Source organism: Desulfosporosinus shakirovi, from assembly GCF_020595055.1.
Taxonomy (GTDB): Bacteria; Bacillota; Desulfitobacteriia; order Desulfitobacteriales; family Desulfitobacteriaceae; genus Desulfosporosinus; species Desulfosporosinus shakirovi.
Genome location: NZ_JAJDOO010000007.1, coordinates 1 through 57,671, shown reverse-complemented (window position 1 = coordinate 57,671; position 57,671 = coordinate 1). Strand labels below are relative to the sequence as shown.

Genomic DNA, 57,671 nt, shown 5'->3' with positions numbered 1-57,671 from the left:
CGTGAGCGTTTTTAATTGTAAACATACATCTTAGCGAAGGAGAAGCATACGGCTATTTGCAACCGAATTTTCTGATAAAGTAAACCTTATTATTATTGTTAAGTGATATAATGTTCTGGTAAATGAAAAGTAAGGAGTTGAGCGCAGTGCAAGAGGTTTTTATTTTATCTGGGGCTCGGACACCCATAGGAGATTTCGGCGGCTCATTAAAGACCCTGCTCCCTAACGAACTCGCCTTGTTTCCGGCACTAGAAGCTGTGAAAAGAGCAGGTATAGTCGATAAAAGCCAGTTTGATGAGGTGATCTTAGGAAACTGTATCCAAAGGACAGATGAGCCTAATGTAGCAAGGGTCGTCTCATTAAAGGCTGGTTTTCCCAAAGAGGTAACCGCATTTACTGTCCAAAGACAATGCAGTTCAGCGATGCAGGCCATCGTGTCCGGTACGCAGGAAATTCGCTTAGGAGATTCTGAACTAGTCTTAGCCGGAGGAGTAGAATGTATGAGTTCTGCTCCTTATTTGCTAAAAACTACACGCTGGGGACAACGGCTTCAACATGGAGAGATAAAAGACTCGGTCTGGGAACTATTAGAGGACCCGATCGATCATATCTTGATGGGTCAAACAGCAGAAAATCTGGCAATAAAGTACGGTATTACCCGAGAAGAGCAAGATTTAATAGCTCTCAGAAGTCATCAAAATGCCCTGGATGCTATCAAGAACGGTAGATTTAAAAAGGAAATCGTACCAGTCACCGTCGCCTTTAAGAAGAGCAAGTCAAAGGTTATAGATACAGATGAACATCCGAGAGATGGTTTAACCATGGAGGATCTTGCTAAATTAAAGCCAAGTTTTATCAAGGATGGTACCGTCACTGCTGGAAACAGTTCGGGACTCAATGATGGGGCAGCTGCGGTGGTACTGGCCTCAGAAAGAAAGGTTAAGGAACTTGGGGTTAAGCCATTAGCTAGAATAGTGTCTTATGCAGTTGCTGGAGTTGAACCTGAACTCATGGGGTATGGACCTGTGCCGGCCGTTAAGAAGGCATTGCAAAAGGCTAACCTGACCCTAGGGGATATTGATCTCTTTGAGGTGAACGAAGCCTTTGCGGCACAGTATATTGCTGTGGAGAAATTATTGGAGTTGAATCGTTCGATTGTTAATGTCAATGGAAGCGGCGTTGGGTTAGGACATCCTGTGGGATGTACCGGAGCTAGAATCGTTGTTACGCTTCTTTATGAGATGATGCGCAGAAACCTAAGATATGGTCTGGCTACTTTGTGCATCGGGGGCGGCATGGGTAAAGCGTTGATTATTGAGCGTGTTTGATAAAAAAGAGATGATGAAATTAGGTATTGTTATGATCTGAAGGCACTCAAGGATTGAGGGCCTTTTCCTGAGTATTGTGCAGCGAACGAGGATCTTTCAGATGTCGGATTATATACTATTATTAATGTCAGTGATAAAATACTAAAGTATAGTTGGATAACTGAATTATAAAAGCGGGAGAGTTAATTTGGTAAACGAAAAGGAATTCTTTGCAGATATTGAAAAAAGCGGACTTAATTTAACAATACAACAAAAAGGGGCAGTCATCCATGATCAGGGGCCGCTATTGCTCTTGGCTGTTCCGGGCGCGGGAAAGACGACGGTTTTAACAGTTCGCATAGCCTACTTGATACGAGTAAAAAGGGTGGATCCCCGAGCGATTCTTTGTCTGACCTTCGGACGGGCGGCCGCAAAAGAAATGTGTGAACGATATATGGAAAGATTTGGAGTTGAGGCTGACACGGAAAACCAAACTAACAAAGAAATTCAATTTTCCACAATCCATAGTTTCGCCTATGAAGTGGTTCGGTCAGCCTTTCGACAAACGGACACTCGGTTCGAGATTATTGAAGAACAAAAAGGTGCTGAAAGCAAGACAGGGGTCCTGCGTAGAATCTATGAAAAGCACAATGCTTTAGCAATTACGGACGAGCAGTTGGAAGGGTTACAGAATGCCATCTGTTATGTGAAAAATACTTTAAAGCAGCCCGAAGAGTATAAGAAGGCAGATGTCAAGAACTTCCCATTAATTTATAACGACTATGAGAAGTATAAGAGAAATAGTCAGCCAAGGTTGATCGACTATGATGACATGCTTTCCATGGCGTTCCAGGAGCTAAATGAAAATACTAAGCATCTTGAGGCTTATCGAAGGCGCTTTGACTATATTCTCACCGATGAAAGCCAAGATACTTCTCTTCTCCAACATAAGATCATAGAGATCGTCGCAAAACCTAAAGGCAATATTTTTGCGGTCGGGGATGATGACCAGAGCATCTTTGGATTTAGAGCTGCCGAGCCGGAGTATTTATTGAATTTCGAACAAACATATCCTAGTGCAAAGATTCTGCGAATAGAACAAAATTTTCGCTCAACCCCCCAAATTGTAGACGCAGCCCGTGGGCTCATTGGGGCTAATAAGTTGCGGTTTGATAAAGAAATGTTCACGAAGAATCCTGCGGGAGACATACTTCGAATAGAGCACTTTACAGGAATGAGGGAGCAGTATCAGTTTTTAGTCCAAGAACTTAGACGTCAAAAGAATTTATCGAAGGTAGGGGTTCTTTACCGCAATAATCTATCTGCAATTTGTTTGGCTGAAGAGTTAAGCAGGGCTAATATTCCCTTTTATATGAGAGAGGCAGGCAAGCAGAAGTTTTTTTCACACTGGGTTATAAATGATATTCTAAACTTTCTGCGCTTCTCTTTTAGTGATAAAAGCTTGCCAATCTTAGAGAAGATTTGGTCTAAGCTTAATTGTCATATTAGAAAGCAACAACTCGATTATCTTAAGCAAAGGGCAATTGACCGCTCAATCTTTGAGATCTTAGCAGAACAACCAGAGGTTACGTCAAAGCGTAAAAATGAGTATTTAGAACTCAAGAAACAATTTAAGGTGCTTAATAAACTTACTCCTGCAAAGGCCATCCTTTTTATCAGAAACCAGTTGGAATATGATAAAGCGATTGAACGAATATGTGACTCGTTAGGGTTTTCCGAAGAGTATATCGGGAGTCTCCTGGATATTCTAATCTCAATTGCTCAAAATGAATCTGCCATAGTAGAATTTGCCAAGCGCTTGACCTTATTAGAAGAGCAAATGAAGGTTTCTTATAAAAATAAGCACAGTAATGCTGTGACACTTTCAACGATGCATTCAGCTAAAGGACTAGAATGGGAACGGGTTTATTTGCTTGACCTCGTTGAAGGGGTTATACCTGAGAACGACCAACGTGGACAGAAAGAATTATTGGAAGAGGAAAGGCGCCTGTTCTATGTAGGGATGACCAGGGCTAAAGAGCACTTAACCTTATGCTCGATGGATTATTATCATAATAAACATGTTAAGCCTTCTCGTTTTGTTCGCGAGACTTCTCTGGTTATGAAAGGGGAAAATCCGGAAGAAGCTATCCTAAAAGAAACTGCAAATATGACCAGTGATTTGGTTGTTGGTTTAGTAATAGAACATAGAACCTTTGGAGAGGGTATCATTGCGAAAGAGGATGGAAATATGATTCTGGTTCACTTCAAGGATGGTTCCCAGCGTTCCTTCATGAAAGACATCTGTGAAAAACAAAATCTGATATGGGCAGTCTAAGAACAACCCGGAAATATGAATCCCAATAAGATGATGGGCGGAAGGGCTATTAACAGGTGTTCGTTGAAATTATCCGTTCTATAACTTACAATAAAGATTGTGGCTTTTGTTTCAGTAATCTTAACTTGGAGGAAATTAAGTGAAAAGATTCGAGGCTTACCAGATTATAGCTGAGGAAGTTCAGCAATTTTTTAATGTTGACGCTGCCGTTACACTTTTCGATACTGAGAAAATCGTTGCTTATTACCCGGGAAAAACAATTGATACTAGAGCCAAGCTTGGAAATGCACCTACGCCAGGCTCAAATGTTTTGGAGGCGCTTACGAGTGGACAACGCGTTGTACGACGGGTGTCGAAAGAAATTTTTGGAGTACCTTTTGTCGGTATCGCTCAACCGATCTTTGAAGGGTCAAAGGTCGCTGGCTGCCTTGCCATTGCTTGTTCCCTTGAGCATTATGACAATCTTCTAATAACCGGTCAGGAAATCCTTGAGTCTGCGGTCACAATTTCTTCATCAGCTCACAATTTGTCAGCTGCGACTGAAGAACTGGCGGCAACACTCAGAAGTATGGACGCAGAGACAGAACAGGTAAACAAGGAGATGCGCAGAACCAACGAATTAACACAGGAAATCAAGAAAATTTCCAAACAAAGTAAAATCCTAGGGATAAATGCGGCGATTGAATCTTCTCGGGCAGGGGAGCATGGACGAGGGTTTAGCATTGTTTCAGAAGAAGTTAGGAAGCTTGCCACAGATACAGACTCATCTACTCAAGCAATTGAAAGAAATGTCCAGGAGGTTCAATCATCCGTGGGGCTTTTAATTGAGGCTATTAAGCAACTGACGGAGGTAACCGAAAGTCATGCAAATGAAGTGACGGAAATTGCCAATAGTTTGGTAAGGATAGAAGATTTGGCCAAGCAACTCCTAAAAATGGGTCAGAATTAAACAGTCTCACACAGGCCTCGAATACACATACAGCGGGGGTATCCAGAATCTTGGATACCCCCGCTGTATGTGTATTCGAAACTAAATTGAGTAAATGTTAGCCTCATCACCGGCTGTTCTTCTAAAAGTTTTCCCATTTGATTGTAACTTGATCAGTATATAACCCTAATTTCTTGATTAGATAGGGAATTGCTTTTTCAAAGCAGACGCCATATCTTTTTTCCAGTTCTGCTTTTTGAGTCAAACTTATGCACATATGAGTATAATCTACGGCTATTTGTGTTGCTTCTTCAAGAGGAAAATTATTTAAAAGCGCAGATAATAAGGCGCTCCCAAATACATCTCCTGTGCCATGAAAGTAACCGTCAATCTTATCATTGAAGGCATAACTAATCTTACCTGTTTCGCTATTAAAGGCGGCTGCTCCTAATTTGTCTCTTTCAAACGAAACACCCGATAGTACAACCATTTTTGATCCCAATGAAGATAGTTTTTCTAAGGTCGTTTCAATATATTCTTGTGAATAATTTTCCCCAATATAATCCTCATCTAAAAGGAAAGCAGCTTCGGTCAAATTTGGGACGATAATATCTGCCTTTGAACACAGTTTGGTCATGCCCTTAGCCATTTCTGGGGAATAAATGGAGTACAAAACTCCGTTATCTGCCATCACAGGGTCGACCATTACTAAGGTATCGTTACTTCTAAAAGTGTCAAATAGGTCTGCTACTAAGTCAATCTGTTCAAAAGAACCTAAAAACCCGCTGTATAAAGCATCAAACTGTAAATTAAGTGATTGCCAATGATCTGAGATAGGTTTTATATCTTCCGTTAAATCTCTATATGTAAAACCTTCAAAACCGCCAGTATGAGTAGATAGAATCGCTGTAGGCAATACACTTGTGTCAAACCCTGCTGCTGAAAGAATGGGCAGGGCAACCGTAAGTGAACATCTGCCCACACAAGAGATATCATGAATTGCAGCTACCCTCTTTTGTTTGTTCATAAACTAATAATCCTCCTTGACAATTAATAGATTGATTATAGAATATATCTGTTACCTCTAAAAGTATCAGTTTTCAATATATGTATAGTAACAGTTTGGAGGGCACCTTTGATTACTTTGCCATTATGTACGAATAAAGCACCATTATATAGGCAAATTTATGAGTGGCTAAAAGCTGAAATTCAAAGTAAGAATTATAAGCCTCATGATAGAATTCCCTCAAAGAGAAAACTTTCCGAGCATCTTTGCGTCAGCATTAACACGATTGATACAGCATACAGCCAGCTAATAGACGAGGGCTATATTATAGCTGTCCCAAAGAAGGGATACTTTGTTTGCGATATTGACGTATATCACAGAATAAACGTTACTCATCAAGAAAACACTCTAAAAATTAGTATGTCCAATCTCAAAATTGATTTTTCTCCCAGTGATATTGACCACCATGCATTTCCCTATAAAACATGGAGGAATATTTTTAAAAGTTGTTTTAACGAATTTGACCATAGCATTTTAAAGAGAACTATGGCGCAGGGAGATGTGAATTTAAGGCGAGAATTAGTTGCTTTTTTACACAGCTCAAGAGGTGTAAACTGTGATGAAAGACAAATAATTATTGGAGCAGGAACCGAGAGTTCATTGCGTACATTGAGCCTTGTCTTAAACAATAATACTTCTATAGCCCTGGAAAACCCTGTTTATCGAAAGGCATATAAAACGTTTGAACATATGGGACATACAATCTTACCTATACCTATTGATGACAGGGGAATAGAGATTGAACCTCTTAAGAATCTTACTAATGTGGCGGTTTATGTGACTCCGTCCCATCAGTTTCCTCTTGGAATCAGCATGCCTATAGGCAGAAGGGTTGAGCTGCTTAATTTTGCAAATGAAGCGGATGGGCGATTTATAATTGAAGATGACTATGACAGTGAATTCAGATATATTAGAAAGCCCTTACCATCCCTACAGAGTATCGACCAGAATGGTAAAGTTATATATGTTGGCACATTTTCAACCTCAATTGCCCCATCCATTAGGATAAGCTATATGGTATTACCGTTGACATTGATCAAAAACTACACTGGGATATACAGTGAATTCGGCTCGGATGTATCGATTCTTGAACAAAGGATCGTTGCGAAGTTTATAGCTGAAGGCAATTACGAAAAGCATCTTAATAAGATGCGCAAGCTATATAAAGATAAGAGGGGACACTTAATTAGAGAATTATCAATTTTTGGTGATGATATTAAGATTATTGGTGAGAGTGCAGGGAGTCATTTGTTAATAAAATCAGCAATAAGAAAAAGTGAAAACAATATGCGTAAGGCTGCAGCCGAAAAGGGTGTCAAGGTCTATCCTATCTCTGACTATTTTATTGGCGAAATGTTAGAGAAATATGTGAATACATTCTTATTAGGTTATGGTGCATTAAGTAAAATAGAAATATCAGAAGGAGTAATGTTATTATACGATGCTTGGAATTGTAGTGATTGAGGGTTCTCACGACTTGCGTGAGAACCAATTTTAGGTTGAAGGCATATAAGAATTTGTTATCATAATATATTGTGATTATTATAATATATATAAATAATAGATGAAAGTCGTTAAATAAAAGTTAGATTACTGTAGTTTAAGGATATTGAGAGTCTTTTCAAGAAAATACCATATTAATAATTAATAATACTATATCCTTTATCTATAGACAAAAAGGAGGTAGTTGTGCTAATATTCACTTAAAATCAGTTTTCTATTGACAAACTATAAATCAAAAGGAGGACGAAGAACATGTGCAAACTAGTAGCATCACGTAAGATGGGAAGAAAACCTAGGTATTGCTCTCAGATTCAATATAGTTTGCTAGTCCTTCTTGTACCAATGATAATCTTCTTGCTAGGGGCTGGCGCCTTAACTACACAGGCACACACTAATTCGCCACAATTCCAGAAGCAACAAACCGCACCTATACCTCAGCAAGAGGCATATGAGTTAGGGGAGACTTTTAAGATAGGAAACCTTCAATATAGAATTAGCGGTATCAGGACTTCTGACGGAAGTGGTTATGATAAGTCTGCAAGAAAAGATAATACGTACCTTTTTATAAATCTTACGATTGAAAATCAGGGAAGCAATGATATCGAGGTTAGAAGTATGATCGGGTTTAAACTTACAGATCTGAATGGTGAAAAGCAAAAATCCAGCATAAAAGCTATTCCGGCCTTTAAGAATGCTATAGATGGGACAATTAAAGCCGGAGGAAGGATGACAGGTGAACTAGGGTATGAGGTATTAAACAGCGCTCAGTCTTTTGATTTAACAGTTATTCCTGATCCTTTAAGTTCTAAAACTGCAATTGCAAAGGTTCGTATCTTGATGCAGTGAACTAAGAAACTTTTCGCAACTCAGGTTCCCCTCTAATGCACTATGCAATAGAGGGGGATTTTGTTATTGTTGCAGGAGGATTTTTCTGCAAAACGTTAATGTTAAGGTTCAGCAGAAGAGTATCTTTCTATTTAATTGAACAGTCCGGAAAAATTAGCGGATATAAGTGAAAATTAAATAGAAAAAAATATTTAAAACGAATTAAAAACTAATTGACAGAAAAATGTCGACCAAGTATTATGATTATATATAATAGGCGAGTAAATGATTACTCTCGACGGAGGGGACGCTGTTGTCTAAACTGATACATACTAAAGAAAGCTTGATTTTATCGACGATTGAAGTTATTAGTGAAAAGGGTCTTCAGGGGCTTACGACTAGAGAGGTGGCGAAGAGGCAGGGTATCTCCGAATCAACCATATTTAAGCACTATAAATCGAAGAACGAATTGATTCTGGCGGTACTCGAATATTTTTCCCAATATGATCAGGCAATTATTGAATCCTTAAAGCTTAGAGATTATGCGCCGATCGAAGCAATTACTTATTTTGTAGAAGCTTATGTAACCTATTATGAAAATTACCCCGAAATAACTGCAATTACCCTATCCTGCGAGGGATTAATGTGTGAACCAGAGCTCAGTGCTGTGGTTTATAATATTTTTACCAAAAGATTCAATTCAGTCAAATCCTTAATTACGGAATCTAAACATAAAGAAGTGCTCTCTAAAGATGTCGATCCAGAAAGTATGGCCGATCTTATTATCGGCTTAGAAAGAGCAAGTGTACTGAGATGGCGCATGGATAATTATAATTTTTCGTTAAAAGATCATACTTTATCTGCTCTAAAAATGTTGTTGGGTGCTTTTGCATTAGAATAGGGTAAGTAATCCCAGTTAATACGAGGAGTGAAGTTAGATGAAAAAACTACTTATTGTTGATGATGCGGCTTTCATGCGGGTTTCTATTCGAAATATGCTCCAGAATCAAGATGTTGAAATTGTCGGAGAAGCCGCGAATGGCTTAATTGCAGTTTCAATGTATAAAGAGTTGCGTCCTGATGTTGTGACCATGGATATTACTATGCCCGAAATGTCAGGTATTGAAGCTCTCAAGTTAATTAAAGCATTTGATCCTCAGGCTAAGATAATCATGGTTTCATCCATGGGTCAGGAGGGGATGGTGAAACAAGCAATAATTAGTGGAGCCAAAACCTTTATCGTTAAACCTTTTAAGGAGGAATTACTACATAAAACAATTTCTAAAGTGTTGGGTGTATAACAGATAATTCCAAGTCAAAAGGGGGTGATTAAATTGACCGACCAGTATCACAATGAGCCCATGTTGGAGCTCTTTATATTTGAATCAATGCAACTGATTGAGCAAATGGAGCAATTAATCATTGCCAATGAGAAGTTTGAATCCTACGATTCCGATGCTATCAATGAGATCTTTCGGATAATGCATACAATTAAAGGTTCCTCGGCGATGATGCTTTTCAATAATATTTCAACCTTAGCCCATTCTATGGAGGATGTATTCTTTGTTCTGCGTGAGGACAAGCCGAAGAATATTGACTCCTCTCAATTATCAGATTTAGTGCTTGAAGGTATTGATTTTATCAAAGTGGAAATTGCAAAGATTAGAAATGGAGATGAAGCTGAAGGGGATGCTGCTGCCTTAATTGAGAGTTTACGAGTCTTTCATGCCACCATTAAAGCTCAGAATTACACGGTTAGTGATCAAGAAATGAAAGATACAGCAACTTCAAAAGGATATTCTGCCCACAAGAAGCAGCAATATTATATAAGTAAAGTAAGAACAGAACCTCAATCCTATAGTAACTCATTTCAGGCCTCTCTTTTTTTTGAAGAAGATTGTGGAATGGAAAACCTAAGAGCGTTTGGGGTGGTTAATGATCTTGGGGATCTAGTTAAAGAATACTACCATATCCCGGCAGATCTAGATCATGAGGATAGTGCAGAAGTTATTCAGGAACAGGGATTTACACTCTTTTTTAAAACGGATCGTTCTTTGGAAGAAATTCATCGAACTCTAGGCCAGACAATCTATTTAAAGGACCTTCAACTAACACAAGTCAAGAATAGTGAACCATTTGACGATCTCCATGAAGAAAGGAAAATCTTATTAAACGACAGTGCTAAAATTTCCGTTTCTTCGTCTCGTGAAGGTATAACGAATGATCAAAAAGAAAGCTATTCTTCAGCATCTCAGCAAAGTATTATAAGTGTCAGTGTAGCCAAGTTAGACCAGTTAATGGATCTGGTTGGGGAAATGGTGATCGCTGAAGCGATGGTGACTCAAAATCCCGATCTTAAGGGCTTGGAACTTAATAACTTTGAAAAGGCAGCCAGACAACTTAGAAAAATCACCAGCGAGTTACAGGATACTGTCATGTCTGTGCGCATGGTGCCTTTAACAGGCACGTTCCAAAAGATGAACCGTACAGTTCGCGATATGTGCAAAAAGCTCAACAAGGATGTTAGACTTGAGTTGATTGGTCAAGAGACCGAGGTCGATAAAAATATTATTGAACATATTTCTGATCCCTTAATGCATCTTATTCGCAATTCAATTGATCACGGGATTGAAATGCCCTCAGATCGAGAAATGAAGGGGAAACCCCGTTGGGGAACGATTACCTTAGAAGCAAAAAATGCAGGAGGGGATGTCTTAATCATTATACGTGACGATGGAGGCGGCTTTAATAAAGCTAAAATCATGTCCAAAGCACGTGAAAAGGGATTGCTTCAAGTTCCTGAGGACGAAATCACGGATAATGAAATCTATAACTTGGTTTTTTTGCCGGGATTTTCAACAAATGAGACTGTTACAGAGTATTCTGGACGCGGGGTTGGAATGGATGTTGTAGTTAAAAATATTGAAGCAGTGGGGGGAGCAATTACGGCGGATAGTGTTCCCGGAAAGGGAACCACCCTTACTCTTAAAATTCCACTAACCTTGGCTATCATCGATGGTATGAATATTAAAGTGGGGGATTCGCGTTATACCATACCGACAACCGCGATTAAGGAATCCTTTAGGCCAAAAACCGCTGATATTATTGTTGATCCGGATGATAATGAGATGATAATGGTCCGAGGGCAGTGTTTTCCTATACTCTGCTTACATGAAAGGTATCATGTCAATACGCTTGTTACTAATTTTGCCGACGGAATCATCATTATGGTAGAACAGGATGATCAAACTCTTTGTATCTTTGCAGATGAGTTAATCGGTCAGCAGCAAGTTGTCGTTAAATCACTTCCTGCCTATATTAAACACACCAAGAAGGTCACGGGACTCGCAGGGTGTACTTTATTAGGAGATGGAAGTATCAGTTTAATTCTTGATATTGCGGGGCTGTTCAGTGTCAAGAAAACCGGGTAATTTTACTTGTAACTAATCTCTTTGCGTTGAGCAGCAACAGCAAAGATAAACGAGCATGGAGTTAGTTTTCAGGCGGAAAGGATAGATTGCATGTCAGAGAATGAAGCAGTAGACAGTGAAGATCAAGTTGAAGACACGCAAAAGGGTAAATTCCTCACATTTTGTTTAGGGACTGAATTTTATGGTATTGAGATTAAATACGTAACAGAAATAATTGGCCTTCAGCCTATCACGGAAATTCCGGAAATGCCTGAGTATATCAAAGGAATCATTAATTTGCGGGGAAAGATTATTCCTTTGATGGATGTAAGGTTGAGGTTTAGAAAGCCTTTCAGAGAATATAACGATCGGACATGCATTGTAGTCATTGATATTAGAGAAACCCCGATAGGTCTTATCGTTGACAGTGTTTCTGAGGTGATCTCAATTTCGGATGAGGAAATCGTATCTCCGCCAAGTCTGAACAAAGAAAGAAATAAATATATCAGAGGTATAGGTAAGGTAGGGAATGAGGTAAAACTTCTTTTGGATTCTGGTAAACTCCTGACCGATTTGGAAACTGAGAATCTAGAAAATATTTAAGTGATAGGGAGGAAAGGGTTCATGAAGTGGTTTTATAATATGAAAATTGGTTCGAAAATAATTAGTTCTTTTGTTCTAATCGCTATCTTAGCGGGGGTTGTTGGTGTTGTTGGCATAATAAGCTTGAAGAATACTACAGCCAATTTCGGCAACCTTTTTAATGTATATGGCATAGCTACAGCTGACGTCGGAGAGGTCGGTTTAGCCTTTCAAGAAGAACGGAGTCTCATTAGAGATGTGCTTTTTCATAACGCAGATTATTCAAAAAGCCTCAACACGTTGAAAGAAAAAGACACTATTATTGATGCCGGATTAATAAAGATGGAAAAAAACATGCAGACAGAACAGGGACTTGAGGTCTATAAAGTTTTGTCAGATAATTTATCCAAATATAAACAAAACAGAGATAAGGTCTTTCAATTAGTCGAGGCCAATCAGACAGAGCAAGCTGTCGCTCTGTTTTACGGAGAAGGTACTGATCCAACTGTTAAAGTAGCTGAGGCGATTGCTACACTATTTCAATTAAAAATTGATGGCGGCTTGGATAAAACTACAGAATATGGCGTGACAGCCAATAGTACTATTCAAGTAATGACGGCAGTTGTTGTTATTGCGGTCATCATTGCTATCATTCTCGGAGTGTTTATTTCGCGAATCATAAGCAGACCAATTATTCAACTAGTCAGTGTTGCAGAGAAGATTGCGGATGGAGACTTAGATGTAAGCATTCGGACTAACACAAAGGATGAAATTGGTACTCTGTCAACAGCCTTTGAGCGTATGTCGACTAATCTTAATGAGGTGATGACAAGCTTCAATACCGCATCCGAACAAGTAGCATCCGGGTCTAGACAGGTATCTGCTTCTAGTATGGCTCTCTCTCAGGGTGCAACAGAACAGGCCAGTTCTATCGAAGAACTGACAGCTTCCATCGAGGAAATATCCACACAAACCACGCTAAACGCCCAAAATGCCAGTCAAGCGAATGAGCTCGCCGAGGCAGCAAGACAAAATGCCATTCAAGGTAATCAGCAGATGAAAGAGATGCTTCAAGCTATGGAGGAGATCAATGAAGCTTCTGGAAACATCTTCAAGATTATTAAGGTAATTGACGAAATCGCTTTTCAGACCAACATTTTAGCTCTCAATGCTGCCGTCGAAGCCGCCAGGGCGGGTCAACATGGTAAAGGTTTCGCCGTGGTTGCTGAGGAAGTAAGAAATCTTGCTGCACGTTCTGCGAATGCTGCGAAAGAAACAACTGCCATGATTGAAGGTTCTATGAAGAAGGTGGAAGGCGGAACTAAAATCGCTAATGAAACTGCACAAGCACTTAACAAAATTGTTGAAGGGGTTAGTAAAGCAACTAACCTGGTGGCAGACATCGCGACGGCATCCAATGAACAAGCTTTGGGAATTAATCAAATCAATCAAGGTATCATGCAGGTTTCAAGCGTGGTTCAAACCAATTCAGCTACTTCGGAAGAAAGCGCTGCTGCAAGCGAGGAACTTTCAAGTCAAGCAGAATTATTAAGAGATCAAGTAAATAAGTTTAAGCTGAGGAAAATCAATGGGTCCTCCTCTAGCGGATTTGATGACCTCAACCCAGAGGTATTGCAAATGCTGGAAGATATGTCCCGAAAGAAAAAGTTCAACAATAATTACGATAAACAAGGATATTCCGGAGCTGGGGCAACAAACAGTTCATCTCAGATTTCTCTAAGCAATAACGAATTTGGAAAGTACTAACTACAACTAAAGTTTATATTTCAAAAAAAGTACAGGTTTGTGACAGAGGTGGTAGACCTTGTTGCAAATATAGTTTCAGGAGAGCCTTAAGGGCTCTCCTGAAACTAATACAGCGAAATCTGATTAAGAAGGAGGTGTAATAATGCTATGTTTTCAATCACAGACCAAGAGTTTAAACAACTAGCTGAGTATATTAAACTAAATTATGGTATCTTTTTGAAGAAAGAAAAACAAACTCTTTTAATGGGCAGGCTTAGTAATGTATTGATAGAAAAAAACTTCCAAAATTTTAATGATTACTTTCATTATGTTGTAACTGATAGAACTGGAGATGCGATTGTAACGCTGGTTGACAAAATAACAACTAATCATACCTTTTTCATGCGTGAGGTCGATCATTTTTTCTTTTTCAAGGAAAAAGTACTCCCTAATCTCATTAGCAGGTCAAAGGAGAGAGACTTGCGCATATGGAGTGCAGGATGTTCTAGTGGTGAAGAACCCTATACCTTAGCAATGATCATTGACGAGTTTCTTGGTGTGGATAAAAAATGGTGGGATGCAAAGATTCTAGCCACAGATATTTCCAGTAAAGTTTTAGATATTGCCCTTAACGGGATTTACGATAACGAGGGAATTGCCACACTGCCGCAGTCTTGGAAACTAAACTATTTTGAGAAACTGAATAATGACAAATATGTCCTAGTTAATAAGATTAGGAATGAAGTAATATATAGGAAATTCAATCTCATGGACGTCGTTTTTCCTTTCAAAAAGAAGTTTCATATAATTTTTTGCAGGAATGTCATGATCTATTTTGACAAGGAGACTAAGATGAAGTTAGTAAAGAAGTTCTACGATTCGACAGAGCCTGGTGGATACTTGTTTATTGGGCATTCAGAGTCTCTCGATCGGAATGAGACAGAGTATAAGTACATCATGCCAGCTGTCTACCGAAAGGAACCTTGAATATGAAAAAAATAAAAGTGTTAGTTGTCGATGATTCTTTGGTTTTTCGAGAAGTATTAGCAAGAGGAATTTCTACTGATCCTTACATTGAGGTGGTAGCTAAAGCAGTTGATCCTTTCGATGCCAGGGATAAGATTCTAGAATATTCACCTGATGTTATGACCTGTGATATTGAAATGCCGAAAATGAACGGGATTGAATTTATAAAGAGACTTTTACCCCAATACCCGCTGCCTGTTGTTGTCGTCAGCTCGGTTAGCATGGCTGTCTTCGAGGCCATGAAAGCAGGAGCTGTAGATTTTGTGACTAAGCCTAATGTTCAATCAGTTCAAGATGTTCATGGGTTTATTCATGAATTAATTCAGAAAATAAAAGTAGCGGCAAACGCAAAAGTTTCCAGGTTGTCCACACAGAGCAAAACGAATGTGGTAGAGGAAGGCGCTTCAATGGAAGGGAGTCTCATAGCCATTGGTGCATCAACAGGAGGAACAGAGGCAGTTTTCAGGATTTTAAAAGATTTGCCGTCTCAAATGCCCGGTATCGTCATTGCCCAACATATACCTCCGGTATTCTCCAGAATGTTTGCAGACAGGCTTAATAACTCCACACAAATGCGAGTCAAGGAAGCTGAGACGGGTGATTATGCAGATCAAGGAAGTGTACTGATTGCCCCCGGCGGACAGCATATGCGGCTAAAGAAGTTCGGAAATCGATACAGAGCAGAGTGTTTCGAGGGTGAGAAAGTGAATGGACACAGCCCTTCGATCGATGTTCTCTTTGAGTCTGTGGCAAAGGAAGTTGGTAAGGGTGCGATCGGCGTTATTCTAACGGGTATGGGGTATGACGGTTCAAAAGGGTTGCTCAGTATGAGAAGAAGGGGCGCAAGAACTCTTGGACAGAATGAAGAAACATCGGTAGTTTATGGTATGCCGAAAGTTGCCTTTGAAATCGGGGCAGTGGAAAAGCAGGTCTCTCTTGAAACTATAGCCCAAGCCCTTGTGTCAATCTTAAGAAATAGAGATTAATAATTTGAATTCTTAAAGGAGGTGTTGAGAATGGACATGAACAAAGAAAAGACGGAGTCAAATAACTTTGAACTAGTTTTCAATACCACTCCGATAGGAATGTTTTTACTAAATGAGTATTCGTTAATTGAAAGGGTAAATATCGCTGGGTTAGAGTTTTTGGATCACAATCCCGAGAATGTTTTGGGTAAACCTATTGGCGATGGACTTCATTGTTATGGCAGTACAGAAAACATTAAGGGGTGTGGTTACGGGATACAATGTCAATCATGTCAATTGAGATTGGCTGTTGAATTAGCCTTTAAGACAGGACAACCTATAACTCAGCTGGAATGCAGCAAGGTTTTGATACAAAATAAAAAAGAAAAGAAATTTTGGTTCAGGGCAAGTATTACCCCAATAATGAACGTGGGCAAACCCAATATGGTCATAGCCTTGGACAATATTACAAATAGCAAATTAGTCGAGGATACAGCAAAAAAGTATCAAGTTCTTTTAGAACAAGCACGTGATATAATTTTATTTTTAGATATGGAAGGAAACATATTAGAAGCCAACACCGCCGCGTTCCAAGCCTATGGTTATTCGAAAGAGGAACTTCTATCATTAAAGGTCTTTGATATCCGAGATCAGCATGACTTTACTTTAGAACAAATGAGACAGGCGGGGAATCAAGGGGTTTTATTCGAGACTTGCCATATTCGCAAAGATGGCAGTGCATTTCCTGTTGAGGTAAGTACTTATGGTACTTTTATCGAAGACCAACCAGTCTTGGTAAGCATCATTCGGGAAATAACTGAACGTTTACGGGTAGAAGACCTATTAAGGGCTAGTGAAAAAAAGTATCGCAGTCTGTTCGATATAGCCTATGATGGTATCATACTTCTGGAGATTCAAGCAGACGAACCCCTAAAGACAAAAATTATTGACGTGAACAGGATGGTATGTGAGAGAACGGGATACAGCAAAGAAGAGTTTCTCAATCTCAAGAGCGCTGACTTTTGCAGAGAAAAAAAAGATCTTTTCAAAACTGTTATCGGTGAAGTAATAGCTAAAGGGCAATACAGGTTTGAGAGTACTTATTTTACTAAAGATGATGAAGAAATACCTGTTGAAGTTAGCTCTCAGCTCATCGAGATGGATGGGAAGAGATGTATTTTATCGTTTGCTCGAAACATCGCTGAGCGAAAGAAAACACAAATTGAATTGCTTAAAAGCGAGGAAAAACAAAGACTCTTGTATGAACGATATCGTTCGTTAATTATAAATATGCCCGACAGCTTTGCTCATAACAAAGTAATCTATGATGAAACCGGAAAACCCATAGATTATGAAATCCTAGAGATTAATGAAGCATATGAAAGTATATTTCGAGTATCTCGCAAGGAAATTATTGGCAAGAAATATTCGGAGCTTTTTTCTGGTGAAGATCCTCAGTTATTTGACCAAAGGATGGCAGAATATGGGGAAGTTGCATCAACAGGACTTCAGCTCGCTTTGCCAATTTACTATTCAGCTTGGAGTGAGCGCTGGTTTTCCGTGAAATTATATAGTCCCGAACCTGGCTATTTCGTCTCACTTATCACAGATATGACAGAACGTATACATGTAGAAAACGAACTTCAGCTAGCAAAGAATAAAGCAGAAGCTGCTAATCGTGCGAAAAGCGAATTTCTAGCGAATATGAGTCATGAAATTCGCACCCCTATTAATGGAATCGTAGGGATGATTGATTTGACATTATTAAAGAATATAAGCCAAGAACAGCGAGGTAACCTTGAAATCGCTAAGGACTGCGCAGATTCCTTACTGACAATCATTAATGACATTCTTGATTTTTCTAAAATCGAAGCAGGTAAATTGGTGATAGAAAAGATCGGATTTAATATCCCGGAATTATTGGAATTAACAATAAAAGCACATTTGCCATTAGCTATGAAAAAGAAGCTAACCCTATCTTGCGACTGCTCCAATGCTATCCCGCAAACTTTGATAGGGGATCCCAACAGGCTTAAGCAAATATTGAACAATCTTTTAAATAACGCTTTAAAATTTACTAAATTCGGAGGGGTTGTTCTTTCTGCTAAAGAACTAGATATAACAAACGAAATGATAGAGATTTTATTTTCTATTTCAGATTCAGGTATTGGTATATCACCACAAGAACAAATTAAGCTTTTTGGAAATTTTAGTCAGGTTGATGGTTCAATTACAAGAAAGTATGGTGGTACTGGTCTAGGTCTGGCGATTTCTAAGCAACTCGTACAGATGATGGGCGGAACCATAACGGTGGAAAGTCAAGAGGGTAAAGGGAGTACTTTCAGATTTAGTCTAAAGTTTATGCGAACGGGCAAACTAAATTATCCGACACAAGACACTTGCACCATCCATTCTATGAGACCATTAAGAATACTCATTGTCGAGGATGATAAGGTCAGTTTAACGGTCTTATCTTTAATGCTTAAAGAAAAAGGGCACTTTATAGAATCTGCCACGAACGGGTTGGAAGCCATAGCATTGCATGCTGAAAATCAGTACGATGTAATTTTCATGGATATTCAAATGCCGATAATGGACGGGATAGAAGCAACTGCCAAAATCCGTGAGAAAGAGGGAGAGAATCAACATACTCCTATCATCGCTTTAACAGCCTATGCGTTAGCTGGAGATCGAGAAAAATTTCTATCCTGTGGACTGGATGAGTATATGCCCAAACCTATTAGAATGGGTAAATTATTCCCCCTCTTAGAAGAGGTGGTGAATCGAAATGGCTCAGCAGAAAAACAGCGTGCTGTGCCTCAAGACGAGGTAAGGATTAGTAAAGATGGAGTAGTACTGAATATTGATTCTGAGGAGCCCTTGGAATATGATAAAGTTGCCATCATCAGAGAAATCTCTCGAGATATTGAGGAACTTCGATTTGCGCTAAACTATGAGGATATTAATCTCATTGAAGAAATTGCTCATAAAATTAAACATAATTGTAACTTGATTGAGGCGGATGACCTTAAAACTTTAGCGTTTAAAATTGAATTGGCTGCCAGACGCGAAAACCAGGAAGAAGCGAATAAATACGCTCAAAGTCTAAAAAGAGAATTTGAAATTTATTTATGCCTAAATAATTGAGAGGGTGAAAAAATGATGAAGATTTTAATTGCTGAAGATGATTTAGCCAGTCGGCGGTTCTTGTCAAAATTCCTTGGGCAATATGGCGAAGTCGATCTGGTAGTTGATGGGTTGGAAGCGCTGGACGCATATTTGTTAGCGATTAAGGAAAAGTCCTCTTATGATTTAATTTGTCTGGATATTATGATGCCTAAAGTAGATGGGGTTAAAGTCTTAAAGGTCATTCGCGACTATGAGATAAAACAAGAGTTTGTATCTGAACAGCGGGTAAAGGTCATTATGACGACAGCCTTAGCAGAAACTGATTATGTTAACCAGGCTTTTGAAATTGGGTGTGAAGCCTATGCCGCTAAACCAATTGATACAAATAAAATGCTAGAGGTCATTAAGAAACTGGGACTTATTTAACACCTATTCCAAGCCTTCAAATTGCATATTATAGTAATGAGCATAGATGCCAGCCTTTTCGAGCAGTTGTTGGTGACTGCCTCTTTCTTGGATACCTTCATCGGTGACCACTACTATTTCGTCTGAATTCTTTATCGTACTCAGCCTGTGGGCGATCACGATGGTAGTTCGATTTTTGGAGAGTTTCTCCAGGGAATTTTGAATGTATCGTTCACTTTCATTATCTAGGGCTGATGTAGCCTCGTCTAAGATTAAAATGGGGGGGTTCTTTAAGAACACTCTGGCAATTGATAATCGTTGTTTTTGTCCTCCAGAGAGCCTGACTCCTCGTTCCCCAACATAAGTATCATACCCTTCGTCAAGGGACAGGATAAACTTATGAATATTGGCTTTTTGGGCTGCCTCGATAATTTCGGCTTCTGAAGATCCGGCCTTGCCATAGGCAATGTTTTCTCTGATTGAGCCATCAAACATATAGACATCCTGCTGGACTATCCCGATAGCATTTCGTAAAGAATCTAGCGTCACGTCTCGGATATCATTTCCATCAATGGTTATCGATCCGGATGTTACATCATAAAATCTGGGCAACAGAGAACAGAAAGTTGTTTTCCCTCCTCCCGATGGTCCGACTAGGGCGATGTTCTTTCCTGCTTTTATCGTTAGACTCACATTATCTAAAACATTGGAATCATCGTCATAGCGAAAGGAAACATTCTTATAGTTGATTTCTCCTTTAACGTCTGTCAAAGGGCTAGCTCCTGCTTTGTCCACAATATCTGGCGCAGTCTCCAAAACCTCAATAAATCGCTTGAAACCAGCGTACCCTTTTTGAAATGATTCAGTATAGTTTATTAATACGTCTATGGGATTGATAAAGAGGTTGACATAAAGGACATAAATTGCCAGATCGGAGATTTTTAACGAACCATCGGCTATAAATACCCCCCCGGAAACAATGATAACAACATAGAGCAACCCTTCAAAAAATGAATTCCAAGCGTGGAAATTTCCCATTAATTTGTAGATTCTAATTTTAGAATCCAAAAAGTCGTGGTTGCTTTTTCTGAACTTTTCCCTTTCTACTCGTTCATTGGCAAAGGATTTGACAACCCGGATTCCAGATAAACTATCTTGCAGTCTGGAATTTACTGCGGCAATTTTCACCCTGCTATCGGCAAAGCCGGGAGCCATTTTAATGTTTTTATAAATGGTGAAGACTACCATGACTAGCGTCACCACTAATAAAATTAGGGTCATTTTAATATTAATCAACATTAAGATACTAAAGGAGCCAATGATTTTCAGTATGGAGATAAAAATATTTTCTGGCCCGTGATGAGCAAGTTCAGATATATCAAACAAGTCTGCGACCAATTTGGACATCATTTCCCCAGTATTATTTCTATCATAGTAAGAAAAGGATAACCGCTGAAATTGATTGAACAAATCTTTTCTCATATCGGTTTCCATCTTCGCGCCCATAATGTGTCCCCAGGAAATAATGAAATACTGGCAAAAATACTTAATAACATACATAAACAGCAGGGCGATGCCGATAAATCCGATAGCATGCAGAATTATTTCTTTATCTTGAGTAAACAGATTTTTGGCCAAAAAATTAAGGATTTGAGGAAAGGAAAGATCAATAATGGAAACAATTAAGGCACACATGATGTCGGCATAAAACAGGTATTGATAGGGTTTATAATATTTGATAAATTTCTTTAAAATAGCCATGACTTGGGTACCACTCGCCCTCTGCTTCAAATTTTGTTAGTATCAGCTTCATCATTTATGTCAAATAGGATACTCTGAGAGGAAATAGAAAACATCCACTCAGAGTATCTCTTCATTAGTAATTAATCTATTTTCTACAATATTATCACACCGGGTCGATTAATCAACCCAAAGATAATTCCTTGGGGGTTTCAAAAATGGAAGAAGTTTTCAGCCATAACCAAAGATCTCTTGCCAGTATCGTCTTAAGCCGATAAACCATAAAAAGATCATCGACACGATGCGATGACCTTTTTATGGTTTATCGGCTAATTATTTCAATTCACCATACTTGAAAAACGAACTTGGAATTCTGAAGATTAAGTTGGGTAATAAACTCCTTATTTGGTAATCGTAGAACTTGAAAATTTCGCTGACTAGTTACCTTGCGTAATTTAGCGGACTTGCTTTAAAAGTTTAGCCATGTTTTTACCAAGGGTTTGGAAGGTCTGGATGCCTTCATCATCGTTTTGAACATCGCCTGGATCACGGGACAAGGTCATATTCCAATAACTTGAACTGCAAATGACCATTTCGGCTATGCCAAAGAAGAAGTTAATAGCGGAGTAAGTAAAGGTGGATCCGGCTCTGCGTACTGAAACGACCGAAGTTCCAACTTTTCCCCTTAATAAGGCACCGCCGTTAGACTTTGATACATAACCACAACGGTCAATAAGAGCTTTAACTTCGGTACTCACATTACTGAAGTACGTGGGGGAACCTATAATGATGCCATCTGCCTCTTCAATTTTCTGGATGAAATTATTCATTTCATCGTCTTTGCGTACACAGCGGTTATTCTTCATTTCTCCACATTTGCCGCAGGCCAAGCAACCAAAGACTTTACGTCCTCCCAATTGGACGATTTCAGTCTCAATTCCTTCTTCCTCTAATTCCGCTAAAACCATTTTTATGCTTTGAGAAGTATTGCCATTGACCCGCGGACTTCCATTAAAAGCTACAACTTTCATAAAACAAACACTCCCTGCTATTTAGCCTTGGTCATTGCCTAATATGATAATAAACGATATAATACTAGATAGCAAGTACGTACATTTTCGTACTATAGTATCTAAAAGTATACCGAGTTAGTTTGGGAGGTATCATACTTATGGAACTAAAGGCTCTTGAATTTTAGAAGGGAACGCTGTTAAGGTGATTTTTTCCCTTATCTGTAGAACTAAGGAGTGAGACTTAATGATCAAGTTCAAGAATAATGAATATCAATGTTCCATGGAATTGACATTGGCCCTCATCGGTGGAAAGTGGAAAGCCCTTATACTCTGGCATTTAGGTGATAAAACCTTAAGATATAGTGAAATGAGAAAAGCTATCCCCAGTGTCACGTCCAAAATGTTGACTCAACAACTTCGGGAGCTGGAAGACAGTGGTTTGGTCACCAGATTGATTTATACACAAATACCGCCCAAAGTTGAGTATTTTCTGACTCAAGCAGGTCAGAGTCTCCTGCCTATTTTAGATACCTTGTGTAAATGGGGACAGAACTATGCCAATGATTATGAACAAAACGAGCTAGTCTTAAAACTGACGCAAGAGGACTAGAAGGGCACCCACTTCTATTAAAAGTGGGTGCTTCTTATTCTGCTTCGGTGACGTAAGTCTCGCTGTTCGGCCTTAGCTGAACGAGTTCTATTCAAACAAATATAAATAATAACCAAATTATTGGACATTCTAAGAATGTTTCCGGCAATAAAATGAATGAGGAGGTCTGGCATATGAGAAGACTGGCTGCAAGCATTTTGGCTTTGGCTTTGTTGGTTCTAAGCGCCGTGCCCGCCTTAGGGGCTGTTGATCAAGGCAAATTGAAGGAGATTAAAGCTCTCACTCAACAAATGAACAGCATCAAAGTTCAGATTATTGATAAGGAAGTAGAGGCTGGAATCTTAGATCAAACAAAAGCCGATAAAATCAAGAACGCCATGCAAGAACGTCAACAAAGAATTGAACAAGATATCGACAAAGGCGAATTTCATGGTTTTGGGCAGAAAAAAGGCTGCGGCCGTAAAAACTCTAATCCTCAAAAGACAGAGTAAACTCATTCACTACTAACCGATGTCGGATAACAACGATAAGGGGCGAACTCCTAAGTAACATGGGGGGTCGCTCCTCATTTGGTCATATAAGTAAATGACTGCATTACCTCAGTCGTTGTTAAAATATAGCTGTTGGCTCCATTACTTAAGCCTCAGAAAACATCTGATTCATCATCAAAAGCTGTAACTGATATGTACAAATCAAAGTTCTTTGAGAAATGAATTTTTGTAGTGTTGAAAAAGAATATGGACGAAAGATATGAAGAACTCTCCGAAAAAACTTGGATAGAAATGGCTGGACAAACGATTGAGTAAGAGTATACTAATGTTAAGTGACTTATTCTCAGGGCGGGGTTAGAGTCCCCACCGGCGGTATCCTAGTTAGCTAGGGAGCCCGCGAGCGCTCTTCCTTTTTGAAGAGGTCAGCAGAACTGGTGCAAGGCCAGTGCCGACGGTATAGTCCGGATGAAAGAGGATAAGGTAGTCTGCATGATCTAATACACTTCAGTAAATCTAAGGTGAAGTTTTTTGGCTTTTGCTTGCTGTCTGTCTGTATGCCCTGATTCGAGTAAGTCGACTATAACATAGGAGGCGCATTACATTGAATCAGACTTTATTACACCGTTTTGGAAATTCAGTAGAAAGAGTAGAGAAAGCGCTCGACGCATTGCGGAGAGGCCGGGGCGTTTTGGTTACTGATGACGAACAAAGGGAAAACGAAGGAGATATTTTCTTTGCGGCGGAGTCCTTGACTAATGATCAAATGGCCATGCTAATTCGAGAAGGCAGTGGCATTGTCTGTTTGTGTCTGCCGGAGGAAAAGATCCTCGACTTAGGTTTACCTATGATGGTAGAAAATAACACGAGCAGTTTTCAAACTCCATTTACGGTATCAATCGAAGCGGCAAACGGTGTCACGACAGGTGTGTCAGCCGCTGACCGTGTCACAACGGTGAAAGCAGCGATTGCTGATCAAGCGTGTCCAGATGATCTTCGCCGCCCGGGACATATGTTTCCGTTAAGGTCCAAGCCCTTAGGTGTACTGGAGCGTGCCGGACATACAGAAGCGAATGTCGATTTAATGCGGCTTGCCGGGTTAAAACCTTATGGTGTTTTATGTGAACTGACAAATCCGGATGGTACTATGGCGCGTCTACCTGAAATCGTAGCCTTTGCCGAAAAACACGAGATGCCCGTGGTTACGGTTGATGATTTAATCAGTTATCGCAAGGCGAGAGAACAGAGCGTAAGTTGAATTAAATAATCTGCGGTAGAAATGAAAAGTTAGAACATAGAAACTAAAATTACTCAGCTTGTTTTTTAAGCTGAGTAATTTTAGTTTTTTGCGCCCAGGAGTCAGTCACCAGTGACAATCATAATTAAGTTTAGTTTCTGGCAATATGGAAAGAGGAGGTATACCAGCCCGCACAACATAGGTTGAAAGATCCTAACTTACATATTGGGAGTATTTTAGTATAATAAGTTTTGAAGGTGGGTGTATGACATGTCAAATGAAATGGAAATAGTGGATAAGTTAGTTCTCTTGATCGTCTCAGGCAAATACATCGCCCATGATAAATTGCCATCGGAAAATACGATAGCAGATCAATTCAAAGTACCAAGAATTACGGCCCGGAAGGCGTATGAAAGACTCGAAGAATTGGGGTATATCTATAAAAAGCAGGGGAAAGGAAGCTACGTCAAAGACAGATCTAAACAGATTGAGCTTGTCCTTTCGGGTGATGTGAGTTTCAGCCAGAAAATGATCGAGAAAGGGTACGATTTCCATTCGGAAACAATCTTTTGCAGGGAGATCAAATACAATAAGAGGATTTATGACTATCTAGAAACGGATGAAGGTGACAGGATTTTTAAAGTGGGAAGATTGAGGTATATTGATCAACAGCCTATCGCCCTTCATATCTCCTATGTTGCTAAATCTGTATTTACGGATATCGATACTGTGGGTATGGATATTACATCTATGTTTAAATATTACAATAGCAAAGGATATGCTGAATTTTGCTCAAAGCCCAGCATTTTAAGCATCTCCTTTCCCACGGAATCCCAACGCAAACTTTTAAATTGCACGTATTTAATACCACTTTTGGTCTTGGAATCAGGCTGCACAGATAAAGAGACCTGTACTGTATTGGAGTACATAAAGATACTGTATAGAAGTGATTGTTTTTCCTATGTTATACCGTAGATCGATAGCTCCCAGAATATGTTTTACAACGTCGAAGTTCAAAGGTAAATCTCTCGCAACACATAGCCGTATGCTTAAAGCATACGGTATTTTTATATACTGCCCTAAAAAGTCTATAATTTTTATTCCCTGATAGTGCTGCGGTAGCGGCATGTAAGGCTACTCTAAATCTGTTCTCAAAATCAATAACCAAAAATGAAGATACTTTACAAAGATTTAACGAGGTACTTACAAAGTTTTAACACCGGCCAACTTGGCAACAAGTTATGATAATTACGTAGACCTGAACTTGTCCAGGGGCTTGCCGCTGCTGAACTCGAACGAAAAACAGAATCCTAGTGGCGTCAGCTTCGAAAATACTTGCAAAGGAAGGCTGATTGATGATTAGAAAAAGAAGAACCATGATATTAATCAAAGGTTCATCAGATGTTCCTGCAAAATTGGCACAAGAGATACAAGATAGTTATGAGGTTAAGAGAATTGAGGAAAGCAATAATGGTCTAGTTATGATCAAGGTTAGGGAAAAAGCCAAACAGAGCCTGTTTTATCTGGGGGAAGTATTGATTACAGAGTGCAAGGTCATGATTAACGGGTTTTTAGGAATCGGTATTGTTCAGGGGCATCAACCAGAACTGGCCCACAATCTGGCAGTTATTGATGCAGCGTATAATGCCAGTTTAGCTGAGATAAACGCTTGGACAAAAGTATTGTTGATCGAGGAGAATCGCATCAATAAGGATAATCAAGTTTTTATGAAAAAAATCTTAAAGACGAAAGTGAACTTTGACACTATGAATGTTTAGCTTTTGGCAAGGAATTTAATTAGGTAAAGAATTTATTATAGAAAGGAAATCGCTGATGAAACTGGATTTGGTGCATGACTTGCAAGAAGTTTACCGCAAGACACTTGATTCGATGTCTAGGCCGGGCTTGATCTGCAATATTCAAGATCAGGCAAACAAGGTTGCCAAGGAGATCAGCAATTTTAACTCTGCTGTCTTAGCATTGATACTAATGTTGTTTGATACGGAAGTGAAGTTTAAAGTTTGTTCTAAACATGAGGCTGAAATAGTTGAACTAATCAATCAGTTGACTTATGCCAAAGTAACGGAAATAGAGAGCGCGGATTTTATTCTAATCTTAGGTGACGCTGATCCGGAGGAAATTAAACAGGTTTTTAACGCTACCTGCCCAGGGAATTTGCGGGACCCACACAAAGCAGCAACCATTATCATTGAGGCCGATTCGGTGAGTAATGACAGGGATTTAACCTTAATTGGTCCAGGAATAGAAAAAGAAAGCTATATTTTAGTGAAAACAAGCCACAGCTGGGTTGATTTACGAGCTGATAAAAACTCAGAGTATCCCTTAGGAATCGACCTTATCTTTACAGATGGCAACGCTAACATTTTATGTCTTCCGCGAACAACGCAAATAGTGCAAGAGGTGGCTGGATAAATGGGATATGTTGCAGTCAAAGGCGGAATTCAAGCTATTGAAGAATCAATTAAACGCCTGAAATATGAGCGGCTTAAAAAAGGCACCGTCCTGGATTCTCAGCAAATTGAAGGCGGTATGCGTTGTCTGATCGACCAGGTTATGTCAGAAAGCAGCCTCTACTGCGAAACTCTGACAGCCATGGCCATTAAACAGGCCGAAGGAAGCCCTGAAGAAGCTGTGTTTTTATTGAGAGCCTATCGTTCAACTTTACCCCGAAAACATTACTCGCGAACAGTTCAGTCAGAGGAGATGTTGGTGGAAAGAAGAATCTCATCGAGCTTTAAGGAAATTCCCGGAGGACAGATTTTAGGGGCGGCTATGGATTACACTCATCGGTTAATTGATTTTGACTTGAATAAGGAAACCGATGACGAAGCCATCAAATGGGTGTGTGAGTATGCCTTGGAAAGCGGAGTTGACAATGATCAGACTAATTTGTCCAATCTACCCAAGACCCTGGATTATTTACGGGAGGAAGGTCTGATCTCCACTTGCGAAATTAATTATGACGAGCCAGATGATGTTACTAAAGAAAGTTTGCATTTTCCAACCAGCCGCAGTCAACGGCTGCAGATTTTGACCAGGGGGCAGACCGGAGCGGTTACTTCATTAGGATATGCTGCCCTGCGCAGTTATGGAGCATTGCATCCGACAGTGGGAGAATTGAGAATAGGCAATCTGCCAATCTATGTAGATAGTCCGTTCCTGGAACAGAATGAGGACGGGGATGCTTATTATATCGGAGAAATCAAAGTCACTGAAGTTGAGACTTTATTTCCTGAAGAGATTCAAAAGGGAAACGGAGAAAAAGAGATTGAATTCGACATTGGCTACGGCATTTGTTATGGACAAAATGAAACTAAAGCAATCGCTATGAGTATTTTGGACCGTTGTCTGGAAGCTGCTAATCCAGAGTATCCGATCCATAATGAAGAGTTTGTCCTGTTGCATATTGATTCCGTTGAATCCACAGGGTTCATTTCACATCTCAAATTACCTCACTATGTGACATTCCAGTCTAAGTTGGACAGTGTACGCAAGACAAAAAAGTAAGGAATGCCAACAGTGAAAACTTTGAGGAGATGAAGATATGAGAATTGAGTACAATTTTGCCTTTTTCGATGAGGGGTCTAAACGAGAGATTAGAAGAGCAACCTTGAAAGCAGTTGCTATTCCGGGGTACCAGGTACCATTCGCTTCCAGAGAGATGCCGATTGCCAGGGGGTGGGGAACAGGGGGGCTCCAGCTAACCCTTTCTCTAGTTGGGAAAGAAGACATTTTGAAGGTGATTGACCAAGGTTCAGATGAGTCAGTGAATGCCGTCAATATTAAAAAACTTATCATTAAAACTACAGGAATTAAAGTAACGGACGAAACGAGTGAAGCAACCATTATTCAATCGAGACACAGAATTCCAGAAATACCCCTTCAAGCAGGCCAAATCCTGGTTCTTCAAGTACCGTTGCCAGAACCCCTGAGATATTATGAGCCGAGTGAATTAGAAACCAAAAAACTTCATGCGGAACAGGAGTACAGCGGTGCTTGGCTCATGCTATTTGAGCAAATTATGAATTACGGGACTATGTCAACAGGGGCGGATCATCCAGCTATGGTTCATGACAGGTATGTTATGGCCCCCAGCCCTATCCCAAGATTTGATAATCCTAAGTTGAATCATTCACAAGCGTTGATTCTGCTGGGTGCAGGTCGGGAAAAGAAGGTCTATGCAGTGCCTCCGTATACCAGAGTTGAATCCCTCGCCTTTGAAGACTTTTCTTTTGAAGTCGAAAGTTTTCAAGATAAGTGCTGTGGATTATGCGGTGCCAAGGGGGTATTTTTGGATGAAATATTGGATGACTTAACGGGTGAAACCTTTCATCAATGTAATGATACCAGCTATTGTTTACAAAGATTAAATCAAAAATCAGCAGGATGAGGGATTTATAATGACAGAGTTTGAACTGCCTGTTTTGTCAGTAAGCAATTTTAATAAACAATTTGGCAAGGGGTGTCCGAGCTGCAAAGATTCAAATGAGGACAGCCTGAAGAAGAATTATTGTCCTGTCTGCGGTACGGTCTATGCCTGCCAGGATATCACCTTCGAGGTGTATGCCGGAGAAATTTTGGGCGTGGTCGGGGAAAGCGGCAGCGGAAAATCGACCTTGATGCAGTGTCTCTATTTTGATCAAGAGGTAAGTAGCGGAGAAGCCTATATCAGTTCCTACAAGGATGGAAAAAGGGATGTATTTGCAGAATCGTCCCAACAGAAACGATACATTAGGAACCATATGATGGGAAAAGTTTATCAGAATCCGCTTTGGGGTTTAAGAATAAACTTTACATCCATTGGCAATATCGCTGAAAAACTAATTGCGGCCGGAAACAGACATGTCGGGAAGATGGAAGCCCGAGGAAAAGAATTGCTGGAGCACGTTAATATACCTATTTATCGTATGAAAGAGGCGCCTAAGAACTTCTCCGGGGGAATGCAGCAGAGAGTACAAATTGCCAAAGCTTTATCAAACAATCCGCCCCTTCTCTTGCTTGATGAAGTCACCACAGGGTTGGACTTGTCTGTTCAAGCCAGTGTACTTGACTTAATCAAGACCATCCAGAGGGAGTTGCAGATCACCGTGATTATTGTATCTCATGACTTAGGTGTTATTAGAATGCTGGCGGATCGAACCATGGTTATGTTGGACGGAAGAATTATTGAACAGGGTTTGACAGATCAGATTCTTGAAGATCCCCAGCATGACTATACTCAGCACTTAGTACAGTCCCTGTTGTAGTTAGCCTTTGGACGGTAAAGGTGATTATCATACAGGCGATTGGTAAGTTATTCTGAACTGCTTATGGACGTTGGAGCCCATTAGAAGTGTCATCTTTATACTGAATTAAGTGAGAAAGGGGATAGAAATGACTAAAAAGCTGGGAATAGAACCACTTATTAATGAGAACTGTCAGGTGTACAATGCAGAACTAGGTAGATATACAGAGATTGGTATTTATAACGTTCTTGAAAATGTAAAATTAGATGACTTTTCTTATACAGGCAGGTTTTGTACATTACAAAACGTTGAAGCGGGTAAGTTTTCTAGTATTGCGGACATGGTGCGGATTGGTCCGGTATTTCATCCTCTAGAAAGGCCTTCCTTGCACCACTTTACTTATCGGCGGATGAAGTATGGCTTGGCTGAATCGGATGATGAATCCTTTTTTCAGTGGCGAATGAAACGAAAAATTATGATGGGCCATGATACTTGGATTGGACATGGGGCGATTATCATGCCTGGTGTGACGATTGGCAACGGGGCAGTAGTAGGCAGTGGCGCGGTCGTGACTAAAGATGTTGCCCCCTATTCTATAGTGGCAGGAGTGCCTGCTAAACCCATTAAGCAACGATTTACTGAAGATTGCTTCCGAAAGCTTGAAGAGATCAGGTGGTGGGATTGGACGAATGAAATTATTAAAGAGAGGTTGGATGATTTCTGCCTGCCCATTGATAAATTCACAGATAAGTATTTTAATGCGGGGGGATCGAATGGAAAAGATACTGGCGATTGAGCATTTATCCAAAACGTTTGTTATCCATAATTTAAACAAGCAGATTGAAGCACTGCACGATATTTGTATTGATTTAAACGAGGGCGAATTTGTCGGTATCACTGGGAAAAGCGGCAGTGGAAAATCAACGGTATTTAAGTGTATTTATCGTACGTACGCGCCACAGCAAGGGTGTATATGGTATCACTCCAAAAAGTTTGGACTTATTAACTTGGCAGAATTATCGGAGCGGCAGATGATTTATCTGAGGAAATATGAGATAGGTTACGTATCGCAATTCTTAAACATCATGCCTAGGACAACCGCGAGGGAACTTGTGAAACAAGCGGTTTTGGAGATGGGGTATGAGGAAGAACGGGCGGAATTGGAAGCGGTTAAGATGTTGGTGCATTTTGAATTGGACCAAGAATTATGGGATTGTTATCCCGGCACCTTCTCAGGAGGGGAAAAGCTGCGTTTGAATATTGCCAGAGCGATGGTAAAGCGCCCGAGGTTGTTGCTATTAGATGAACCCACTGCCAGTTTGGATCCTGCCTCCAAACTGAAAGTAAGGGAACTTATCGAGCAATTGAAGAAAGAAGGAACAACTATGATCGGGATATTTCATGATATTGAATTTATGGAAAACCTCTGTACGCGAGAATACACAATGCGTGAGGGGAAACTTGCAGATTTTGAACTTTAACCCAAATCTTACAATTTTATAATAGGTGCTTAACTATGGTCAGGTAAAATTAAATTGCAGTTATCCAAATGGTTCATTCAAGGTATCGGATTAGGAAACTTGCTTCAGTGGGTTTCAACTCCGAAAATGAGAGGAGAATAAACGTGAAAAAAGTTACATTACTTGCACTTGCTATTATCTTAATGTTGTCTCTTATAACTGGGTGTGGATCTGCAAATTATTCGTCGAATTCCGGTACGGATGTCAAAGACCCTGAAGTCATCACCTTTGCCTGGTTACCGAATAATGCTTCCGATGATTTCAAAGATGCCCGGGCTGAAATCTGCAAGGTCATTGAAAAGGCCACTGGTATAAAAGTGGTAGACAAATTAACGACAGATTACGCTATTACCGTTGAAGCCCTGGCTAGTGGCAATGCACAACTTGCCTTTGTAGGAGGGGAATCTTATGTTGAGGCTCACAAAAAAAATCCTAAGGTCCTCCCCCTCGTAGTCAACAGCGGAGACTCAGGAACCTTGAAAGATGCCATGTATTATAGTCGGTTACTCGTTAAGAGAGGCAATGAAGATCAATATAAATCCGGCTCAGACTATGCCATTGATAACATAGCAGGAAAAAAATTCTCCTTCGTATCGACAAGTTCAACCTCTGGATTTAAGGTGCCTTCAGCAGGAATCGTTTCCTATTTCTCCAAGCAAGACAAGTGGAAGGACTTGAAGGCAGAAGATCTGCTGCAAGGGGGCAGTGATAAATTTTTTAGCCAAGTGATTTTTGGGGGTTCTCACCAGCTTTCTTTGGTGAACTTGCTCACGGATAAATCGGATGTCTCGGCCGTCGATGATTTTGATGTAGTCAACTATGTGGATCTCACTTCAGGAACAGACAATACTCCGGGAGCTGTCTACACAGTTAAGAAGGACGCTGTTGATCCGTTCAGCAAACTGGCTGGTACGCAATTCGTAGTCATCAAATCCACCCCAGTCATTAACGCACCAATCGCTGTCAATACCGGAGCATTAAGCCAGAAAACTATTGACGCAATCACTCAAGTGCTTACCTCTGATGAGATTACCAAGAATGAAAAGATTTTCTTACCAAAGGATTCTAAATATAAAGGGATGTTTAAAGCACCGCAGCGTTTTCTTACCACTGAAGATGCTTGGTATAACCCGATCAGAGAACTGAGTAAATAACCAATAAGATCCAAGAGTAAGATCCAAGAGACTATTTTGGGATAGGTTTATCTAGTAGAACAAGTTCACTGGAGGGGAGTTGAAAACAACCATAACCATGATGAGATAATGGCAAGGTTGTTTTGACCCTCTCTTTTAATTTAATAAGAGAAAGGAAGTGTAGTATTGGCATTGTTAGAATTAAAAAATGTCACGAAAAACTATAACAATGAATGTTGTGCTTTAGATAATGTCAGTTTCTCTGTCGATAAAGGCGAGTTTGTTTCTATCATTGGTCCTTCCGGAGCAGGTAAGTCGACACTTCTGCGCTGTATTAACAGGATGGTTGAAGCAAGCAGCGGAGAAATCTCTGTTGACGGCTTAATTTCTTCAAGTTTGAGCAAGAAAAAGTTAAGAAAGCTAAGAACAAAGATTGGTATGATCTTTCAGCATTATAATCTGGTTGACCGCTTGACAGTTATCGAGAATGTCCTTCACGGCAGGCTTGGCTATAAATCAACCCTGGCGGGGGTCTTAGGCAGATACAGCCAAGAGGAAAAAAGCCAGGCTTACCGAATTATTGAGATTTTGGGCCTGAATGAGCAAATATATAAGAGGTGCGACCAGTTAAGCGGCGGTCAAAAACAACGGGTTGGCATTGCTAGAGCATTGGTGCAAAATCCAAAAATAATTTTATGCGATGAGCCGATTGCTTCGTTGGATCCCAATGCTTCGAAAATTATCATGGATCACTTAGGAAATATTTCTAAGGAGATGGGGATAACAATCATTGTGAATTTACACCAAGTTGAAGTAGCCCTGAAGTATTCGGATCGAATTATCGGTGTCAACAGGGGGAAAGTTGTGTTTGACGGAGCACCATGTGATCTGACAACTCGACAGATTCGGGATATTTATGGTTCAGAGTCCGAAGATTTGATTATTGATCTAGGAGAAAGACATGCGGGATGATATTTTTACTAAACGAAGAAATGGCAATCTTGTATTCTTATTAGCATTATTGATTCTTTCAGTTGGTTCGATTATTATCACTGAATATGATGTGATAAAAGGCTTTACCAGCATCACCAGGGCAGTAATCTGGGGAGGAAGCAATTTCTATCCTGATGCCGAGTCATTAAGGATACTGCCCGAGATATTTCCCAAATTGCAGGAAACAGTGTTGATGTCCATTGCGGCAACAACTGTAGCAGCAGTTCTTGCCTTAGTCTTATCCTTGGCAGGCTCCCAGACGACAAGAATTAATCGTATATTTAGTATTGTAAGCAGGGGAATAGCCTCTCTCTTTAGGAATATACCCATTGTTGCTTGGGCTATGGTTTTGATGATTTCGTTTAGCCAAAGCCCACTGACGGGTTACCTGGCCTTATTTTTTGGTTCTTTAGGGTTTCTGACACGTGCCTTTATGGAAACGATTGATGAAGTGGGCAATAACTCGATTGAAGCTTTGCAAGCGACGGGGGCCGGTTATTTTCATATAATTTTTCAGGCAGTACTGCCAGCCAGCATGCCGCAAATGATCAGTTGGTTATTGTACATGATTGAAACCAATATCCGTGACGCTACCCTGGTTGGAGTTCTAACTGGAACGGGTATCGGGTTCTCCTTTGATTTGTATTACAAAAGGTTTGATTACCATGCAGCCAGCCTAGTTGTGTTATTGATCGTGATTACCGTTATTGTCATTGAACTTGTATCAAATAATGTGAGGAGGGTGATTTTGTGATGCAATTTAAAGAATTAATTGTTCAAGAAACAAATAACATTTGTGAGCAGCTAAGCAGTTATGAAGACAGACATACCTCTTTTAAAGAATTGTTCCTAACTAAAGATACTATAAACTTTGGCCCAATTAAACTCCTGGATAGGGCGTCTATTGCCATGCGGACAGTAATATTGTTTTTAACAGTATTGACTATCTATTTTTTCTCAACGCTTGATTATCAGAGTATTGACGTTCTCAAGGGTTTTACTGATACCTTCGTCAATTTTAAGACGATGTTTCTGAATCCCTATGCTCAGCGTTTTACTTTAGGAGAAGCTTTCTACAATGTTGTGGTGACTTTAGGGCTGGCCTTCTTAACAACCTTGATCGGTGGAATTGTCGCTTTGTTATTGGGACTGCTGGCCGCCCAGAATTTGGCCCCTAAACAAGTTACCAATCTTATTAAAGGCTTTGTCGCTATTATCCGAGCAGTGCCAACAATTTTATGGGTGTTGATTTTTGCAGTGGCTGCCGGGCTGGGCAGTGCTGCCGCGATTATCGGTATGAGTTTTCATTCGATCAGCTATTTAACGAAGGCTTATTCCGAGTCGTTTGAAGACTTGGACAGAAGTGTTATTGAAGCTCTGATGGCCAGCGGTGCCAACTGGTGGCAGATTGTTTTTCAGGCGGTTATCCCTTCTTCTGTTACCTATTTGCTTTCCTGGACTTTTTTGAGATTTGAAATCAATTTCGCTAATGCCGTTGCCATGGGAGCGGCAGCCGGAGCAGGGGGAATTGGCTTTGATCTTTTCATGGCCGGCGGTTTTTATTTCGATCTGAGGGAAGTCGGTTTTATCACCTATCTCATTATAGCTATTGCGATTGCTCTTGAGGTGTTTTCTACGAATATTAAGGGGAAGCTGCAAAAAAGTATTTAATCTAGTCTGCATCTTTAGCGAAGGAGTTCACTAGCACGGAATGGTAATAGAGTAGATATATCATTGTAACGCAAGGAGAATAAACAGATGAGAACAAAAAGAATATGCATTTATAACGCACAGATTGTTTTGCCTGAGAAAGTCGTTAAAGGGTATATCCTTATTGAGGGTAATAGAATTTCAGAGGTGGCAGAAAATGATTTTCCGAGAATTAATTGTTATTCAGATATTACGATGCTTGATATTGAAGGTTGTTATGTTATGCCTGGAATGATAGATCTGCACAGTGATTCAATCGAAAAAGAGATACAACCAAGGCCAAATACCTTATTTCCTATCAATATGGCCTTCTACGAGTTGGAAAAAAAGCTTGCCGTCAGCGGTATTACAACAATGTACCATTCTCTTACCATGAGTGACGAATGGGGAGTACGAAACGTTGACATGGTTATGGAGGTTATCAATACCATTAACAAGCTCAAACAAACTCGTCCAATGATCAATCATAAAATACATCTCAGATATGAGCTGACCTTTCTAGCGGGAGTTAGTACCCTGGAAGGCCTTATTAAGGATAAGAGCATAGATTTGATATCCTATATGGACCATACTCCAGGTCAGGGCCAGTTTAAAGATGCCCAAGCGCTTAAAAACTTTACCATACAACAGCATGGCAAAAAAGAGCAGGAAGTGGATGACTTTCTAGACAAGACCTTCGAGTGTCGGGCCAAGATTGATTGGTTTAAACTTGTTGGTTTGGCTAAAACAGCCAAAAATCAAGGGATTAAATTGGCTTTTCATGACGATGATACAAGAGGGAAAATCGATACTCTGCTTGCGTGTGGAGGGACAGTCAGTGAGTTTCCTATCAATCTTGATACTGCCGTCTACGCCAGATCCCAAGGAATTAATGTCTGCGTGGGTGCTCCCAATATTATCCGCGGTAAGTCTCACAGCAATAACATGAGAGCCATCGATGCTATTTTAAACAATGCAGCAAATATTGTGTGTTCTGACTATCTTCCGAGTGCTATGCTGCCAGCAGTTTTTTGTCTGGCCAAGGAAGGGATTAATTTCACTGAAGCAGTTAAAATGGTGACACTGAACCCTGCTCAAGCATTGGGGATTGATAATGACGTCGGAACTGTAGAAGTAGGAAAATCGGCTGATCTGCTGATTGTTGAAATGCATCAGGATTATCCCATACTTCGGAAAACCTTGGTAGGTGGGAATATTGTTTTTCAAGCGGATTCCCAGGTATTAATTAACACGGAAAGAGTTAACATTGTATGTTAATCAGACAGGCCATGGAGTCTGATTTGCCAGAGGTAAGAGAGCTTCTAAAAGAGATGGATGGAGAAGACGGGATAAGTTTCTGTGAGGCTCAGGCAATATGGCGGGAAATGGCTAAATATCCGTACTATGAAGTTTACGTTGTTGAAGAAAACCGACGAATTATTGCAACCTGCACTCTGATCATCATTGACAATTTAGGGCATATGGGTGCAAAACTCGCTCTTGCAGAAAGCATGATCGTAAGTCAGGAGTATAGAGGACGCGCTATTGGAAGCAAACTGATGCAATTCGTTATGGAAAAGGCAAAAGAGGAAAACTGCTACAAGCTTATGCTCTCCAGTAACAAAAAAAGGATAGAAGCTCATAAGTTTTATGAGCAACTTGGTTTCCGGCAGCATGGAATCAGTTTTATGATTGAGGTTGGTAAAAATGATTGATTTACACGTACATACAAAAATTTCGGATAACTCCCTCAGCACTGATGAAGTTATTAGACTTGCCAAAATAAAGGGAATCACACATCTTGCCATTACGGATCATGATACCACTAAAGGTTTACAGGAAGCGGTATCTCTTGGACGGGAAATAGGGGTAGGCATCGTACCGGGGATAGAAATATCTGCCTATGATTATCAGAGAAATAAGAGAGCGCATATACTTGGCATGTATATTGAACCCGGACATCCTGCGCTGGACCTGCTTTGCACATCTCTCATCCAAAGCAGAAACCAAGCTTCCCGTGATATGGTTAGAAAGGTTATGGATGCTGGGTATGATATATCTTGGGAGGCTGTTCAGAAGTATGAAGGGGGAACCGGTGTCTATAAACAGCATATAATGCATGCTTTACTGGAAAAAGGCTATTGTGAGAGCATTTATGGTGATCTGTACAAAAAGCTTTTTCAAAGAAGGGGCACTTCTGAGCCTCAAGGAATTGCATACATTAAGCTGGAATACGTTGACGCTCAGACGGCGATTCGGACTGTCAGAGAAGCTGGAGGGATAGCCGTTCTTGCTCATCCGGGCCAGCTTAGGAATTTTGACGGGATTGATGATTGGGTGGAGTTAGGACTGGAAGGAATTGAATTATATCATCCCAGTCATAGTGAAGATGATCGGCAAATGTCCTTGGGCTATGCACAAAAACACAATCTGATCGTAACAGGCGGGTCAGACTTTCATGGCTTTTATGGAGAGAAACTGGTTGAATTGGGATGCCCTGGACTGGATGAAAGATGTATCAACGAACTGTTATCCAGGAAAAATAAGTGAAGGCCTTTGTTTCTGGGTATATTTTTTGTTTTTTGCCAGCATAGTTAAGAACTCGCTATTGCAAATATACAGTCCAGAAAGGGTTAAGTTTTATGAATGTTGAAGAAAGAGAAATGTATGACTTTGCTAACATATTAATACATTCTGCTGGGACTAAATTGAAACAAGAACATAAATGTTCTGTAATTAAAGTGAGGGAAAAAACATCTCAGATGGACCTTGTTACGGAACATGATTTACTTATTGAGAAACTATTAGTAAAGGCTATCCTGGAAAAGTACCCTGGTCATGGAATATTAGCAGAGGAATGCCAGACCTGGGCCAGTTCGGATCTTAGCGGTTATACCTGGGTAATCGATCCCATCGACGGCACCATCAATTACTACCGTTTTGGCAAGGATTACGCCATATCACTAGCCCTGTACTTAGGCGAAAAGCCGATTTTTGGCCTGGTCTTTGATGTAGCTAACGGGGTTATGTTCGCTGCAGGGCACGGTGAAGGGGCAATAATGAATGGGTATCCCTTAGATATCTTGCCTGATCGGCAGGAGAGGTTAAACAAAGCAGTTGTTGGCATTAGTTTGAGAACTATGAGAGATTTTGTGGGTATGGGTATGGATGTTTTGGGAATGTTGTCCACGGTGCAGGCGTACAGATATTTGGGGTGTGCATCCCTTGAGTTATGCAAGGTTGCCAATGGAGAATACGATCTGTTTATTTCTTCAAATGTTCATGAATGGGATGTTGCAGCAGCAAGGGTTTTTCTGGAACAACGCGGCGGAGGGTTTCTGATTCGAAGAAAAGACGATACCAGATCCCGTTGTGGAAAACTGTTAGTTGCAGCCTTCCGTTCGCCATTAATATGGGAAGAAGCTGTTGAATACCTGCCGCAAGGCCTTAGAGATAAATTTGAAGCATAACTATATGAGTCACTTCGATAACCTGTTTGCAACGCTTGAAGCCATATAAGAGTCCGGTTTAACCACACATTGAAAGCCACAAGCTTTAACCCATCCTTTAATTTCCGCAACGTACTGAGAAGTCGGACCATTGTATCCGACATCAACGTGAACTTCGATTTCGTGTGGAATATTATTTTCCTCAAAGGTTTGGCTCAATTTAAGAGCTAACTCAATGCTCATATTTGTTTCATAAAATATCTTTTGTCGTATGTTATTGATTTTTTTGATTTCAATAATTTCATAAAAATAAATGCCACCTTTTCCGACCTTGTTTGCTATTTTATGGATACCTACTGTAACAGGTACCTTCGTAATGTTCGAGTTTTGGCTATCCGTTCCCACAGCAATTACAAATTCCATATGTGGGTCCTGAGCCGAACAAGCTTTGATAATTGAAACCATTTCCTTAAAAGATACTTCTCCGTATGTCAGACTGTACATTAAGAATCTCCTTTCAAAATGAACGAATTGTCAAGGGGCCCTGAAATGCGTATTGCTATTCCATATTTACAATAAAGTCATTATATAATTTATGTGTAAATATAGGATTATATATTTGTTAACGAAGAGATAAATAAGTGGTCAGCTTAATGCAATTCGATAATTGTCATAAGCAGAGACTCGGCCGTCTGGGTAAAGGCCGAGTCTCTGCTTATATAAACATGCCTTTATCGCCAATTTCCAATCATTTTTGACAAAGCTCTAGCTTGGAATTTGGCTAAGCTGTTAAGTTATGTTATGTAAAAAAAGAGCATGTGTTACCTTCTAAAGATAACAACATGCTCTTTTTGGAGAAAGATCAGCATACAAGATATTTACAGGTTTGGTATGTTATATAATTAAGAAAGAAAATTCTTATGTTTAAGCGAATGATAAAAATAGACATAGAAATGAAGTAGGGCTTTATTGCCGTGATTATTTGATTTGCTTTGCTAAAGCTGCGGCAATGGCTGCACCGGTAAGGGAGCCTCCAGCAGACAATTTAACGGTAACCTGACTGGCTTTGCTCTCTAATGCTTCGCTTAAAGCAGTCGTCAGCTCCTGAGCATAGCCAGGCATTCCTTTATACATGGAGCCATCAATTGCTACACTGTGATGATGGTTGAGGTGTGGGTCTAGATGTCGAACAATCCCGATCAAGCTAGCCGCCAGCAGCCGGGATGAACGTTTTATAAGTAGATTAATGATGTATTTTAGAGCTAAATCCATTTCTTTTGGCACAAGGCGTGAGTGAGAATCCTCATTCAGACAAATTAAAGCCAGGTCTTTGCCGCTTATGGAATAGGGTTGGTTCCAGTCAGCTGGGGCAGGTGGGTTATTAAGTCTGCCAAGCAGCCCCCGCTGAGAAAAATCTAGGACAATCTGACGAAAAAGCTCTCCGAGATATTTGCCGGAGAGCTTTTTTTCAAATTTTTGCTCCCCTGGGTTATCGCTTAGCTGATCTAGGATTTGATCATAGGTGGTTTCTGGAGTGGCAGAGAAATTTCCGGACTCGGTGTTAACAATGATAGGAGTGGGAAATCCCGGAGCTTTTGGTTCCAGGTAGCAGGTGTTGTGCCCTGTGCCAACGATCGAGGCGATGTCTACGGTTGGGTCTTGATAGGCGGCGGTTAAAAAATTGGCCACAGTGTCGTTGATAATGGCAGCAGGTCTAACGACATTGCCAAGTCCCCGGCGCATAAGAGCTGCAGAGAGCAATTTGCCGACGTCTTCTCCGACCACCCCGGAAGTCTTAACTTCTTTGTTCCAGTTGAGGAGAACTCCTTCCTCTAACTTTTGTTGGCGATAGGGAAAAGAAAACGCAAAACCCAAGCTGAACAGCTCGGAGGTGCTAGAACTGAGCTTGAGATTCTCAGGAGAGTTATTAAGCACTTCTTGAATGATCCCTGCCATGAAATCAAAGAGCTCTTCAGCAGTCACAGTTGAAGAACGGAAATCCCGTCCAGACTCGGGTTCTGACAAAGGCCGGGCTAGTCTGTACTGCTCCTGATAATTTCCCTCTCCCTTAAGCTTGACGACAGCAGCCCGAAGATTCGAACCCCCAAAATCAAACGCCAGAAAGGTCCCTGTCTCGGAGCGGCTCGGAGCCGGAAGATAAGAAGGAAACATCTTAAGGGAGCTTACACGTCCACTTAACCCTTGCTCCATGTGCGCTTGAAAAAGGGAGGCAATCGTTAAGATCTGAGTCTGAGAGATTGACAATTTATTCTCTAGTTGTGTTAAAACTTGCTTTAGCAAACACATCCATCCTTCCTTCCTTCCTATGGACTCAACTTCCCCCGAACAATCGATGTTTCTTAGTTTTAGGACTGTATTGCTAATCAAGCAAATATACACGCGCTTCGTATGGGCGCAGAGAGAGTTCATTAATGTCTTCCACAATAATTTTTTCGTTAATGTCTGAGTAATTGGCAATCAGCAGTCTGCCGGTTTTAAAGGTGACTCTTTCGGGAAGGGTAAAAACGGCACTCTCCTCAAAGAAATTCAGAATAACCAAGAGAGTTTCTTCTTCCCAATGACGCAGATAGGAATAAATTTGGGTGTGTTTATGCAAAATCAGCCGATAATCCCCGTACACTAAGAGGGGGTATCGGCGGCGCAGATCTATAAGCTTGCGGTAATAGTGCAAGATAGAATTTTGATCTTGCTGGGCTTGCTCGACATTGATTTCCTGAAAATTAGGATTTACACTAATCCAAGGAGTTCCTTCCGTAAAGCCGGCTTGAGAACTGTCATTCCACTGCATCGGGGTGCGGGCGTTGTCCCGACCCTTTTCACAAATTACTTCCGTTAATTCCTTCAGGTCTTTGGAATTCTTCAGACCTTCTTCATACATGTTGAGAGTTTCGATGTCTCGATAATGTTCAATACATGGGAAACGGACATTTGTCATGCCGATTTCTTCCCCTTGATATATGTAAGGTGTCCCTTGGAGGGTATGAAGCAACGTCGCGAGCATCTTTGCCGACTCCACTCTGTAGGTGCTATCATTGCCAAAACGGGAAACCATGCGGGGATGGTCGTGATTGCTGAGGAAGAGGCTGTTCCAGCCGCTGTCAGCGAGTTTCTTTTGCCAGTCACTGAGGATGCGCTTAAAGTCCGAAAGTTCCCAGGCCTTTTTCTCCCATTTGCCGCTGGGTCCGTAATCTAGTTCTAATAGCTCGAAGTGAAAGAGCATATTCAGTTCATGGCGGTACTCATCGACAAAAATGCGTGCCATATCTGCGTCAACCCAACGAGTTTCCCCCACGGTCATAATATCGTATTTAGACAAAACTTTAACATACATTTCTCTGAGGTAATACCGCAAACGAGGGCCGTTAATAAAGAACTGGCCTCCCCATTGATAAGGAGAGCTGTCAACGGGTGGGGCATCAGGCAGGTTAGGGTTTTTGGCGATCATGTTGATCACATCCATGCGAAACCCATCAACCCCCTTATCAAGCCACCACTTCATCATATCGTAGATTTCGTAACGTACCGTTTTATTTTCCCAATTAAGATCGGGTTGATTTTTGGAAAAGACGTGCAAATAATACTCTCCGGTCAAGGGGTCATACTCCCAAGCGGAACCGCCGAATTCTGAGGACCAGTTATTGGGCTCTTTGCCGTCTTTGCCTGGTCGCCAAATATAGTAACTGCGGTAGGGGCTGTCTTTGCTTGAGCGAGACTCTTGAAACCAACGGTGTTGGTCTGAAGTGTGATTGACGACTAGATCCATCACTAACTTCATGCCGCGGCCATGCAGGCCATCCCGCAGTTCCTCCCAGTCAGCCATGGTACCCATTTCATCCATGATTCCCCTGTAATCACTGATATCATACCCATTATCCACATTGGGAGAATGATAGACCGGGCAGAGCCAGAGCACGTTAACCCCCAAGTACTGCAGGTAATCAAGCTTGGAGATGATTCCCTTAAGGTCTCCGGTGCCGTCCCCGTTGCTGTCTTTAAAGCTGCGGGGATAGATTTGGTAAACGACACTTTCTTTCCACCACTTTTTTTTAGGCATTAAGGCCAATCCTCCAATTGTTCTTTATTCCATGTCAGCCAGTTCCTGAAGCACTTTCCTCACTTCCACATAATTTGGCAGAAAGTAGCTGGCTTGAGATTTGTCTGTGCCAACCCGAATGGTAAAGTTTTTAGGTGCCAAAACCCCGGGCCAAGAATGCTCAAGTGCGAGAATGGAAAACAAGTCTTCATCCGTAGTATCATCCCCGATAGCCATAATAAAATCATAGTCTTGTTTTAGAGCAAGAGAGAGGCCGGTTGAGCCTTTTGTCACCTCAGAATTTCTTACTTCAATAACTTTATTGCCTTGTAGTATATGAATATCAACGTTGGAAGTGAAAGCCACCAATTCGTCCATGAGTTCTCGAGCGCAGGCGGCGCTAAGCTCTGAATTAGCTTGACGGAAGTGCCAAGCCAGAGAGAATTCCTTCTCTTCAATAAATGAACCAGGGAGTCTGTCGGTATACATTTCGAGCATCGGCATGAGCTGACGTTTCCAGGAGTTAACTAGAGGTTCGCTTAAACTCCACTGCTCTCCCCGTCTTTTAAGCCATGCTCCATGCTCCCCCACCAGTGTAATATTCAAAAAGCCCAGCCAAGTTTCAAGGATTCCACGATCCCTGCCACTAATTATAACAACTTCCGTACCCGCTTTTGCTAAATCCTTTAGAAGATCCAAAAGTTCCTGATCAGGCTTGGCTTGGTCAGGATTGTTTGTAAATGGCACCAGAGTTCCGTCATAGTCTAGAAGCAACAAGCGTTTATCGGACTGATGAAAAGCAGTGTGTAAGGCCTGTTTATGCTGGTCCAGGGGGAGGGCGAAAAATTGATCTTCCTGGATCTGCAAAAGTTCCTGAATAAAGTCACCTGACCAGCGCACAACATCATATCCTTTAAGACGATGTTGCATGACTTGGTTGCGCTTTTTCTGCTCCGTCTCAGGCATTGCTAAAGCTTGTTGTAATGCTCCAGCAATTGCTTCCAGGTTGTTGGGATTAATGATCAGAGCCTCTCCCAATTCTTTGGCGGCACCTGCCATTTCGCTCAGAATAAGTACTCCCGTTTGATCAGTCCGCGCAGCCACATATTCTTTAGCAATTAGGTTCATCCCATCTCTTAAGGGAGTAATTAAGGCGACGTCACTTTGTCGGTACATGGCCAGCAGAGAGTCAAGGGGTAAATGCTTATATTGGTAGATAATGGGCGTCCAATTCAGAGTGCCGAAGCGACCATTTATCTCGCCCACAAGTTCATCAATCTGTCGTTTCATTTGCTGGTAATGTTCAACTCCAACCCGGGAAGGAACTACGATCATGAGCAGTACTACTTGCTCACACCATTGGGGATTAGTCTCCAAAAACAATTTGTAGCCCTGGAGACGATTGCTGATGCCTTTACTGTAGTCCAGGCGGTCCACCGAAAGAATAGCCTTAAAGCCATGAAGTAATTGCTCCAGTTCCTTCAAGTTATGTCCGAACTCTGAACCAGAGGGAATTGAGTGGTATCTTTGAAAGTCAATTCCCATGGGAAAGGCATCAACTTTAACAGCATGATCCTGGGATTGGATTTGCCCAAGTTTATGTTCATGTCCTAAAATTCGAAGTGTCGATCGTAAAAAATACTGAGCATATTCCTGAGTGTGAAAGCCTATGAGATTAGCACCCAAGAGCCCGCGCAGGATTTCACTCCCCCAGGCAGCTGGCAACAGCCGATAGAGTTCATAGGATGGGAACGGAATATGCAGAAAAAAGCCAATGGGAGTGTGGGGAAGTTTCTCCCGAAGTAGGCTTGGCAGGAGCATAAGGTGGTAATCATGCACCCAAATGATATCCCCTGGCTTGATGACCTCTAACACAGCATCTCTAAAGATCTTGTTAACGTCTTGGTATTGGAACCAATAATCCTTGTCATAAACAGTATAGGTGGGGAAATAGTGAAACAAAGGCCAAATAATCTTGTTGCAAAAACCCAGATAAAATTTGTCCATAGCTTCTTCGGATAAGAATACAGGAGAAGCGCAGAGATCGCTTAAAACACTCTTTACTTCGGGTTGCATCTTGTCAGGCACAGTGATTCCAGGCCACCCTATCCAGATATATTCTATGTCTTGGGCAGAAGTGCTTTTCAAGGAATCTAAATAGGCGCTCAAGCCAGAGACAAGCCCCCCCGCGCTTTGCTCAAAGATGAGTTTGCCGTTCTGTTGAACCCCGTTTAACGGCAACCTGTTTGAAACAATGAGTAATCTCATGAATATCTCTCCTTTCTACCTTCCCTTATCTCCGTTCTAAGCTTATTTATCCTGGATTGGTCTTCATATTAAAAACAAAGAACCGCGTTAGGCGGTTCTGCAAGGTCATCAATCCATGGTTAAGTATAGTCAATAGCGTAGGCTAAGAAGATTTAATAGCGTGTTTTAAACCCTGGTAAACCTTGTAAAAATTTTTACTAAATTTTCCTAACAACTTAATGATAACATCTAAGTTGCTTGATGTCCAGCTATTATAACGGTGAGCAGGGGCCGAGTGCGTTTTTGCATGCCTTTCTGATCCATGATTAGTATCAGTCAAAATGGAAACGGAAAAAGTGGTACGACCGGGTGAAACCAGAAGTCGAAAAGTAAAGAACCCACCCTCTTGCCGAGATGAGATCGCGGTTAAGGGGGGGCTTTGCTTTATCCAAGACACCCACTTCTTACGGGTGTTCCTTATTGTACTTCGGGGTAGACTCCCTCACCGAAGTTTCGATGATCAGCTTTAGCTGAACGGGTTCACTTAGCTGATACTGCAGGAGGAGGCGTTTTGGATTTATAACGGTGAGAAGAATTAGTTGTCATTCGTCGGTTGCGTAAGTAAATCAATAGATCGGTTAATACCATTATGAAATTCAGCAGGTATAAATATACAACCGCATCGTACTGATTAAAAACTTTATGCAAAATTCCAGCAACATATCCAAGCAGGATAACAATCAGAAAAGCTAGGCTTTTACCTGCGGTGGATTGGGAGGTGTAAGACTTATAAATGGAAAGGGGCCAAGCTGCGCCAAAACAAATCAACATAATGACTTCAAAGATACTCATTATTCCTTACCTCTAATTCAAGTAGTATGTGTTCACTTTCACAACAATAGTCTAATTATACAACTTTTTTGAACTCATTAGTTTAGAATCAGAGAAGTTCTTTAATTCAGAAAAGAATGAATAGGAAGATAAAATCCAACTTGGATGGTTAAGCCTATGCGATTCTTATTTGACATGTAGTACTTATAAAGGTATAGGTTTAGGATAATCCGTGCCTTTATATTTTTCATAATAATCAGGTTTGATTGAATAATGGTTTTACAGGTTATTCTGAATTGAACAGCGAAGTAATATATAAACATTACGACTTGAAGCAGTTTTTTGGGGAGAAGGTGTATCGTTTGATCAACGCACAAATGCGGAGTGCGAGAGAATTTCTTAATCGTTTATCCATAAGCTCAGGGGTTTCAGGTCACGAAGTCTCGATTGCTTCTTTGGTTATGGAGCGTTTCAAATCGTTAGCTGATGAAGTGCAATGCGACTCATTTGGCAATGTATATACTCTTAAAAGAGGGGAAAGTAAACCTAATAAAAAAATAATGATAACCGCGCATATAGATGAGATTGGTCTGATCGTAACAAAGATCGATCCCCGTGGTTTTCTGCGCTTCACCTCCATCGGCGGGGTAGACCAGCGAACCCTCTTGTCCCAAGAAGTACTTATTCATGGGCACAGGACTATCCCTGGTATCATCGGCTTCTTGCCTCCACACCTATTAGAAAGTCTGGCATCGGATCAAGCTGTTAGGATGGAAGATATGACAATTGATGTCGGACTTTCACCCACAAAGCTTAATAAGGTTATTCAAGTAGGGGATATCATTACCCTCAGGCGAGAAACATATCCTTTACTTAATAACGTGATAGCGGGGAAAGCCTTTGATGATCGCGCCGGGGTCGTGGTCATGTTGGTTTGTCTGGAAGAGCTCTCCCGTCTGCATCACGTCCACGATGTGATTGCAGTAGCGACAACCCAGGAGGAAGTAGGAATTAGAGGAGCTATTACCAGTACCTATACGCTAAATCCGGATTTAGCAGTGGCGATAGATGTTACTCACGCCAGTACTCCAGATACAAAGGGCCAAGTCACCATTGACTTAGGTAAGGGGCCGGCAGTGGCTCTCGGGCCCAATATTCATCCCGCCATCTATCGTCGGCTCACAGAAACTGCTCGAGAACATCGTTTACCCATTCAGATAGAACCAATTCCTGGACATTCCGGAACGGACGCTTGGGTTATTCAAGTAAGCCAAGCGGGGATTCCTACGGGGCTGATTTCAATTCCCTTGCGGTATATGCATACCTCAGTGGAAACTCTCGATATGCAAGATATAGTTAACTCTGGAAAACTGCTGGCCCACTTTATAGCCTCCTTACCGGACGATCTGGAGGGATTGTTATGTTATTAAAGAGCTTAAGTGAATTAAATGGTACTTCTGGCGCTGAAAGCCAGGTGCGCAATTTTTTGCGTCAACACATTGAACCCTTTGTTGACTCCGTTAACATCGATAAAATGGGAAATTTGATTGCGGTGAAAAACGGACATCTTACTGGTCCAAAGGTTATGATTGCGGCTCATATGGACGAAGTCGCGCTGATGATCATCGATATAACCAGTGACGGTTTCCTCAAATTTCGGCCTGTCGGGGGAATTGATGCCCGAATTCTTGTAGCCAAACCCGTACTAATTAACGAATCCCTAACAGGGGTCATCGGGGCCAAAGCAATCCATTTACAAAAACGTTCTGAACGTCAAAAGGCTTTGACCTTTGACCAACTTTATATTGATATCGGGGCTAAGTCTAAAGATGACGTCACTGGCAAGGTGAAACTGGGTGATTACGCTTACTTCATGACGAAATGCGAACCTTTTGGGGAGGGTCTTTACAAGGGGAAGGCCTTTGATGCTCGGGCAGGGTGTGCCATCTTGGCAGAACTGCTGAAAGGAGACAGCGATTTTCCTTTTGTTGCAGGGTTTACAGTGCAAGAGGAGGCAGGCCTCAGAGGCGCTAAAGTTGCTGCTTATCACCTTGCTCCGGATTTTGCCATTGTTATTGAGGGAACAGTAGCTGCCGATGTGTCTGATCGCGAAGAAGAGGGATGGGTTACCGAGTTGGGTAAAGGCCCTGCTTGCTCACTCATGGATAAGGCAACCCTCTATAGCCCCAAACTTATCCGATGGGTAACGGACGTCGCTGGTCAAAAGGGAATTCCTTTACAGTTTCGGCGCGGAAGCAGCGGGGCAAATGACGCCGGTCCTATTCATGTCAGCAAAGCCGGAATCCCTACGATTGTTTTAAGCGTACCGTGTCGCTACATTCATTCTTTTGCCTCGGTGATTTCAGAAAAGGACTATACAGCTTGTCTTAACCTCGTTTATGAACTATTAAAAGGATTTTCCGCCTATGCTGAGGGTTATCGTGATTGATAAGGAGGATAAAGGTGATAAATTTGGACTATAGCACGCTCGGACACTTAACCCAGATATTTGGCCCATCAGGTTCCGAAGAGCTGGTCGCCAAATATATATCCACACAGTTGCGGCCTTATTGTGATGAACTAAAGACAGACACTTTAGGAAATCTCATCGTCACGCGTCATGGAACCGGTAAAAAAATCATGGTTGCTGCTCATATGGATGAAATCGGCTTGATGATCACCCATATCGATCAAGAGGGGTTCTTGCGTTTTACCCCCCTCGGTGGAGTGCGCATCCCTAACTTAGTTGGACAGAGAGTTGAGTTGAGCAGGGGCAGAGTAGGAACAGTCGGAGTTGAAAAGTTAGATAAGCCGAGGGATTTCAAACTTGATAAACTCTATCTGGATATTGGCGCATCTTCGCGGGAAGAAGCGGAACAGATTGCTCACATAGGAGAAACGGCAGTTTTTATGGGAGACTTCGTGGAATCCGGATCTAGAATTATAGCCAAGGCCCTTGATGACCGGATTGGTTGTTTTATAGCAATGGAAGCCTTCAAACGCGCCAAGTCCCCCCATGAATTGGCGTTTGTTTTTACGGCGCAAGAAGAAATTGGGACTCGCGGTGCCAAAACGGCTGCCTATGCTCTTGAACCTGACTTAGCAATTGCTGTGGATGTCACAGCTACCGGAGATACCCCTAAAGCACATACTATGTCTGTTAAGTTAGGAAGTGGTGTGGGGATCAAAGTCCTCGACCGTTCTATGATCACCTCTCCTCAAATTAAGCGTTGGATGGCAGCGGTTGCCACTGAACGAAACATTCCCTTCCAGTGGGAGGTTTTAGAGTATGGGGGGACAGATTCCGGAGCTATTCATTTGTCCAGGGGAGGAGTACCTTCAGGAGTGTTATCAATACCGACTCGATATGTTCACAGCCCGGCTGAAATGATTGACAAACGAGATGTTGAAGCTGCTGTGGATTTGCTTGTGGCGCTGTTAGAGAGCGCTGCAGAATTATAGAAGAGAGACTCATGGGCGCCTGCAAGGGGCTTCTCGTTTTGACGACGTGAAGTCCTTGTTTTAGGCAAGGATGTCCTTGAAGTTCGCTGAGGGATTGCAAATTATGAAAAGCATATTGAATTTCGAGCTTGTGACATATATATTATTAGCTAGATATATACTTTTAGCCATATAGGCAGAGAGGATGAAACTATGGATGAAACCGCAGAGGGAAAATATAGAATCAGTGGGAGAAAACCAGTTCAAGGGAAGTGAGGTTAAGCTAGATCAAGTAAGTAAACAATATACCCAGGGCAAGGAACAAGTAGTTGCTCTGGATAAAGTGAGTATAGAGGTCAAAGCGGGAGAATTCCTAGCCATTATGGGGACAAGCGGGTCCGGCAAGTCCACACTATTAAATTTATTGGCCGGCTTAGATAAGCCAAGTCAAGGGGATATTTACCTCAACAAGCGGAGGATTTCCGACTGGAAGGATAATCAGCTCACTTTGTTTCGTCGCCAGGAAATCGGTTTTATCTTCCAGTTGTTCAATCTAATCCCCACCCTAAGTGCCGAAGAGAATGCAGCTTTGCCTTTACTGATGGCCGGCCAGCCCCCCTCAGTTTGGCAGCCTAAAGTGAGTGACTGGCTGAAGCGGGTGGGTCTTGAAAGCCGACGTAAACACTATCCAGCAGAATTATCAGGGGGCCAAATGCAAAGGATAGCCATCATACGGGCTCTCATTCACCAACCTTCTCTTATTTTGGCGGATGAACCTACGGGTAACCTGGATTCCAAAACCGGGGATCAGATGCTCTTTATATTAAAAGAAATTACTGAAGATCTGGGCGTCACAGTCATTATGGTCACCCATGATCCCATGGTTGCTGCGTACGGTCACTCTCTGATCAGCCTGAAAGACGGACGAATTCTAGATTTGACGGCGAGGTGAGAGAGTTGTTAAGTATAAAGTTAGCTCTAGCCTATTTTCGCCGTCGAAAACTGCGGGCAATTTTAAATACGCTGAGTGTGGCGGTAGCGATAGCGGCGTTGGTGGCTTTGCAAGGGTTGAATACTAGTATCGATTATGCGAGGGGAGAGTTTGCTAGTTTACTGGGGGGAAATGCCCACTTGGAGGTGAAAGCCCCTCAGGGTGGCATGAGGGATACTTTACTAGCTAAAGTCCAAAACACGACAGGGGTACAAGTAGCAGTTCCTTTCGTGCAGAGCTCTGTGCAAGTCAAAGGATTGCCGGGATTTACCACGCTGATGGGCATTGTGCCCGGAGAAGATGCAGCAATCCGTACCTATCGGATAAATCAAGGCCGCATGCCAGCACAGGATCACAGAGAAATCGCTGTACCGAAGGAATTGTTACGGGGAAAGCCGGTAAAAGTCGGGGATATCTGGCAGATCCAGACTATGCTGGGAATGCAGGATTTTACCCTGGTCGGAATCTTGGAAGACAGCGGAGTGGCCCAGACCAATGGCGGTGTCGTGGTCTTTATGCCCTTGACAACGGCTCAGAAGGCTTTCGAGCTGGAGGGCAAATTATCCTACATTAGCATTCTCCTGCAGAACCCGGACAATGTATTGGTGGTACAAAAAGCCTTACAGGAAAGCTTGGGTAATAGGGTAGAAGTGCTTACGCCCATGGGACGAGACGGGAATATAGACAAAATGTTGGGTTTCACTAAAAGCCTTAATAATGTCTATGGGTTCATGGGCTTGTTCCTAGCTTTGTATGTCATGTATAATTCGATGAGAGTTGCGGTATCCGAACAAGGTCGTCAACTTGGAATCCTGCGTGCCTTGGGTTGGCGAAGCTGGGAAATCCATAAATTAATCATAGCCCAGTCAATAATAATCGGTGTAATTGGCAGTTCCCTGGGGCTCCTCTTAGGGACATATTTGGCTCAAGGTTTGCTCAGCACTGTGAGCGATACTTTGAGCCAAGTGTTTAAGGTGTCTATTCCCCGCATTCGTTTTACGATGCCTGATTACGCCATGATATGGCTGACGGGCGTGCTGTCATGCCTTCTCTCTGCTTGGCTACCTGCTTGGAAGGCTGCCAATATCCCGCCCATCGAGGCCCTGAACAGCCGATATTCTAAAATCGAACTCGGTTACCCTCGCTGGCGGATGGTAGTCGGTACTATTCTAATTCTTTCGTCATGGTTGATTCTAGTCTTCGTAAATAACATGTCCTTATTATTTCAAGCTGCGTTAATCGGTATAGTGACAGGAGCAGCCGTTTTGATGCCACCTTTTTTAATTTTAGTTTTAGAGAAGTTAGAACCTATGGCTGAAACAATGTTTGGCTTGACTGGACGCCTGGGGCTAAGCTCCTTTCGGCGCACTCCAAGACGTTCAGTGGTTACTGGAATGCCCATACTTCTTGGTTTGGCTATAGCTTTTGGCTTCTTAGGAATCCTCGCCAGTGTTAATCTGACCTTTGGCAACTGGGTTAACACCTTAATTTCGTCAGACATTGTGATTACCCAGGGATTACAGACTTTCTCCAGTAATCAAGTAGGTTTACCTGAAGCGTTGTTGGAACGGGTCCGTAAGGTAGACGGGGTAAGAGTCGCTGCCGGATTACGTACCACGGGTATTCAATGGCAGGGCAATCCCCTCGATCTTCAAATCTACGATGTCCTAAATAGTCGTCAATTAGCCACTCCCCATGTGCTTGAGCCGGGGAAGGATGAAGCTTGGGACGCCATCAAACAAGAAGGTAATATATGGATTTCCGAATCAATGGCTTTGAAATACGGCGTGCACAGAGGAGAAAAACTGGAAATTCCTACCCCTGATGGAAACTTTGAGTTTCCGGTTGTTGCCATTATCAAGGATTTTTATAGCTATAATGGCAGTGTGTACATGAACCGCCAAGACTATCTTCGCTATTGGGGTGACCACTCAATTGATCATATCTACTTAACCCTGGAACCAGGCGTATCACCAGCCTTGGTGCGGGATCGGTTGGAGGCAGATTTGCAAAATGACTTCCGGGTGCAGGTAGCCTTGGCTTCTGATTTTCGGGACAGTATGATCAAGTTGAACAGGAGTATATGCGATATTTTCAACTTGGTAATTATTGTAATAGTCCTTGTGGCAGCGGTTGGGACTGCCAATTCTATGCTGATTTCTGTACTGGAGCGGGTCCGAGAAATAGGTACTCTTCGTTCTGTAGGACTGACACGTGGACAAATCAGAGGAGTGTTGTTAATTGAAGTGGGGTCTTTGTTTATAGCTGGAATAGTCCTAGCCATTCCGGTGGCCGCCGGTATTCAGATTGGAGGGACCATATTCGATAAAAACGTCAATGGTTGGGTCTTGGATGTATCGATTCCCTGGGCCAGAAACATTGGCGTTGCCATCGTCATGGCTTTAGTCGTTGGTCTGAGTACAGTGTACCCAGCTTGGTTAGCCTCCAAGGTTGATCCAGTCAAAGCGTTGCGTTCAGAGTAAATAATTATGATTGGTTAAACTTATATAAAGAAAACTTGGCTGGCGCCCACACACACACACACGAAGACACTGTCTTCGCACGAATTAGCCTTCTTGCAGACACTGTCTTCCCACGTATTAACTTAGCGGAGAAGAAAAGCGAAGGCGACCACCTTAGTTGCACTTATACCACGTATACTTTCCAATCGGTACATAAAAGAATAAACAGAATAAGGAGAGTAGTTAGTCATGCCGGTTAAACACGCCATCTTAGGTATTTTAAAAGAAGCCCCACGTCATGGATATGAACTAAAAAGTATTTTTGATGCGCGAATAGGGAACTTCTGGAACCTTAATTACGGACAAATCTACACCACACTAGACAGGCTGGATAAAGAAGGACTCGTTAGCGGAACTGAAGAAGAGCAAAGTTTTCGGCCAGACAAGAAAGTGTACGATATTAGCCCGCAAGGGGTCCGGGAGTTAGAGCGTTGGCTCCAAGAACCGGCTACCAAACCAAGGGCTCTACGAGATGAACTCTTTATAAAACTAGTGTTCATTAGCAGGGAGAATCCGGAGCTTGCGCTCCAACTCCTTGAACGACAGACACAAATATACATGGAACAAATGAGAGAACTGACAGAAACTAAGTACCGCCTGAGCAAAGGCGGGATTAACAGGGAGAATATGATGACTGATCTTCTCACGGATGCGGCATTGTATCACGCGGAAGCCGATGTGCGGTGGTTGAGCCATGTAGAAGCCAAGATCCTTGAGTATGCCAAGACGTAGGAGTTCCTTTTGCCTGAGTTTCCTTCGGTCCCCTTATCCATTTGGAGAAGGGGACCGAAGGTTTTTTCATTGACAGGATCTTAAAATACTAGTGTTCCTAGAGACTGGGATTTGTTGACAGCTGACGCTTTAAAGTTGTTTTTTCGCGTATTATGCGGAGATATAGTATTAAATTAAGGTTATTTGGCAATTTATGCAAATTGATAGATAATTTTACAAGTTATAAAATTATCTATCAATTGAAGTTGATTTTCTCCAAGTATATACTAATAGCGATATATATACTTTTAGCTATTGTAATATCCTTTTAGCCACGGAGTTTGGGGAGTGTCGAAACGTGCTTCATAAGGGCTAGTTTATCAATAAATCAGTGCCGAGACTGATATTAACAAGGAGTTATATCAGTTTTAAGGTAGGTATTTAAGGAAGGAGGGAATAAGGTTACAACTTACATCTCGAAAGGAAGTGAACTGGCACTAAAGCTGAGTGAAAGGAGAGAATAAAATGTCAGATAATTTTGCTGCAGTGGGACTGTTACTGGCGTTTGCAGTGGTTTTACCGATCGTAGTGATGACTATTGTGCATCTGCTGGCACCCCATAAGCCGCATAAGGAAAAATTAACAACCTATGAATGCGGTAATCTGCCAATTGGTAAGGCCTGGATTGGATTCAAAAGTAACTACTTTCTTTATGCTATTGTCTTTGCCGCCTTTAGTGTAGAAACAATCTTTTTGTATCCTTGGGCATTGACGTTCCGTAAACTAGGGACCTTTGCTTTTGTGGAGATGTTTGTCTTCATGATTATTCTCATCGTCGGTTTTTGGTACGCTTGGAGGGAAGGTGCTTTGGAGTGGATGTAAAAAGGGAGATGGAGCTGCGCGATGCTGAGGCTATGGAAGAAAAAAATATTTTGCTTACCAGCATAGAAAAGTTCTTGAACTGGGGCCGAGTACATTCTTTTTGGCCTAATTCATTCGGTCTGGCTTGTTGTGCCATTGAGATGGCATCAACAGGAAATCCCCGTTATGACTTATCTCGTTTCGGGTATGAGGTGTTCCAAGCTTCGCCGAGACAAGCTGATTTAATGATTGTGGCAGGAACTTTGACGAGGAAAATGGCACCGGTAGCACGGCGTATCTATGATCAAATGCCGGATCCTAAATGGGCTATTGCCATGGGCAATTGTGCCTGCTCAGGGGGTCCGTTTGCAGACTCCTATGCTGTGGTACCGGGGGCGGATAGCATAATTCCGATTGACGTCTATATACCAGGATGCCCACCCAGGCCGGAATCTTTGATTTTTGGGATGTTACAACTTAAACAGAAGATCCAAAATCCTGCTAAGGCGAGGTTAATTAATTATGGTAAGTGATATTTTGAGAGTCCGAGTGAGCGAATTAGCTGCCAGGTTTAACGGAGAAGTTGAAGAGAACCTGGGCGAGCTTGAATTAACTGTTGATGGCCGATATATATTAGAAGCTTTAACTGATGCTAAGAACTTTGCAGATGTCCCATGTGATTTTTTGCATGACCTATGTGGAATGGATCTGGGGGATTACCTTGAGGTTGTTTACCAATTATCCAGTCTTCGCGGTCCCCAGCGTTTACGTATTATAGCCAGAGTTGAGCGGGATAATCCGGCGATTAACTCAGTTACTCAGATCTGGAAGGGGTCAGACTTTTTAGAGCGTGAAGCCTTCGATATGTTCGGCTTGCAATTCAGAGGACATCCAAATTTGAAACGTATCTATATGTGGGATGATTTTGAAGGATACCCAATGCGGAAGGATTATGTGATTGAGAGTCATGAACAACGTGCTGTTATGAGAGTAAGAAAAGAAGGGGAATAGGTGGGGAAACTATGATGATCGAAGGAACTCAAGAGTACTCCTTAAACATGGGACCCCAACACCCGAGTACGCATGGCGTGTTTCGCATGGTGGTCCATTTAGATGGAGAGGTTGTTACTAAAGTTGAACCCAAAATCGGCTATCTCCATCGTGGTCTGGAAAAAATGGCAGAAAGCCGAACTTATACTCAGTTTATTCCGTACACAGACCGCTTAGATTATCTGGCAGGTCCGCATAACAGTCTTGGTTACGTCCAAGCAGTTGAGAAATTGATGGATACAGAGGTGCCTGAGCGTGCTGAGTACCTCCGCATCATCTTTGCAGAATTAGGGCGGATTGCCAGTCATTTGGTTATGATCGCCAGTGGATCTTTAGATATTAGCGGTTGGACTCCCTGGAGTTATTGTTTCCGTGACCGCGAACGGATTCTCGACCTGTTTGAAATGACGGCGGGCAATCGTATGACTCCCAATTACTTCCGAATCGGCGGGGTCAGTCAAGATGTTCCGGAGGAGTTTATGCCTGCCCTTAAGAGTTTTCTAGAGGATATGCCTGAGATGATTGAGGAGTACTATGGTATCTTTTTCGGGAATGAGATTGCTCAATCACGCATGAAAAGTGTTGGGATTCTTCCTAAGGAATTGGCAGAAAATCTGCTGATAACGGGAGCCAATCTACGGGCTTCTGGAGTACAGTATGACGTGCGTAAGGCCGAGCCTTACGGTATTTACGACAGGTTTGATTTTCAGATCCCGGTGTTGTATGGATGCGATACCTATGACCGGCACTTTATTCGACTGCTGGAGATCCAAGAGAGTAAAAAGATTATCGAACAGGCTTACAAAGACATCCCGGCAGGCCCTGTGATGACGAAGGTTCCTAAGGTGCTTAAGCCGCCGGTCGGCAAAGTTTATCACCGAGTTGAGAACCCTAAGGGAGAAATGGGTTGGTACATTGTTAGTAATGGGTCGACGAAACCGGCTCGAGTTCGGATTCGTACCGGGGCATTTGTTAACGTTCAAATGCTGCCTGAGATAGTTAAAGGGTGGAAGATGCAAGATCTTGTGACTATTTTCGCATCTATGGATCTTGTTTTAGGGGAAGTGGATAAGTAAGAACTTTTCATGAGGGGAGAAGAAGATGGACGCTTTAAACAATCTGTTTGTAAATATTGCGGCCGCCATCCGTGGACTTTTTGCCGATTCCCACTCGTTTGGAGCTGACTTGAGCATTAATATTATCGTATTTATTATGCTCTTTTTGATTATGGTCGTTGCAGCTTTGTTTCTTAGTTTGGTGGAACGCAAATTTGCCCACTGGGTATCACAGAGATCAGGTCCCAATAGACTTGGGCCACACGGCTGGTTCCAATTTATCGCTGATGCGGTGAAAATGTTGGGTAAGGAAGATATTACCCCTGCCAATGTGGATAAATTCCTCTTTAAAATGGCTCCCATGATGCTAGTAGGTGTTACCTTGATGGTATTTGGTGTCATTCCTTTTGGTGAAGAAATGGTCGCCATCGACCTTGACCTGGGTATACTTTACTTTTTTGCAGTTTCTTCATTAACAACCTTGGGAATCTTAATGGCCGGATGGGCATCCAATAATAAATACTCTTTGCTAGGGGGACTGCGGGCAGTAGCCCAAATGATCAGTTACGAAATACCCTTGATCTTTTCGTTACTAGGGGTAGTCATGATTACTCAGACCTTTAATTTATCAGCCATTATTGAAGCTCAGAAAACCATTCCTTTTATTTTCCTGCAACCTTTAGCTTTTCTAATTTTCCTGATAGCTGGGATTGCGGAAACTAATCGGGCTCCTTTTGATCATGTCCAAGGAGAACAAGAGATCGTCGCCGGACCGTTCACGGAATACTCCGGGCTTAGGTGGGGATTGTTCATGCTGGCCGAATACGGTAATGTGGTCGCCACATCGGCAATCGCTGTTACGATGTTCCTGGGTGGTTGGTACGGCCCTGAATTCCTGCCCGGGTGGTTATGGTTTATTCTCAAGATCTGGTTAGTAATTTTCTTAATGATGTGGGTTCGGTGGACCTTTGTCCGGATGAGAATCGATCATCTTATGCATTTTGCCTGGAAGATCTTACTTCCCTTAGCGTTAGTCAATATCTTCTTAACAGGTCTGGGCATTTATGTTTACGATTTATTCATTGTGCGGATTGGAGGGTAAAAGAGTGTTTGGTAAAGGTTTATTAAAAGGCTTGAGTATTACAATTAAACGTCTCTACGGACCTAATCTTACAGAATATTATCCTGAAGTAAAGCCGATTCTTCCTTCTCGTACACGGAGTTCTATGGTTCTTGAACCCGAAAAGTGTATTTCATGCGGACTTTGTGTCAACGCTTGTCCGAATCAGGTTATTATTCTAACCAGCGAAAAGGATGATAAAAATAAGAAAGTATTAAAGACTTACAATATGAACATGGGCCGTTGCCTGTTGTGCGGGTTGTGTACGGAAGCCTGCCCAACCAAAGCCCTTAAACTCTGCCAAGTCTATGAAAATGCGGTCTACCATCGCGAAGAATTACTTTGGGATATGATGGCGCGTTCCAAACAAGCGAAGATATCAAGTGGGAAGGAGGAGTGAGGGTGAGCACAATCGTATTCTTTATTTTTGCGATTCTGTC

The 57,671-nt window shown here is 41.6% G+C and carries 53 protein-coding genes and 1 riboswitch; of the genes, 45 read left to right on the top strand and 8 right to left on the bottom strand.

Annotated features, from left to right (window positions below):
- The first annotated feature begins 146 nt into the window (after positions 1 to 146).
- From LJE72_RS08060 to LJE72_RS26500, 3 genes are all read left to right on the top strand, one after another.
- Positions 147 to 1,328 carry a thiolase family protein gene (locus LJE72_RS08060; RefSeq protein ID WP_229247103.1) on the top strand — a complete coding sequence of 394 codons (1,182 nt, stop codon included), beginning with the start codon at positions 147 to 149 and terminating at the stop codon, positions 1,326 to 1,328.
- A gap of 187 nt (positions 1,329 to 1,515) precedes the next feature.
- On the top strand, positions 1,516 to 3,645 hold the full coding sequence (locus LJE72_RS08055) for an ATP-dependent helicase (protein WP_229247102.1): 2,130 nt from the start codon (positions 1,516 to 1,518) through the stop codon (positions 3,643 to 3,645).
- 139 nt (positions 3,646 to 3,784) lie between these two features.
- Complete coding sequence (locus tag LJE72_RS26500) at positions 3,785 to 4,594, top strand: methyl-accepting chemotaxis protein (RefSeq protein ID WP_229247101.1); 810 nt, start codon at positions 3,785 to 3,787, stop codon at positions 4,592 to 4,594.
- A 121-nt stretch (positions 4,595 to 4,715) separates the two neighbouring features.
- Here LJE72_RS26500 and LJE72_RS08045 read toward each other — a convergent pair whose 3' ends face one another.
- Complete coding sequence (locus LJE72_RS08045; protein ID WP_229247100.1) at positions 4,716 to 5,600, bottom strand: pyridoxamine kinase; 885 nt, start codon at positions 5,598 to 5,600, stop codon at positions 4,716 to 4,718.
- Between the two features lie 108 nt (positions 5,601 to 5,708).
- Between LJE72_RS08045 and pdxR the strand changes: the two genes are divergently transcribed.
- The 11 genes from pdxR to LJE72_RS07990 all read left to right on the top strand — a co-directional run bounded on the left by pdxR (position 5,709) and on the right by LJE72_RS07990 (position 19,251).
- A complete protein-coding gene (gene pdxR, locus LJE72_RS08040; RefSeq protein WP_229247099.1) occupies positions 5,709 to 7,103 on the top strand; it encodes a MocR-like pyridoxine biosynthesis transcription factor PdxR in 1,395 nt (464 codons plus the stop codon).
- 291 nt (positions 7,104 to 7,394) lie between these two features.
- Positions 7,395 to 7,988, top strand: a complete 594-nt coding sequence (locus LJE72_RS08035; RefSeq protein WP_229247098.1) for a DUF4352 domain-containing protein — start codon at positions 7,395 to 7,397, stop codon at positions 7,986 to 7,988.
- A 292-nt stretch (positions 7,989 to 8,280) separates the two neighbouring features.
- A complete protein-coding gene (locus LJE72_RS08030) occupies positions 8,281 to 8,868 on the top strand; it encodes a TetR/AcrR family transcriptional regulator (protein ID WP_229247097.1) in 588 nt (195 codons plus the stop codon).
- Between the two features lie 37 nt (positions 8,869 to 8,905).
- Positions 8,906 to 9,268, top strand: a complete 363-nt coding sequence (locus tag LJE72_RS08025; RefSeq protein ID WP_229247096.1) for a response regulator — start codon at positions 8,906 to 8,908, stop codon at positions 9,266 to 9,268.
- A 33-nt stretch (positions 9,269 to 9,301) separates the two neighbouring features.
- On the top strand, positions 9,302 to 11,398 hold the full coding sequence (locus tag LJE72_RS08020; protein WP_229247095.1) for a chemotaxis protein CheA: 2,097 nt from the start codon (positions 9,302 to 9,304) through the stop codon (positions 11,396 to 11,398).
- Between the two features lie 90 nt (positions 11,399 to 11,488).
- Positions 11,489 to 11,980 (top strand): chemotaxis protein CheW, encoded by a 492-nt coding sequence (locus LJE72_RS08015; protein ID WP_229247094.1) that lies wholly within the window; start codon positions 11,489 to 11,491, stop codon positions 11,978 to 11,980.
- A 21-nt stretch (positions 11,981 to 12,001) separates the two neighbouring features.
- Positions 12,002 to 13,726 carry a methyl-accepting chemotaxis protein gene (locus LJE72_RS08010; RefSeq protein ID WP_229247093.1) on the top strand — a complete coding sequence of 575 codons (1,725 nt, stop codon included), beginning with the start codon at positions 12,002 to 12,004 and terminating at the stop codon, positions 13,724 to 13,726.
- 147 nt (positions 13,727 to 13,873) lie between these two features.
- A complete protein-coding gene (locus LJE72_RS08005) occupies positions 13,874 to 14,692 on the top strand; it encodes a CheR family methyltransferase (protein ID WP_229247092.1) in 819 nt (272 codons plus the stop codon).
- A 2-nt stretch (positions 14,693 to 14,694) separates the two neighbouring features.
- Positions 14,695 to 15,717: a protein-glutamate methylesterase/protein-glutamine glutaminase gene (locus tag LJE72_RS08000; RefSeq protein ID WP_229247091.1), complete on the top strand. Its 1,023-nt coding sequence runs from the start codon at positions 14,695 to 14,697 to the stop codon at positions 15,715 to 15,717.
- Positions 15,718 to 15,747: 30 nt separating this feature from the next.
- Complete coding sequence (locus LJE72_RS07995) at positions 15,748 to 18,843, top strand: PAS domain S-box protein (RefSeq protein ID WP_229247090.1); 3,096 nt, start codon at positions 15,748 to 15,750, stop codon at positions 18,841 to 18,843.
- 15 nt (positions 18,844 to 18,858) lie between these two features.
- Positions 18,859 to 19,251, top strand: a complete 393-nt coding sequence (locus tag LJE72_RS07990) for a response regulator (RefSeq protein ID WP_229247216.1) — start codon at positions 18,859 to 18,861, stop codon at positions 19,249 to 19,251.
- A 3-nt stretch (positions 19,252 to 19,254) separates the two neighbouring features.
- On the opposite strand, the gene LJE72_RS07985 is transcribed toward LJE72_RS07990, so the two are convergent.
- Both LJE72_RS07985 and LJE72_RS07980 read right to left on the bottom strand, forming a co-directional pair.
- On the bottom strand, positions 19,255 to 20,991 hold the full coding sequence (locus LJE72_RS07985) for an ABC transporter ATP-binding protein (protein ID WP_229247089.1): 1,737 nt from the start codon (positions 20,989 to 20,991) through the stop codon (positions 19,255 to 19,257).
- 434 nt (positions 20,992 to 21,425) lie between these two features.
- The gene (locus LJE72_RS07980) at positions 21,426 to 22,001 is read right to left on the bottom strand and encodes a flavodoxin family protein (protein WP_229247088.1); all 576 of its coding nucleotides are present in this window, start codon (positions 21,999 to 22,001) and stop codon (positions 21,426 to 21,428) included.
- A gap of 226 nt (positions 22,002 to 22,227) precedes the next feature.
- Here LJE72_RS07980 and LJE72_RS07975 point away from each other — a divergent pair, with 226 nt between their 5' ends.
- The 19 genes from LJE72_RS07975 to LJE72_RS07885 all read left to right on the top strand — a co-directional run bounded on the left by LJE72_RS07975 (position 22,228) and on the right by LJE72_RS07885 (position 38,369).
- The gene (locus LJE72_RS07975; protein WP_229247087.1) at positions 22,228 to 22,593 is read left to right on the top strand and encodes a winged helix-turn-helix transcriptional regulator; all 366 of its coding nucleotides are present in this window, start codon (positions 22,228 to 22,230) and stop codon (positions 22,591 to 22,593) included.
- 173 nt (positions 22,594 to 22,766) lie between these two features.
- Positions 22,767 to 23,084, top strand: coding sequence for a DUF2680 domain-containing protein (locus LJE72_RS07970; protein WP_229247086.1), 318 nt, complete (start codon positions 22,767 to 22,769; stop codon positions 23,082 to 23,084).
- Positions 23,085 to 23,419: 335 nt separating this feature from the next.
- Positions 23,420 to 23,565: riboswitch (FMN riboswitch) on the top strand.
- Positions 23,566 to 23,685: 120 nt separating this feature from the next.
- Positions 23,686 to 24,339, top strand: a complete 654-nt coding sequence (gene ribB, locus LJE72_RS07965) for a 3,4-dihydroxy-2-butanone-4-phosphate synthase (RefSeq protein WP_229247085.1) — start codon at positions 23,686 to 23,688, stop codon at positions 24,337 to 24,339.
- Positions 24,340 to 24,588: 249 nt separating this feature from the next.
- Positions 24,589 to 25,293 (top strand): GntR family transcriptional regulator, encoded by a 705-nt coding sequence (locus LJE72_RS07960; RefSeq protein WP_229247084.1) that lies wholly within the window; start codon positions 24,589 to 24,591, stop codon positions 25,291 to 25,293.
- Positions 25,294 to 25,673: 380 nt separating this feature from the next.
- Positions 25,674 to 26,096 carry a phosphonate C-P lyase system protein PhnG gene (phnG, locus tag LJE72_RS07955; protein ID WP_229247083.1) on the top strand — a complete coding sequence of 141 codons (423 nt, stop codon included), beginning with the start codon at positions 25,674 to 25,676 and terminating at the stop codon, positions 26,094 to 26,096.
- A gap of 55 nt (positions 26,097 to 26,151) precedes the next feature.
- Positions 26,152 to 26,751 carry a phosphonate C-P lyase system protein PhnH gene (phnH, locus tag LJE72_RS07950; RefSeq protein ID WP_229247082.1) on the top strand — a complete coding sequence of 200 codons (600 nt, stop codon included), beginning with the start codon at positions 26,152 to 26,154 and terminating at the stop codon, positions 26,749 to 26,751.
- Positions 26,752 to 27,846 carry a carbon-phosphorus lyase complex subunit PhnI gene (locus tag LJE72_RS07945; RefSeq protein WP_229247081.1) on the top strand — a complete coding sequence of 365 codons (1,095 nt, stop codon included), beginning with the start codon at positions 26,752 to 26,754 and terminating at the stop codon, positions 27,844 to 27,846.
- A 37-nt stretch (positions 27,847 to 27,883) separates the two neighbouring features.
- Complete coding sequence (locus LJE72_RS07940) at positions 27,884 to 28,729, top strand: alpha-D-ribose 1-methylphosphonate 5-phosphate C-P-lyase PhnJ (RefSeq protein ID WP_229247080.1); 846 nt, start codon at positions 27,884 to 27,886, stop codon at positions 28,727 to 28,729.
- A gap of 10 nt (positions 28,730 to 28,739) precedes the next feature.
- The gene (locus LJE72_RS07935) at positions 28,740 to 29,585 is read left to right on the top strand and encodes an ATP-binding cassette domain-containing protein (RefSeq protein WP_229247079.1); all 846 of its coding nucleotides are present in this window, start codon (positions 28,740 to 28,742) and stop codon (positions 29,583 to 29,585) included.
- Between the two features lie 127 nt (positions 29,586 to 29,712).
- Positions 29,713 to 30,360 (top strand): DapH/DapD/GlmU-related protein, encoded by a 648-nt coding sequence (locus tag LJE72_RS07930; RefSeq protein WP_229247078.1) that lies wholly within the window; start codon positions 29,713 to 29,715, stop codon positions 30,358 to 30,360.
- The gene (locus tag LJE72_RS07925; RefSeq protein ID WP_229247077.1) at positions 30,338 to 31,045 is read left to right on the top strand and encodes a phosphonate C-P lyase system protein PhnL; all 708 of its coding nucleotides are present in this window, start codon (positions 30,338 to 30,340) and stop codon (positions 31,043 to 31,045) included. Before LJE72_RS07930 ends, LJE72_RS07925 begins: the two co-directional genes overlap by 23 nt.
- Positions 31,046 to 31,188: 143 nt before the next feature.
- Entirely contained in the window at positions 31,189 to 32,238 is a 1,050-nt protein-coding gene (locus LJE72_RS07920; RefSeq protein ID WP_229247076.1) for a PhnD/SsuA/transferrin family substrate-binding protein, read from the top strand.
- Positions 32,239 to 32,403: 165 nt separating this feature from the next.
- Positions 32,404 to 33,189, top strand: a complete 786-nt coding sequence (phnC, locus tag LJE72_RS07915; protein WP_229247075.1) for a phosphonate ABC transporter ATP-binding protein — start codon at positions 32,404 to 32,406, stop codon at positions 33,187 to 33,189.
- Positions 33,179 to 33,964: a PhnE/PtxC family ABC transporter permease gene (locus LJE72_RS07910; protein ID WP_229247074.1), complete on the top strand. Its 786-nt coding sequence runs from the start codon at positions 33,179 to 33,181 to the stop codon at positions 33,962 to 33,964. Before phnC ends, LJE72_RS07910 begins: the two co-directional genes overlap by 11 nt.
- Complete coding sequence (locus tag LJE72_RS07905; RefSeq protein ID WP_229247215.1) at positions 33,964 to 34,881, top strand: PhnE/PtxC family ABC transporter permease; 918 nt, start codon at positions 33,964 to 33,966, stop codon at positions 34,879 to 34,881. The genes LJE72_RS07910 and LJE72_RS07905 overlap by 1 nt, the downstream gene beginning before the upstream one ends.
- Before the next feature lie 87 nt (positions 34,882 to 34,968).
- Positions 34,969 to 36,177: an alpha-D-ribose 1-methylphosphonate 5-triphosphate diphosphatase gene (locus LJE72_RS07900; RefSeq protein ID WP_229247073.1), complete on the top strand. Its 1,209-nt coding sequence runs from the start codon at positions 34,969 to 34,971 to the stop codon at positions 36,175 to 36,177.
- Positions 36,171 to 36,614, top strand: a complete 444-nt coding sequence (locus tag LJE72_RS07895) for a GNAT family N-acetyltransferase (RefSeq protein WP_229247072.1) — start codon at positions 36,171 to 36,173, stop codon at positions 36,612 to 36,614. Before LJE72_RS07900 ends, LJE72_RS07895 begins: the two co-directional genes overlap by 7 nt.
- Positions 36,607 to 37,449 (top strand): PHP domain-containing protein, encoded by an 843-nt coding sequence (locus LJE72_RS07890; RefSeq protein ID WP_229247071.1) that lies wholly within the window; start codon positions 36,607 to 36,609, stop codon positions 37,447 to 37,449. Before LJE72_RS07895 ends, LJE72_RS07890 begins: the two co-directional genes overlap by 8 nt.
- A gap of 92 nt (positions 37,450 to 37,541) precedes the next feature.
- Positions 37,542 to 38,369, top strand: a complete 828-nt coding sequence (locus LJE72_RS07885) for an inositol monophosphatase family protein (protein WP_229247070.1) — start codon at positions 37,542 to 37,544, stop codon at positions 38,367 to 38,369.
- A 9-nt stretch (positions 38,370 to 38,378) separates the two neighbouring features.
- Here LJE72_RS07885 and LJE72_RS07880 read toward each other — a convergent pair whose 3' ends face one another.
- From LJE72_RS07880 to LJE72_RS07860, 5 genes are all read right to left on the bottom strand, one after another.
- On the bottom strand, positions 38,379 to 38,852 hold the full coding sequence (locus LJE72_RS07880) for a ribonuclease H-like YkuK family protein (RefSeq protein ID WP_229247069.1): 474 nt from the start codon (positions 38,850 to 38,852) through the stop codon (positions 38,379 to 38,381).
- Between the two features lie 474 nt (positions 38,853 to 39,326).
- Complete coding sequence (locus tag LJE72_RS07875; RefSeq protein WP_229247068.1) at positions 39,327 to 40,649, bottom strand: hexokinase family protein; 1,323 nt, start codon at positions 40,647 to 40,649, stop codon at positions 39,327 to 39,329.
- Between the two features lie 79 nt (positions 40,650 to 40,728).
- Positions 40,729 to 42,423: a glycoside hydrolase family 13 protein gene (locus tag LJE72_RS07870; RefSeq protein ID WP_229247067.1), complete on the bottom strand. Its 1,695-nt coding sequence runs from the start codon at positions 42,421 to 42,423 to the stop codon at positions 40,729 to 40,731.
- A gap of 24 nt (positions 42,424 to 42,447) precedes the next feature.
- Positions 42,448 to 44,670: a bifunctional alpha,alpha-trehalose-phosphate synthase (UDP-forming)/trehalose-phosphatase gene (locus LJE72_RS07865; RefSeq protein WP_229247066.1), complete on the bottom strand. Its 2,223-nt coding sequence runs from the start codon at positions 44,668 to 44,670 to the stop codon at positions 42,448 to 42,450.
- Positions 44,671 to 45,189: 519 nt separating this feature from the next.
- Positions 45,190 to 45,501: a hypothetical protein gene (locus LJE72_RS07860; RefSeq protein ID WP_229247065.1), complete on the bottom strand. Its 312-nt coding sequence runs from the start codon at positions 45,499 to 45,501 to the stop codon at positions 45,190 to 45,192.
- A 341-nt stretch (positions 45,502 to 45,842) separates the two neighbouring features.
- On the opposite strand from LJE72_RS07860, the gene LJE72_RS07855 reads away from it, so the two are divergent.
- The 12 genes from LJE72_RS07855 to LJE72_RS07800 all read left to right on the top strand — a co-directional run bounded on the left by LJE72_RS07855 (position 45,843) and on the right by LJE72_RS07800 (position 57,631).
- Entirely contained in the window at positions 45,843 to 46,910 is a 1,068-nt protein-coding gene (locus tag LJE72_RS07855) for a M42 family metallopeptidase (protein ID WP_229247064.1), read from the top strand.
- On the top strand, positions 46,901 to 47,929 hold the full coding sequence (locus tag LJE72_RS07850) for a M42 family metallopeptidase (RefSeq protein ID WP_229247063.1): 1,029 nt from the start codon (positions 46,901 to 46,903) through the stop codon (positions 47,927 to 47,929). Before LJE72_RS07855 ends, LJE72_RS07850 begins: the two co-directional genes overlap by 10 nt.
- A gap of 14 nt (positions 47,930 to 47,943) precedes the next feature.
- Complete coding sequence (locus tag LJE72_RS07845; RefSeq protein ID WP_396390658.1) at positions 47,944 to 48,942, top strand: M20/M25/M40 family metallo-hydrolase; 999 nt, start codon at positions 47,944 to 47,946, stop codon at positions 48,940 to 48,942.
- 196 nt (positions 48,943 to 49,138) lie between these two features.
- Entirely contained in the window at positions 49,139 to 49,873 is a 735-nt protein-coding gene (locus LJE72_RS07840) for an ABC transporter ATP-binding protein (protein ID WP_229247062.1), read from the top strand.
- Positions 49,870 to 52,395 (top strand): ABC transporter permease, encoded by a 2,526-nt coding sequence (locus tag LJE72_RS07835; RefSeq protein WP_229247061.1) that lies wholly within the window; start codon positions 49,870 to 49,872, stop codon positions 52,393 to 52,395. The genes LJE72_RS07840 and LJE72_RS07835 overlap by 4 nt, the downstream gene beginning before the upstream one ends.
- A 228-nt stretch (positions 52,396 to 52,623) precedes the next feature.
- Positions 52,624 to 53,166: a PadR family transcriptional regulator gene (locus LJE72_RS07830; RefSeq protein ID WP_229247060.1), complete on the top strand. Its 543-nt coding sequence runs from the start codon at positions 52,624 to 52,626 to the stop codon at positions 53,164 to 53,166.
- A 504-nt stretch (positions 53,167 to 53,670) separates the two neighbouring features.
- Positions 53,671 to 54,027, top strand: a complete 357-nt coding sequence (locus tag LJE72_RS07825; protein ID WP_229247059.1) for an NADH-quinone oxidoreductase subunit A — start codon at positions 53,671 to 53,673, stop codon at positions 54,025 to 54,027.
- Positions 54,018 to 54,539: an NADH-quinone oxidoreductase subunit B gene (locus tag LJE72_RS07820; RefSeq protein ID WP_229247058.1), complete on the top strand. Its 522-nt coding sequence runs from the start codon at positions 54,018 to 54,020 to the stop codon at positions 54,537 to 54,539. The genes LJE72_RS07825 and LJE72_RS07820 overlap by 10 nt, the downstream gene beginning before the upstream one ends.
- Positions 54,529 to 55,017 (top strand): NADH-quinone oxidoreductase subunit C, encoded by a 489-nt coding sequence (locus LJE72_RS07815; protein ID WP_229247057.1) that lies wholly within the window; start codon positions 54,529 to 54,531, stop codon positions 55,015 to 55,017. Before LJE72_RS07820 ends, LJE72_RS07815 begins: the two co-directional genes overlap by 11 nt.
- An 11-nt stretch (positions 55,018 to 55,028) precedes the next feature.
- Positions 55,029 to 56,132: an NADH-quinone oxidoreductase subunit D gene (locus tag LJE72_RS07810; RefSeq protein WP_282437869.1), complete on the top strand. Its 1,104-nt coding sequence runs from the start codon at positions 55,029 to 55,031 to the stop codon at positions 56,130 to 56,132.
- A 25-nt stretch (positions 56,133 to 56,157) separates the two neighbouring features.
- A complete protein-coding gene (nuoH, locus tag LJE72_RS07805) occupies positions 56,158 to 57,213 on the top strand; it encodes an NADH-quinone oxidoreductase subunit NuoH (protein ID WP_073033060.1) in 1,056 nt (351 codons plus the stop codon).
- Between the two features lie 4 nt (positions 57,214 to 57,217).
- Entirely contained in the window at positions 57,218 to 57,631 is a 414-nt protein-coding gene (locus tag LJE72_RS07800; RefSeq protein WP_229247056.1) for a NuoI/complex I 23 kDa subunit family protein, read from the top strand.
- Positions 57,632 to 57,671: the final 40 nt, after the last annotated feature.

Bases quoted from the DNA above. Each gene is read 5' to 3' on its own strand.
- LJE72_RS07930 (WP_229247078.1), top strand. From the start codon at position 29,713: ATGACTAAAAAGCTGGGAATAGAACCACTTATTAATGAGAACTGTCAG.
- LJE72_RS07960 (WP_229247084.1), top strand. From the start codon at position 24,589: ATGTCAAATGAAATGGAAATAGTGGATAAGTTAGTTCTCTTGATCGTC.
- LJE72_RS07860 (WP_229247065.1), bottom strand. From the start codon at position 45,501: ATGAGTATCTTTGAAGTCATTATGTTGATTTGTTTTGGCGCAGCTTGG.
- LJE72_RS07850 (WP_229247063.1), top strand. From the start codon at position 46,901: ATGTTATTAAAGAGCTTAAGTGAATTAAATGGTACTTCTGGCGCTGAA.
- LJE72_RS07810 (WP_282437869.1), top strand. From the start codon at position 55,029: ATGATGATCGAAGGAACTCAAGAGTACTCCTTAAACATGGGACCCCAA.
- LJE72_RS07945 (WP_229247081.1), top strand. From the start codon at position 26,752: ATGGGATATGTTGCAGTCAAAGGCGGAATTCAAGCTATTGAAGAATCA.
- LJE72_RS07925 (WP_229247077.1), top strand. From the start codon at position 30,338: ATGGAAAAGATACTGGCGATTGAGCATTTATCCAAAACGTTTGTTATC.
- LJE72_RS07870 (WP_229247067.1), bottom strand. From the start codon at position 42,423: ATGCCTAAAAAAAAGTGGTGGAAAGAAAGTGTCGTTTACCAAATCTAT.
- LJE72_RS07830 (WP_229247060.1), top strand. From the start codon at position 52,624: ATGCCGGTTAAACACGCCATCTTAGGTATTTTAAAAGAAGCCCCACGT.
- LJE72_RS07980 (WP_229247088.1), bottom strand. From the start codon at position 22,001: ATGAAAGTTGTAGCTTTTAATGGAAGTCCGCGGGTCAATGGCAATACT.
- phnH (WP_229247082.1), top strand. From the start codon at position 26,152: ATGAAACTGGATTTGGTGCATGACTTGCAAGAAGTTTACCGCAAGACA.
- LJE72_RS07990 (WP_229247216.1), top strand. From the start codon at position 18,859: ATGAAGATTTTAATTGCTGAAGATGATTTAGCCAGTCGGCGGTTCTTG.
- LJE72_RS07865 (WP_229247066.1), bottom strand. From the start codon at position 44,670: ATGAGATTACTCATTGTTTCAAACAGGTTGCCGTTAAACGGGGTTCAA.
- LJE72_RS08045 (WP_229247100.1), bottom strand. From the start codon at position 5,600: ATGAACAAACAAAAGAGGGTAGCTGCAATTCATGATATCTCTTGTGTG.
- LJE72_RS08005 (WP_229247092.1), top strand. From the start codon at position 13,874: ATGTTTTCAATCACAGACCAAGAGTTTAAACAACTAGCTGAGTATATT.
- LJE72_RS07880 (WP_229247069.1), bottom strand. From the start codon at position 38,852: ATGTACAGTCTGACATACGGAGAAGTATCTTTTAAGGAAATGGTTTCA.
- LJE72_RS07815 (WP_229247057.1), top strand. From the start codon at position 54,529: ATGGTAAGTGATATTTTGAGAGTCCGAGTGAGCGAATTAGCTGCCAGG.
- LJE72_RS07905 (WP_229247215.1), top strand. From the start codon at position 33,964: ATGCAATTTAAAGAATTAATTGTTCAAGAAACAAATAACATTTGTGAG.
- LJE72_RS07985 (WP_229247089.1), bottom strand. From the start codon at position 20,991: ATGGCTATTTTAAAGAAATTTATCAAATATTATAAACCCTATCAATAC.
- LJE72_RS08025 (WP_229247096.1), top strand. From the start codon at position 8,906: ATGAAAAAACTACTTATTGTTGATGATGCGGCTTTCATGCGGGTTTCT.
- LJE72_RS07970 (WP_229247086.1), top strand. From the start codon at position 22,767: ATGAGAAGACTGGCTGCAAGCATTTTGGCTTTGGCTTTGTTGGTTCTA.
- LJE72_RS07995 (WP_229247090.1), top strand. From the start codon at position 15,748: ATGGACATGAACAAAGAAAAGACGGAGTCAAATAACTTTGAACTAGTT.
- LJE72_RS07890 (WP_229247071.1), top strand. From the start codon at position 36,607: ATGATTGATTTACACGTACATACAAAAATTTCGGATAACTCCCTCAGC.
- LJE72_RS08035 (WP_229247098.1), top strand. From the start codon at position 7,395: ATGTGCAAACTAGTAGCATCACGTAAGATGGGAAGAAAACCTAGGTAT.
- LJE72_RS07825 (WP_229247059.1), top strand. From the start codon at position 53,671: ATGTCAGATAATTTTGCTGCAGTGGGACTGTTACTGGCGTTTGCAGTG.
- LJE72_RS07935 (WP_229247079.1), top strand. From the start codon at position 28,740: ATGACAGAGTTTGAACTGCCTGTTTTGTCAGTAAGCAATTTTAATAAA.
- LJE72_RS08010 (WP_229247093.1), top strand. From the start codon at position 12,002: ATGAAGTGGTTTTATAATATGAAAATTGGTTCGAAAATAATTAGTTCT.
- LJE72_RS07900 (WP_229247073.1), top strand. From the start codon at position 34,969: ATGAGAACAAAAAGAATATGCATTTATAACGCACAGATTGTTTTGCCT.
- LJE72_RS07885 (WP_229247070.1), top strand. From the start codon at position 37,542: ATGAATGTTGAAGAAAGAGAAATGTATGACTTTGCTAACATATTAATA.
- LJE72_RS07940 (WP_229247080.1), top strand. From the start codon at position 27,884: ATGAGAATTGAGTACAATTTTGCCTTTTTCGATGAGGGGTCTAAACGA.
- LJE72_RS07895 (WP_229247072.1), top strand. From the start codon at position 36,171: ATGTTAATCAGACAGGCCATGGAGTCTGATTTGCCAGAGGTAAGAGAG.
- LJE72_RS07840 (WP_229247062.1), top strand. From the start codon at position 49,139: ATGAAACCGCAGAGGGAAAATATAGAATCAGTGGGAGAAAACCAGTTC.
- LJE72_RS07910 (WP_229247074.1), top strand. From the start codon at position 33,179: ATGCGGGATGATATTTTTACTAAACGAAGAAATGGCAATCTTGTATTC.
- phnG (WP_229247083.1), top strand. From the start codon at position 25,674: ATGATTAGAAAAAGAAGAACCATGATATTAATCAAAGGTTCATCAGAT.
- LJE72_RS07975 (WP_229247087.1), top strand. From the start codon at position 22,228: ATGATCAAGTTCAAGAATAATGAATATCAATGTTCCATGGAATTGACA.
- LJE72_RS08000 (WP_229247091.1), top strand. From the start codon at position 14,695: ATGAAAAAAATAAAAGTGTTAGTTGTCGATGATTCTTTGGTTTTTCGA.
- nuoH (WP_073033060.1), top strand. From the start codon at position 56,158: ATGGACGCTTTAAACAATCTGTTTGTAAATATTGCGGCCGCCATCCGT.
- LJE72_RS08015 (WP_229247094.1), top strand. From the start codon at position 11,489: ATGTCAGAGAATGAAGCAGTAGACAGTGAAGATCAAGTTGAAGACACG.